Source organism: Pseudomonas sp. GOM7, from assembly GCF_026723825.1.
Classification (GTDB): domain Bacteria; phylum Pseudomonadota; class Gammaproteobacteria; order Pseudomonadales; family Pseudomonadaceae; genus Aquipseudomonas.
On record NZ_CP113519.1, the window covers coordinates 965,022 to 1,021,026 of the forward strand.

Sequence of the window (56,005 nt, forward strand, 5' to 3'; positions counted from 1 at the left end):
AGGTGGGCGACGTACAGGTCACCGTGGTCGAGTAGGTGGCGGTTGGCCTTGGGATTGCTCTTGTCGAGGCGATCACGGCTGATGAACTTGTAGATGAACTCGCCGCGCTCGTCGTCGCCCATGTACACCACCACGCGACCGTCGCGGGTCTCGGTGAGGGCGGCGTTCTCGTGCTTGAAGCGGCCCAGTGCGGTGCGCTTGATCGGCTTGGAGTCCGGGTCGAACGGGTCGATCTCGGTGATCCAGCCGTGGCGGTTGATCTCGTTGGGATGACGGGAGAAGTCGAAGCGCTCATCAAACAGGTGCCAGCGGTTGTCGCTGGCGCCTTCGAGGCTGGCGCTGTAGCGCTTGAGTGCGGGGCTCAGGGCCAGCTTGGCGTCGGTGCTGCCGAAGCAGTCGGTGAAGTTCTCTTCGCAGGTCAGGTAGGTGCCCCAGGGGGTCATGCCGCTGGAGCAGTTCTGGAAGGTGCCGAGCACTTCGGTGCCGGCAGGGTCGGCCGCAGTCTTCATCAGCGCATGGCCACGCGCCGGGCCGCTGATTTCCATGGGCAGGTTGGCATGGATGCGACGGTTGTACGGCGAGCCCTGGACGAACTGCCAGGCACCGTCTGCATCGCGCTTGACTTCGATGACGGTGACGCCCACCGCGGCCTGTGCCTTGCGCACGTCTGCCAGGGACTGCGGCGGCTTGCCGTGCTGCAGCAGGTACTGGTAGTTGCAGTATTCGTTGTTGATCGCCATGAGCGCGCGGTTGGCGTCGCCCGGCCAGGGGAAGAAGCTCATGCCGTCGTTGTTCTCGCCGAACTGGCCGAGCTGCTCCTTGGCGGTGTGGCTGCCATCGCCGCGATAGGGCGTGGAGTCGGCATGCAGCGGCTGGCCCCAGCTAATCAGCACGTCGAAGCGGTAGCCCGGCGGCAGGGTGATGGTGTCGGCGGTGGTCGCCGCGATGTTGTCGAAGCCGAGCAGCGCTTGAGTGCTGATGGCATTGGCCAGAGCCGTGCGGCCCAGCGGGCTGCCGGCCAGGAACAGGGCGGCACCGGCCAGGGCGCCGGTGCCGATGAAGCGGCGCCGGCTCAGTACCAGGCGCTGCAGGTCAGTCAGTTCGTTATTGTCCATCAGGCAACTCTCCTCCACAGGTGGAGGGCAGCCTAGTGGGCGAATGTGACGAGTCTATGAAGCTTTGTTTGCGGGTGTCAGGCCGCAGCCCTTGAGGATGATCTGCACCAGTTGTTCGGCGGCCTCCTCGAAGTCCTGCTTGGTCAGGCGCGAGCACTGCTTGATGCGGCAGATCTGCGAGGCGAAGTCGGCGTAATGCTGGGTGCTGCTCCACAGCAGGAAGATCAGGTGCATCGGGTCGACCGGATCCATCTTGCCGGCGGCGATCCAGGCCTCGAACACTGCAGCGCGGCCACGGAACCACTCCAGGTAGCTTTGATTGAAGTATTGCGACAGGCACTCGCCACCGCTGATCACTTCCATGGCGAAGATGCGCGAGGCCTTCGGCTGGCGCCGGGAGAACTCCATCTTGGCGCGGATATAGCGTTCCAGCGCCTCGGCCGGGTCGTCGTCGACGGTGAGGTGATTGAAGGTGCTGTCCCAGAGTTCGAGGATGTTGCTCAGCACTGCCAGGTACAGCCCCAGCTTGTTGGTGAAGTAGTAGTGCAGGTTGGCCTTGGGCAGGCCGACGTTCTGCGCGATGGTGTTCATGCTGGTGCCCTTGAAGCCGTGACGGGCGAACTCCTCTTCGGCGGCCTTGATGATGGCCTCTTCGTTTTTCTGGCGAATGCGCCCAGCGGGTTTGTCGTGGGCGGTGTGAGCATGGACTTCAAGGGTCATGGCGATTCCGAACTGATCTGGGGGCGGAGCGATTGCACTGATACCCCAGCCCCGCCTGGGTGACAAGCCTTGCTGCAGGAAAACGGCTGCCAGCGCCCGCGCGGCAAGCAATGGGCGCGGGTGCCTTGGCGCGGGTCAGACCCTGAACGAGGCGAGCAACCCGTGCAGGTCGCGGGTCATGCCGCTCAGCTCGCCGCTGACGTGCACCGTGCTTTGTGCCTCGTGGGCGTTGCTCTCGCTCAGGCTCTTGATCTCCAGGGTGTTCTGCTCGACGCCTTGCACCACGGCGGCCTGCTGCTCGGCGGCCGAGGCGATCTGGATGTTGTGGTCGATGATCTGATCCATGCTGCCGGTGATGGCCTCAAAGGTGCTGGCCGTCAGGGTTACCTGCTCGACGCTCTGCGCCGCGCTCTGGTGGCTGTTGCGGATGGTCTTCACCGCGTTGTCGACCTGCTGGCGCAGGCGCTCGATGGTCTGGTCGATCTCGCCGGTCAGCTCGTGCGAGCGAATCGCCAGGCTGCGCACCTCGTCGGCCACCACGGCGAAGCCGCGGCCCTGCTCGCCGGCTCGCGCGGCCTCGATGGCGGCGTTGAGGGCCAGCAGGTTGGTCTGTTCGGCCACGCTCTTGATCAGGTCGACGGCCTTGACGATCTCCTGGCTTTCCTTTTCCACCGAGGTGATGGCGGCGATGGAGTTGTCCATCTCGGTGAACAACTGGTTGATCCGCGTCACCGCCTGATCCACCTGTACGCGGCCCTCGCGGCATTTCTCACCGGCGCCGTTGGCCTTGTCGGCGGTAACGTGGGAGTTCTGGCTGACCTCCTGAACGTTGCTCACCAGTTCGCTCATCGAGGTGGCGATCAGTTCCAGTTCGCTGGCCTGGCGCTTGACGCTGCGCTGGCTGGTGGAGGCGCTGTCGGCCACGCTCTGGGCCTTGCCCAGCGTGCTTTCGGAGAAGCGCACCACCTCGGCGATGAGCTGCTGCATGCGGGTCTGCATGTCGTTGAAGTCCTTGGCCAGGTCGCCCAGCTCATCGCGGGCGGCGGTGATCACTGGCTGGCGCAGGTCGCCCTCGGCCATGCGCCGGGTAGCGCTGGTCAGGTCGCGGATGGCGCCGCGCACCGACAGGTAGAAGCCGACGAACAGGTACAGCAACAGGGCGATCACCAGTGCCAGGCTGGCTGACCAGAGCATCAGGGCGTGCTGGTTGGCATCGGCACGGGTCTGCAGCAGCGTGCGGGTTTCCGTGAGCAGCGCCTGGCTGGCCTGGTCGAGGCTGGCGAACTGTGGTGCGTAGGCCGCGTAGCGCTGCTGCCACTGCTCGACCGATTTCTGGTCGAAGTAGCCGCTTTGCGTGTAGGTGTCGACGATCTCGCGCTTGTAGCGTTCGGCCGCTGCCTTGGCGGCCTCGCTCATCAACTGGCGTGCCTCTGCGTTGCCCTTGCCCTGGGCCAGGTCGACGTAGCGCGAGAGGGTGTCGAGCTGGTTGGTGATGGTTGGCCGCGTCGACGACTCGAGAAAGCCGTAGGCGGTCATGTAGCTGGCATAGATGCGGGTGCGCGCCATCACGTCATACAGGGGCAGCCACTCGTTGAGCAGCAGGTCGACGTTGCGGTACACACGCGGGTCGCTGTCCTGGCTCAGGCGCGAGACGGCGGCAATCTCGCGCATGTTGGCGATCAGCGGAGCGATGAAGCGGCTGTGCTCGATCATCTGCGAGCTCAGACCCTGGGTGGATACCTTGCTACTGGGCTCGGTGCCCTGGGCGCCATCGCCCAGGACAAAGTCAGCGAACGGGCCGCCCTGCAGGTGGGCATCGAGAGCCTGGCGCTGCTGTTGGTAGGCCTGCGTCGTCTGCTCGATGAGCTGTTTGGCATCGTCCTTGTTACGGGCGTAGCCGATCACCTGCATGCCAGCCATCTCCAGCGCCTGGCGGTAAACCGGCAGGTAGTGTTCGAGGGTGAGCAGGCCTTGCAGCTCGTTGCGTGAGGCGTCGAGATCCTGGCCGACATCCATCAGCTTGCTGATCGACAGCCAGCAGTAGGGCAGCATGAAGAGCGTGAAGATGAGCAGGAATTTATGGGCGTAGCGGGCGCGGTTCATCAACGCCAGAACCGGATTGAAGAAAAACATCGTGGCCCCTTGGCAACCTTGATAAGTCATGACGGCCCCTGGAAGGGAGCTGGGGCCCTGTGGGTGGTGATGAGTGTTACTCCCGCAACACTCTGGCCCATTGCCAGCAAAAAGCTTGCCGTCATGAACTCGGCGACGTTGATTTGACGGAGTCGCTCGCCATCATTCGCCTCATTCTGCGCGTTCGTCAGGCTCCAGAGGCAGCAGCAGATTCATCAGGATGGCGGTGAGGCCGCCGCTGGTGATGGCCGAACCGAACACGGTCTGTACCAGCGTCGGCATCTGCCGTAGCAGCTCTGGCTGACTGGAGATGCCCAGGCCGATGCCGAAGCTGGTGGCCATGATCAACAGGCTGCGGCGATCCAGCGGGGCCTGGGCGAGGATGCGGATGCCGGCGGCGGCCACCGTGCCGAACATCACCAGGGTGGCGCCACCCAGCACCGGCTTGGGAATCTGCTGCAGCACCGCACCGAGCACGGGGAACAGCCCGAGCACGATCAGCAGCGCGCCGATGTAGTAGCCGACATGCCGGCTGGCCACGCCGGAGAGCTGGATCACACCGTTGTTCTGGCTGAAGGTGGTGTTGGGAAAGGTGTTGAACACGGCGGCGATCAGCGAGCTGACGCCATCGCCGAACACCCCGCCCTTGATGCGTTCGAGGTATTGCGGGCCCTTGATCGGCTGGCGCGAGATCATGCAGTTGGCGGTGAGGTCGCCGGTGGTTTCGATGGCGGTGATCAGATAGATCAAGGCCACCGGGACGAAGGCCATCCAGTCGAAGGCGAAGCCGTAACGAAAGGGGACTGGCAGGCTGATCAGCGGCAGCTCGGGCAGTGGCTGCGGTACCAGCACACCGCACAGCCAGGCGAGCAGCGAACCCAGCAACAGGCCGATGATGATGGCCGACAGGCGCAGCCAGGGGTTGCTCAGGCGGTTGAGCACGATGATGCAAACCAGCACCAGCGCGCCCAGGGCCAGGTTGATCGGCGCACCGAAATTCTCGGCATTGGCGCCGCCGCCGAGGTCGGTGATGCCCACTTCGATCAGGCTGATACCGATGATGGTGATGACGATGCCCGTCACCAGCGGCGTGACGATGCGTTGCAGGCGGCCGATGAAACGGCTCAGCACCATCTCGATGAAGGCACCGAAGAAGCACACGCCGAAGACCATCGCCAGGATGTCATCGGCGCTGCCACCGCGCGCCTTGACCATCATCCCGGCGGCCAGCACCGCACTGAGGAAGGCGAAGCTGGTGCCCTGCACGCAGATCATCCCGGCGCCGATGCCGAAGGGGCGGCGCGCCTGGATCAGGGTGCCGACACCGGAGACCATCAAGCCCATGCTGATCAGGTAGGGCAGTTGTTCGTGCAGGCCCAGCACACTGCCGATGATCAAGGTGGGCGTGACGATGCCGACGAAACAGGCCAGCACATGTTGCAGCGCGGCAAAGAAGGCCGGCAGCGGCGCAGGCCGGTCGTCCAGGGCGTAGATCAGGTCGGAGTGAGCGGGGTGTTCCTGGGGCATGGCGCGTTCTCGCGGCTGGGTCGGGTGGGGCTGATGGTGCGGTTCAAGGAGGCGCACCTGGCAGCAAGCTGCTCGCCCGGATGCAAGAAGCTGTCCAGTCGATCAGGTTGTTAGAGAAAACTGTGCGCAATATCCCGTCGTTCTTTGGATACGATCCTGGGGCTTTTTTGTGCGCTAAGGCCTGTCGTCGTGAATCATGCACCGCGATGAAGCATCGTGCACGCCGGTGGTGCGGCGTCTCAACCTTCGGCCAGGGCTTCGAGAAAACTCTCCAATACCAGATGCGCACGACGCCCCTTGCGCGTCACGGCGGCCAGGTTGATGTCGTAGAAGCGGCTGCTGGCCTTGAGGGCGCGCAGGCGTCCCTGCTGCACCCAGGCCTGGGCATAGTGATCCGGAAGGTAACCAATGTAACGCCCGGTGAGGATGAGGAAGGCCATGCCTTCGCGATCCGAGGCGCTGGCCGTGCAGTTCAGTGCCTGGTAATGGCTCTGTACTTCGGGCGGCACGCGGAAGGTCGGGGCGATGGCCTCCTGAGCGTTGAGCCGCTCGTCCTCCAGTTGTTGGTCATCGACATAGAACAGCGGGTGGCCGACCGCGCAGTAGAGCAGCGAGCGCTCGTCGTACAGCGCCTGGTATTCCAGGCCGGAGAGGGCGCCGACCTGCGGCACCACGCCGATGTGCAGGCGCCCGTCGAGCACGCCCTGTTCCACCTCCGAGGGTGGCGTCATGCGGATATTGATGCGCACGTCCGGCCCCTGCACCTTGAGCCGAGCCAGGGCGTTGGTGATGCGCATGTGCGGGATGGTCACCAGGTTGTCGGTCAGGCCGATATTCAACTCGCCGCGCAGGTGCTGGTGCAGGCCATTGACCTCGGTGCGAAAACTCTCCAGTGCCGCCAGCAGTTGCAGGGTGCTCTGATACACCTCGCGGCCTTCCTCGGTCAGGGCGAAGCCGGCGCGGCCACGCTGGCACAGGCGCAGGCCGAGGCGTTGCTCCAGATCGCTCATCTGCTGGCTGATGGCCGAGCGGCCGATACCCAGGGCACTCTCTGCAGCGGAAAAACCGCCGCATTCCACCACGCTGCGAAACAGTTTGAGCAGGCGGATTTCAAAGTCACTGACCTGGGCCAGTGGATCGGGGCGGCGGCTGCTCATCTGTTTAGTGGGCTCTGAACTGAAGTTAAGAAAAGTGTTGTTTTACTGACTCTATGCCCGTGGCACCTTTGCTGGCAACAGACGCTATACCAGTGGGAGGCGCTTCAGCAGCGACAGTCGCGGCTAAAGCCCCTCCCACCTTGCTCCTGATCACGCCGCCACTGTCGAGGCCACCCCAATGAACATGCCGCAGACTGCAACCCCATCCCTGGCCAGCCAGCTCAAGCTGGATGCGCACTGGATGCCGTTCTCCGCCAACCGCAACTTCCAGCGCGACCCGCGCCTGATCGTGGCGGCTGAAGGCAACTGGCTCACCGACGATAGCGGGCGCAAGGTTTACGACAGTCTGTCCGGCCTGTGGACTTGCGGCGCCGGTCACTCGCGCAAGGAAATTCAGGAGGCCGTGGCCAAGCAACTCGGCACCCTCGATTATTCGCCAGGCTTCCAGTACGGCCATCCGCTGTCGTTCAAGCTGGCCGAGCAGGTCGCCGACCTCATGCCAGGCGAGCTGAATCATGTGTTCTTCACCGGCTCCGGCTCCGAGTGCGCCGATACCGCAGTGAAGATGGCCAAGGCCTACTGGCGCCTGAAAGGTCAGCCGGCTAAGACCAAGTTCATTGGCCGCGCCCGTGGCTACCACGGCGTCAACATCGCTGGCACCTCGCTCGGTGGCATCGGCGGCAACCGCAAGATGTACGGTCAGTTCATGGACGCCGACCACCTGCCGCACACCCTGCAGCCGCACCTGGCCTTCACCAAGGGCATGGCCGAAACCGGCGGCGTGGAGCTGGCCAACGAGCTGCTCAAACTGATCGAACTGCACGACGCCTCCAACATCGCCGCGGTGATCGTCGAGCCGATGTCCGGCTCCGCTGGCGCCATCGTGCCGCCGGTGGGCTACCTGCAGCGCCTGCGCGAGATCTGCACGCAGCACAACATCCTGCTGATCTTCGACGAAGTGATCACCGGCTTCGGCCGCATGGGCAAGTGGAGCGGCGCGGAATACTTCGGCGTCACCCCGGATCTGATGAACGTCGCCAAGCAGATCACCAACGGCGCCATCCCTCTGGGCGCGGTGATCGCCAGCAGCGAGATCTACAGCACCTTCATGCAGCAGCCATCGCCGGAGCACATGATCGAATTCACCCACGGCTACACCTACTCAGCGCACCCTGTGGCTTGCGCCGCTGGCCTGGCGACGCTGGAATTGCTCAAGCGCGAGAACCTGATCCAGCAATCCGCCGAGCTTGCGCCGAAGTTCGAGGCCGCCCTGCATGGCCTGAAGGGCACCAAGCACATCGTCGACATCCGCAATTGCGGCCTGGCTGGCGCCCTGCAGATCGCCCCGCGTGACGGCGACGCCGTGGTACGCCCTTTCGAGGCCGGCATGGCCCTGTGGAAGGCCGGCTTTTACGTGCGCTTCGGTGGCGACACCCTGCAGTTCGGCCCGACCTTCAACGCCAAGATCGAAGACCTCGACCGCGTGTTCAACGCCGTCGGCGACGTGCTGAACAAACTCGACTGATGCCTTGCTCCCCTCTCCCACCTGCGGGGCGCGGAGCGGGGGCCGGGGGAGAGGGCGTCTCTCCCCAGCACCCGATTTCTTGATGGAGAACCCCATGAGCCAAATTCCTCACCTGATCAACGGCGAACGCGTGACCGGCACTGGCCGCACCGCCCCGGTATTCAACCCCTCTACCGGCGATTCCACCACAGCCGTCGGCCTGGCCGACCGCGCCACCTTGCAACTGGCCATCGACGCCGCCAAGGCCGCCTTCCCGGCCTGGCGCAACACCCCGCCGGCCAAGCGCGCGCAGATCATGTTCCGCTTCAAGCAACTGCTGGAGCAGAACGAGAACGAAATCGCCGCGCTGATCAGCGCCGAGCATGGCAAGACCATTGAGGACGCCGTCGGTGAACTCAAGCGCGGTATCGAGAACGTCGAATTCGCCTGCGCCGCCCCGGAAATTCTCAAGGGCGAATACAGCCGCAACGTCGGCCCGAACATCGACGCCTGGACCGACCTGCAGCCGGTCGGCGTGGTGGCCGGCATCACCCCGTTCAACTTCCCGGCCATGGTGCCGCTGTGGATGTACCCGCTGGCCATCGTCTGCGGCAACTGCTTCATCCTCAAGCCCTCCGAGCGCGACCCCAGCTCCACACTGTTCATCGCCGAGCTGCTGCACCAGGCCGGCCTGCCCAAGGGCGTGCTGAACCTGGTCAACGGCGACAAGGACGCGGTCGACGGCCTGATCGAAGCGCCCGAGGTCAAGGCCCTGAGCTTCGTTGGCTCGACCCCGATCGCCGAATACATCTACAGCGAAGGCACCAAGCGCGGCAAACGCGTGCAGGCCCTGGGCGGCGCGAAGAACCACGCCGTGCTGATGCCCGATGCCGACCTGGACAACGCCGTCAGCGCCCTGATGGGCGCGGCCTACGGCTCCTGCGGCGAGCGCTGCATGGCCATCTCGGTGGCCGTGTGCGTGGGCGACCAGATCGCCGACGCACTGGTGGAGAAGATCGTCCCGCAGATCCAGGCGCTGAAGATCGGTGCCGGCACCTCCTGCGGGCTGGACATGGGCCCGCTGGTCACCGCGGCTGCGCGCGACAAGGTCAAGGGCTACATCGACGCTGGTGTGGCCCAGGGCGCCAAGCTGGTGGTCGACGGTCGCGGCCTGGTGGTGCCGGGTAACGAGAACGGCTTCTTCGTCGGTGGCACCCTGTTCGACAAGGTGACCCCGGACATGACCATCTACACCGACGAAATCTTCGGCCCAGTGCTGTGCATCGTCCGCGTCGGCAGCCTGGAAGAGGCCATGCAACTGATCAACGATCACGAGTACGGCAACGGCACCTGCATCTTCACCCGTGACGGTGAAGCCGCGCGCCTGTTCTGCGACGAGATCGAAGTGGGCATGGTCGGCGTCAACGTGCCGCTGCCGGTGCCGGTGAGCTACCACAGCTTCGGCGGCTGGAAGCGCTCGCTGTTCGGCGACCTGCACGCCTACGGCCCGGATGGTGTGCGCTTCTACACCCGCAAGAAGGCCATCACCCAGCGCTGGCCGGCACGCAAGAGCCACGAGGCCGCGCAGTTCGCCTTCCCCAGCAATGGCTGAGTGAGTTGAGGCGGTAAACGAAGGCCGGTCGCAAGACCGGCCTTTTCGTTATGGGCGCCATGCATATCTCTCCTCTGCCAGCTCTGATAAAACGACCGTCAGACAAGCAAGGGAGAAGCACGATGAGCGAAGCATTCAAGCTGGATCTTCACACTTACCTGGGGCGTCTGGGCTATGCCTCGGCGCCACCGGCGACCCTCGACACCTTGCGCGAATTGCAGGCGCGGCACACGGCACAATTCCCCTTTGAAACCCTGACCTGTCTGCTGCGCGTGCCGGTGGAGGTCGAGCCTGCCGCGATCCAGGACAAGCTGCTGCGCCAGGGGCGAGGCGGTTACTGCTTCGAGCTCAACCGCCTGTTCCTGCTGCTGTTGCAGGCGCTGGGCTTCGACGCGCGCGGGCTGACCGGGCGCGTGCTCCTGAACGGCCCGGAGGATGCCCAGCCGGCTCGCACTCATATGTTGGTACTGGTGACCCTCGATGGCCTGCGCTACATCACCGATGTCGGTTTCGGCGGTATGGTGCCCACCGGCCCGTTGCTGCTGGACAGCGAGGCAGAGCAGGCCACGCCCCATGAGCCCTATCGCCTGACATCGGTGGACGGCACCTACACCCTGCGTGCATTGGTGGCTGGAACCTGGCGGGCGATGTACCGGTTCGATCTGCAGCATGTGGCGGATATCGATTACGTGGTCGGTAACTGGTACGTGTGCACCCATCCGGATTCGCCCTTTCTTGGCCAGATGATCGCCGCCCGCACTGGCCCAGGCCTGCGCAAGAGCCTGAACAACGGCAGCTTCGCCATCCACCGCCTGGGGCAGGCGAGTGAGCGGGTGCAGTTGCAGAGCGTCGATGAGGTGCTGAGGGTGCTGCGGGAGGAGTTCGGGATTCGCGTGCCGGAGCATCCGGAGCTGCACAGCCTCATCGAGCGCTCGATGGCACAGGGCTGAGCGGCTGCAGGCTCTTGTGGGAGGGGCTTTAGCCGCGAAAGAGTTTGCAGCCGCTTGGGCGTTTCAGGTTCTGCACCGAACCGTTCCCCTCTCCCGCTTGCGGGAGAGGGGCTAGGGGAGAGGGCGCTTTTGATCTGGCACTTCGACGCCGCTTCAGCATTACCTGAACCTTCTTGTTTCGCCCCCCTCGGGCGAGTTTCCTTTGGCAAACGCCCGGATGGCCGGCCCCGCCAAAAGGAACCAAAAGGTCTATGCCCCACCATCCGGAACTAGGCGTCCCCGTCATGCTGCGCTCGACTTCCCTCACTCCATCGTCGCTCCGAGGGCCCGACCTAGGCGGCCCCCGACGAAGGGCCATCCCTGGCCCATCGCGGCTCTCGGCTTTGGCATCCTGCGTCGCTCTACCTCCTACATCCATGTAGTCGTCGCGGCATCCATGCCGCTCAACCCTCTACGCAACGATTCCGTTCGGCCTTCTGACGGGGGCCGTCGGTGCAGAACTGGAGACCGATGCGCTACCAGGCATGGTGGATAAGCTTCGCGTTGTCCACCTTACTTGCTCCATGTCTTATTTTGTCTTGTACATTCGTTTAGAGCTTCCGGTTTGGATAAATCCTTCATCGCGCAATGCAGAAATGTAATCACCAATAAGATCTCTGCGTTTAGAACTCGTTCTTTTCCAGCCCCAGTATTTGGAGATGGCAGGGTAAAGGATTTCAGTTAGTTCTGATTTTGTTCCTTCACTAAATGGAGCGCTGGCTAGAGCTTTTAGGCAGATTAGTTTTAATGGCTCTAGATTAAATAGTTCTTTGTCTAGCTGATTTATAAGGGACGTAGCGGTTGTGGCTTTTTGAGTGGCAGAATTTTTGCATTTTGTCGCAAAATTCAATGCGATTTCATCAATGTATATCGATCCGGAGGAGTGGCTGTTGAGTAGCTTTTTTAGTCTAGATTTATGCTTGAGTAGGTCGTGAGAAGGAGCTTTTCCAGTAAGCAGCTCTATAAAGGAAATGGCTGTCGCATACAGGTCATAGCCTGGCTCTGCTGTGTCTACTCCTGGTGGCCGGTATAAGGGGGTGTAACCGATTATACTTTTCCCTTTTTCAACTCCAACGCCAAGATCTATTATTTTTATTATTTCTGTGGCTTCGGGCATTCTAAACACAGTGTGGGGCCGCTTTTTTACTTTTGTATAGAAAAATATGTTTGATGGTTTGATGTCGGCGTGAATATATTTTCCGCCCCTCTGGTATGGTTTTCCATGTAATTTGCTTAGTCCGTGAAGGACTCCTCTAATGATTTCAAAGGAGTCAAAGTAGTGCTGTATGTTGTTTTTCTTGTATCGCCGTGTTTTTATGTGGCTGGAAAGAGTCTTCCAAGGATAATCTAGGTGTTCCATTGTGTAGGCGTGCCACCCGTTTGGGGAGCGATATACATCAAATACCCTAACGGTTTCTGCTGCTTCTCTGCATATTTTTATTTCATCTGCAAGATTTATATTGCTAATTTTAATTGCTACTATACTGTCAATCCAGCGATCTTTGGCGCGCCAGACAGCTCCGAAGCCGCTTTCTTCTCCAATTGCCTTGTCTCCTTCTAGAATGTATCGCTCTTTGATGAGCGGAAAGAAGCTATATATTTGGTCTTTTGTTAGGAGGCTTGCAGCATTCACTCTATTACTATCCTTTAGATAGATTTGAATTATCTGAATTTTTAGGGCGCTTTTCGAACTATGTTCCCTAGCGGGTTTCTTTAGTGCTGGGTTTTGTATCTTTTCATGGATTTGGAGATTTCTAGTATGTGCTTAGCGAGTGACTATTGTATGTGGGGCGAATCTTTTTCGCTGTTTAATTGGATTCAATAAAGCTATTTAGCAATAGCGACCGACGCATTATCCGCATCGATCAAAACAGCGAGATGTTTATGCTGGCGGGAGGGGGAGGGCTTGCTGGCCATGGGGCATCCTTGCGGGGTGATGCCCAGACATTACTGCGAAATGATGGCTTGGCGCCATAGTCCCAAATGGCTATGGCGCGCTTTTGAGCTTTAAGCAGGTCGTTGAAAAACGTAGGCGAGGAAGGCAAGACAAGGCAAAAACAGCCGAAAAAGCGCAGTTTACGCGCTGTAAATGAGCATTTTGAGGCTGTTTTTAACGCAGTATTGCCAACGCAGGTAGTTTTTCAACAGCCTGTTAGCCGTTGCGACTGCTCAACTGCCAACCCCCTTTGCCATCCAGATCGAGCTGGTGGCTGTGGAAGGCGGCGAGAGTGTGGCGGTGGCCGACGCTGATCAGCAGGGTGTCGGGCAGTTCGCGGCGCAGCAGGGTGTAGAGCGACTGTTCCAACCCTTCGTCCATGGCCGAGCTGGATTCGTCAAGGAAGGCCACTGCAGGGCGGTTGTAGAGCAGGCGGGCGAAGGCCAGGCGTTGTTGTTCACCCAGGGACAAGACGCGGCTCCAGTCGCCGGGTTCGTCCAGACGACCTGCCAGGTGCGGCAGGCAAACTTGTTCCAGCACCTGTTGCATGCGCTCGCGGTCATCGCCCGGTTCGGCGGGGTAGGCCAATGCGCTGCGCAGGTCGCCCAGCGGCAGGTACGGGCGTTGGGCGAGGAACAGCGCCTGGTGCCCGGTGGGCCGCGCCACTTGGCCATCGGCGTAGGGCCAGAGGCCGGCGAGGGCGCGTAGCAGGGTGGTCTTGCCGCAGCCGGAAGGGCCGCGCACCAGCAGGGCCTGGCCGGGGTGCAGGTCGAGGTTGAGGCCATCAACCAGCAGTTGGCCGTCCGGGCGTTGCAGGTGCAGGTTCTCGACGTGCAGGCCGCTGGCTTGGGCGCTGGTGGTGACGTGGGGCAGTTCGCGGGCCTGTTGGTTGGCGTCGAGCAGGCCGCTCAGGCGGTCGAGGGTGGCGCGGTACTGGGCGAAGGCATCGTAGCTGCTGCGGAAGAACGACAGGGCGTCCTGCACCTGGCCGAAGGCCTGCGCGGTCTGCATCACGTCGCCGAGCTTGATGGCGCCACTGAAGAAGCGCGGCGCCTGGATGATGAAGGGAAAGACCACGGCCACCTGGCTGACGCCAAGGTTGAATCCGTCGAATTTCAGGGTTCGGTAGACCAGCGCCCAGAGGTTTTCCACCAGTGCGGCGAAGCGGCCCAGCAGGGTACGCCGTTCCACGTCGCGGCCCTGGTAGAAGGCGACGTTCTCGGCGTATTCACGCAGGCGCACCAGGGCATAACGGAAGTTGGCCGAGCGTTGCTCGTTGAGGAAGTTCAGGCGGATCAACGGGCGGCCTAGGCGGAAGGCGATCAGTGTGGCGATGATCACGTAGATGTATACGGCGAACACCATCGCTCGTGGGATCTCCACGCCGGCCACCGTCAGCGGTGCGGACAGCCCCCAGAGAATGGCGCTGAAGGCCACCAGCGAGACCAGCGAGCTGACCGCGCCGAGCGAGAGCTTGAGCGAGCCGGAGACGAAAGCGGCGACGTCCAGCTCGATGCGTTGGTCGGGGTTGTCGATCGGCTGGTCGAGGAACTGGCCACGGTAGTAGGCATCGCCCTTGAGCCAGTCATCGGTCAGGCGCTGGTTGAGCCAGGTGCGCCAGTGAATGCTCAGCGCCTGGTTGACGTAGAAGTCGAACAGCGCCCGCGCCACGTGGATGCTGGCGAGAATGGCGAAGATGCCCAGCATGAACCAGAACGCCTTCTGATCCAGCTCCTGCAGGGCGCTGTAGAAGCCGTTGTACCAGAAGGAGAACAGCACGTTCATGCGCACCGCGAACAGCGACAGAAGCAGGAGCAGGGCGAAGGTCGCCAGCGGTCGCCAACTGTTGCGCGGGTTCAGGTAGGGCCCGGCGATCTGCCAGAACTGCCCGCCCCAGCGGGTGAAGCGTACCAGGGCGAGGGCGGTGAGGGTGAAGCCGACAAGGGTGCACAGTGAGGCGATGGCCAGCCAGATCAGGCTGTCGGTAAGGGCTTGGTGCCAATCCATAAGGTGTGGGTTCCGCGATGCTTCGACAGGGAGGGAATGCCGGAGGGCCGGCTGCCGAGACTGAAGGCGTGAGTTATACGCCTGTGTTGCAGACTTTTCGCCGTTTCGTTGGTTCCTGCTGTGGCAGCTTTTGTAAACGTCAGACGGCTGCCGTTCAGGTTGCCAACGGCTGTTGCTATTGCGCCTGCTTCAGCGCCTCTTGCAGGCGCTGATTGCTGGCCGCGTTGGCCTGGTCGATCTGCTGCTTGAGTTGCTCCATCTGCTGCTGGGCCTGTTGCGCTTGCTTGGCTTGCAGGCTGGCGGTGGCGGCGGTTTCACCGGCGCCACAGGCGGCAAGGGTGAGCAGTAGGGCAAGGGTGCAGAGATGGGACAGGCGCATGGTGGTTTCCAGGTGGGGGCACTGGCTCATAGAGTGACCGATTTCGCCTGATTTGTATGTGCCACCATGCGCAATCTGTCAGGCCAGTGCCGTGCGCTGTCGACCTTCCACGCGCCGTTTCAGCGCCGCCCCTTCGACTATCTCCAGGCCACCGCCCTGGGCGCGCGCGGAACGACCCCAGTCTTCTAGCAGTTCCATGCAGGCGTGGTCGATGTAGCTGACCCGCGCCAGGCTCAGGTGCACGCGGGTGCCGGGCTCGACGCTGGCCAGCACCTTGGCCAGCTGTGGCACGCGCAGGAAGGTGGCAGCGCCGCTCATGCGCAGCTCGGCGCTGTCTGCGCCGGTGGGCACCAGCTTCACGCGCAGGCGCGAGGCGTTCCATACCAGTTTCAGCAGGGTCAGGGCGAAGCCCACCAGCACACCGGTCAGCAGATCGGTGAAGACGATGCACAGCGCCGTGGCCGCGTAGATGATGACGGGGATGCGCCCGTACTGGCCGAGGCTGCGCATGGCCTTGGGATCGACCAGCTTGCAGCCGGTGTACACCAGCACCGCACCGAGGCTGGCTACCGGAATGCTCTGCAGCACGCCGGGTAGCAAGGCCACCAGGGCCAGCAGCCAGGCGCCATGGAGGATGGTGGAAGCACGACCACGGGCACCGGCCTGGACGTTGGCCGAACTGCGCACGATCACGCCGGTCATCGGCAGGGCGCCGACCGCACCGCAGAGGATGTTGCCGATACCCTGGGCGGAGAGTTCACGGTTGAAGCGTGCGCGCGGGCCGTCATGCATGCGATCCACCGCCGCAGCGGATAGCAACGTCTCGGCGCTGGCGATAAAGGCCAGGGCCAGGGCGGCGACCAGCAACTGCGGATCGGCCAGGCTGGCCAGCCCCTGCGGGGTGATCCAGTCGATGGCATCGCCGAGGTTGGCCGGCAGTTCCACGCGCTTGACCGGCAGTGCCAGCCACAGGCTGACCAGGGTAGCGAGGGTCACGCCGACCAGAGCGCCGGGCAAAAAGCGCACGGGCGCCGGGCGATAGCGCTCCCACAGCCAGATGCTGGCGATGGTGCCGAGGCCCACCAGGCCGGCGATCATGGCATTGCCTCCGGCCAGGTTCAGGGCGTCGCGCACCGCACCGGGGAAGGCCAGCAGGTTATCCAGGCCAGACGCCTGGGGCGAGGCGTCGATCATCACATGCACCTGCGATAGCACGATGAGAATACCGATGCCGGCGAGCATGCCGTAGACCACTGCCGGTGCGGTGACGCGAAACCAGCCACCGAGGCGCAGGGTGCCGGCGGCGAGCTGGATCAACCCGGCCAGCAACAGCACTGGGCCGAGCGCGGCCATGCCGTGGGTGCGCACCAGCTCGAACACCAGCACGGCGAGGCCGGCCGCCGGGCCGCTGACCTGCAGCGGCGCACCGGCGATGAAACCGACCACCAGACCGCCGATGATGCCGGTGATCAGGCCCTTGGCCGGCGGCATGCCGGAGGCGATGGCGATACCCATGCACAAGGGCAGGGCGACGAGAAAGACCACCACGGACGCCAGCGCGTCCCGTGGCAGTGTGCGAAATACATTCATAAGGCTGTCTCCTGGCAAAAGGGTGCCCACCGGCCTTGTGGGCCGGGAGCCAGAGAGTGGAACGTCAGGCGCTGGCGTAGCGCGGTTGCGGGGTGGCGCAGGGCTGCTCGTCGCCATCCAGCGGCAGGAAGCTGCCCGAGGCGGCGTCATAGGCACGGATGCCGCCGCTGTCGATGTCGTAGACCCAGCCGTGGATGTGCAACTGGCCGCTGGCCAGGCGCGCGGCGACCGAGGGGTGGGTGCGCAGGTGGTCGAGCTGGGCGACGACGTTTTCTTCGGTCAGCACGCCGAGGGTTTCATGGGCGCTGCCGCAACTGCAGTTGTCCGCCACGACGCTGCGTGCCACTTCGGCGTGGCGCAGCCAGGCGCGCACCGTGGGCATGCCGTCGAGGCTGGCGGGGTTGAGCACGGCTTTCATCGCACCACAGTCGGAGTGGCCGCAGACGATGATGTGCTTTACGCCGAGAGCGAGCACCGCATACTCGATGGCAGTGGAGACGCCGCCGTTCATCTGCCCATAGGGCGGCACCACGTTACCCACGTTACGGGTGACGAACAGGGTGCCGGGGTCGCTCTGCGTGATCAGTTCGGGGACGATGCGCGAGTCTGCGCAGGTGATGAACATGGCGCTGGGTGCTTGTGCCGAAGCCAGGCGCTTGAACAGCGCCTGCTGCTGCGGATAGACCTCCTGACGAAAGCGCCGAAAGCCCTGTACCAACTGATGCAGGGCAGCCTGGGCCTGATCCTTGGGTACGGGGCGCAGGGTGTTGTCGGTTCGGGTAGCGGTTGAGTTCATCGTTGCATCTCCTGTCATTTTCCTGAGTGACGTTCTCGACTGCTGACCAAACGCCTGTGACCTGTCGGTCACTTCCGGAGCAACGATAAGGATTCTTACTTAACCAAAACTGAACCGCGCGGCTCTAAAACGCCACTATGCGGCCGTTTTGTGGGCGTGCGAGTCATCGGTAGGGCGCACTCAGAAGCGCAGCGAACAGTGCGCCGTTGCGTGGCCTGAGCGGGTATTTTAGGGAGGGCATGCGTGCTGAAGGCAGCGGGTTGTGCTGCTGCGGTGGGGTGTTCGCTGGCGCTCCTGAACCCACCCTACGGGGCTGGTTATCGTTGAGGCAGCTACCCGGTTGGATCGCTTCGGTGGGCGCTCGCTGGCGCTACGAGCGGTCGGCGTTCCGGCCCATCACGGGGCCTGAGCCTCGTCCGGCGGTTACTGCTCGCCCTTCATGGCTGTTTGCAGGCCGAACATGAGCAGCAGGAGGTTGGCGTCCGGTTCCAGCTCGGTCTGCACTTGTTTGCGAACCGGAGCGATGGGGCAGGGTGCCGTGCTGCAGTCGCGGGCATCCAGCACGCGTGGGCCGGGTTCTTGCCAGGCGGCTGCCGCCACTGCCGTGACACCCAGGGCAGCAGCGAAGAACAGACCTCTAGCGATTTCTAGTTTCATCTTGCTAACCCTTTGAAAGTACGGCGAGCGTGTCTGGGTAACCCTAGCCGAAACTGGCGGAGTTCAAGTACTTCCTGACGAACGGTTATCCGTTGGCGAGGGAGGCAGCACGATAACGCTTATTCGGGCCACTCAGAGATTTTTCAGACCGCCGGGATACACCTGGGCATAGCCAGCGAGCAATTGTGCCCAGTCGGCATCGTTCCACGGGCTGTGGCGGCGCAGTTGGCGCAGGTCATGATGGGCTGCCTGGCGTCGAGTGAGGCGGCGGCGGCTTTTTTCCAGATCGAGCAGGGCGACCTGGGGGCGTTCGCCATCCATGCGCACGAATACATGCTTGGCATACAGGCAGCCGTGTTGCCAGCGGCCCAGGTGCATGCGCGCCAGGGTTGCACCGATCTGTTGCAGCAGGCGGGCATGCTGCGCCTCGCCGCAGGCTTCGCGCCCGCCCTGGGCATACCATTGCTCGATGTGCTCGAAGCCTTCCAGGGCTTGAGTCACCAACATGCCGCGCCAGCCGTGCTGCGGATCATGTTCGACGCCGCAATAGACCAGGCGTGGTACGGGGACACCCAGCTCTTTCAGAGCAACCAGGGCGCTGCGCTCGCGCAGAACGGTAGGGCGCCCCTTGGGGTGCAGCAGGCTGCGGTAGATATGGCCGATCTGGCGTTTGGCGTAGAACACGCCGTCTTCATCCAGCAGGCGTTGTACGCCACTTTCGCCACTGCGACGGACATTGGGTGCTTCGACCCAGTCACCCTGGCGCTGCCACCAGTGCTGGAAGGCGTGCTGATAAGTCACCGTCATATTGTTGTTCTTCTGCTTGAGTGTCGTAAGAAGCCTGAACGGCCGTGCACGAAAACTAAAGCAAAGACCATTCCTGCGTCCATAAAAAACCCCGCGACAAGCGCGGGGTTCTTTTAGAAGCGAGGGAGCCGGTCGGCTTACATCATGCCGCCCATGCCACCCATACCGCCCATGCCACCCATGTCAGGCATGGCCGGAGCCTTGTCGTCAGCCGCGTCGGCTACCATGGCCTCGGTGGTGATCATCAGGCCGCCGATGGAGGCAGCAGCCTGCAGCGCCGAACGGGTCACCTTGGCCGGGTCGAGAATACCCATCTCGATCATGTCGCCGTAGGTGTCGGTCGCGGCGTTGAAGCCGAAGTTACCCGAACCCTGCTTGACCTTGTCGACCACGACGCTCGGCTCGCCGCCAGCGTTGGCCACGATCTGACGCAGCGGCGCTTCGACAGCGCGGCGCAGCAGAGCGATACCGACGTTCTGGTCTTCGTTGTCGCCCTTCAGGCTTTCGATGGCCTGCAGAGCACGCACCAGGGCTACGCCGCCGCCAGGTACCACGCCTTCTTCCACTGCAGCGCGGGTGGCGTGCAGGGCGTCTTCGACGCGGGCTTTCTTCTCTTTCATCTCGACTTCGGTGGCAGCGCCAACCTTGATCACAGCAACACCGCCAGCCAGCTTGGCCAGACGCTCTTGCAGCTTCTCTTTGTCGTAGTCGGAAGAGGTTTCTTCGACCTGCTTGCGGATCTGCGCAACGCGGGCTTCGATGTCGGCCTGGGCACCAGCACCATCGATGATGGTGGTGTTGTCCTTGTTCAGCACGACGCGCTTGGCGTTACCCAGGTGCTCCAGAGTGGCGCTTTCCAGGGACAGGCCGACTTCTTCGGAGATCACGGTACCGCCGGTGAGGATGGCGATGTCCTGCAGCATGGCCTTGCGACGGTCGCCGAAGCCCGGTGCCTTGACGGCAGCAACCTTGACGATGCCGCGCATGTTGTTGACCACCAGAGTCGCCAGGGCTTCGCCTTCGACGTCCTCGGCCACGATCAGCAGCGGACGGCCAGCCTTGGCAACGGCTTCCAGCACCGGCAGCAGTTCGCGGATGTTGCTGATCTTCTTGTCGACCAGCAGCAGCAGCGGGCTGTCCAGCTCGGCGACCATGGTGTCCGGCTTGTTGATGAAGTAGGGGGACAGGTAGCCACGGTCGAACTGCATGCCTTCTACCACGGACAGTTCGTTTTCCAGGCCCGAGCCTTCTTCGACGGTGATGACGCCTTCCTTGCCGACCTTGTTCATGGCTTCGGCAATGATGTCACCGATGGAGCTGTCGGAGTTGGCGGAGATGGTGCCGACCTGAGCGATGGCCTTGGAGTCGGTGCACGGCTTGGCCAGCTCTTTCAGTTGGGCGACGATGGCGGTGGTGGCCTTGTCGATGCCGCGCTTCAGATCCATCGGGTTCATGCCGGCAGCGACGGACTTCAGACCTTCGTTGACGATGGCCTGAGCCAGAACGGTAGCGGTGGTGGTGCCGTCACCGGCAGCGTCGTTGGCCTTGGAGGCAACGTCTTTGACCAGTTGCGCGCCCATGTTCTCGAAGGCGTCTTTCAGTTCGATTTCCTTGGCAACCGAAACACCGTCTTTGGTGATGGTCGGGGCGCCGAAGGATTTGGCCAGTACCACGTTACGGCCTTTCGGGCCGAGGGTGGCTTTTACTGCGTCAGCCAGGACGTTGACGCCAACGAGCATTTTCTTGCGGGCGGAATCGCCGAATTTGACTTCTTTAGCAGCCATGTTGAGAGCTCCTCAATTCTTGACGGTTATGCAGAGATTCGCGGGAATCAGGCTTCGATGACGGCGAGAATTTCGTGCTCGCCCATGACCAGCAGGTCTTCGCCGTCAACCTTGACGGTGTTGCTGCCGGAGTAGGGGCCGAATACCACCTTGTCACCAACCTTGACGGCCAGCGGACGTACTTCGCCGTTGTCCAGAACCTTACCGGTACCGACGGCAACGACCTCACCCTGGTTCGGCTTCTCGGCAGCCGAGCCCGGCAGCACGATGCCGCCAGCGGTTTTGGTCTCTTCTTCGCTGCGACGGATCACGACGCGGTCATGCAGAGGACGAAGCTTCATTGTCGATCTCTCCTAACAATTGAATGGCCAACTTGCCGACCCTTGCTTGGGCGGCGGGTTTGTAAAATCCGGCTAGGCCGGGAGCGGCACGCTGGGCGTACCGCGAAAGTCGGACTGCCTCGATGGGCAGGCACCTTGCGGTGACTGCTACATGTGGGCGGGTCAGGGCATTTCAAGGGGCGGGATGAAAATTTTTTACAACGCGGGCGCCGCGAATGGGCGCCCGTGGGAGGGATCAGTCGCGACGCTCGTACTCGCCTTCGAGCACGTTGGGATGGGTCTTGCCGGCGCGGGCGGCGGCATCGTCGAAGAAGGCGCGTTGGCGCAGGGCCTGTTCCTCGGCGCGGCGGCGGATCTTGCCCACCAGCAGGCGACGGGTGAAGGGGATCAGGCAGAGTACGCCGAAGATGTCGCTGATGAAGCCCGGCAGCAGCAGTAGGCCACCGCCGACGGCGATCAGCAGGCCTTCGAGCATTTCCTGCTCGGGCATCTCGCCGCGGGCCAGTTTTTCCCGGGCGCGCCAGGCGGTGGCGACACCGGCCACGCGCAGCAGCACGCTGCCGAGTACGGCGGTACCGATCACCAGCAGAATCGTCGGCAGTACGCCGATGGCGCTGCCCACCTTGATCAGCACGGCCAGTTCGATGATGGGGAACAGCAGGAACAGAAACAGAAAGGCACGCATGGCTTTGAAGTCCTAGGCGGAAGCAAGCTTCCAATGAGGAGTAAGTATGGGGTAGTGGCCTGAATTCAAGCTGAAGAGCGTCTCTAAAAACTACCTGCGTTGCCAGCACCGCGTTAAAAACAAGCTCAAAATGCTCATTTACAACTCGTAAAGTCGGTCGCGACCCCGGCCGTTTTTCGCTTGTTTGATTCGCTGGCGCTCACCCTTCGGGCCAGCCTTTGGCTGTTACTCCCGTTGGTCGTTGCGTCTTGTGCTGGCTGCCTCGCCTACATTTTTAGAGACGCCCTCAAGAGGCTGTCGATTGTGGCCATTGCTCGGCCCGGGCCAGCATCACCAGGGCTTCACGCACCTGCCCCGGGTTGTTGCAGGGTGTTGGAAAGGCCAGCCAGTACAGGCTTTGGCCGATGCGCAGGTGGAAGCCTTCACAGTCGACAGCGGCCATCTGTGCAGGTTCATGATCGGGCAGGCCGGCCAGTTGTACGTAATGAGCGATGGCGCTGGCATGGTCGGCATTCATGTGCTCGACCATGCCGGCTTCACTGCCATCGGCGGCAAAGGGGTTGGCCAACGCCACCTCGTCGAGCCAGTGGATGGCGCCAAAACCCCCGATGAAGCGCCAGCGCACCGGTTCCAGGCGCCAGAAATCGAAGTCATGCGCCCGGTGGTAGTCGCGCGATTGGGGGAAAAAGCGGTAATAACGCTGTGCGGCCGCTTCGATCTGCTCTTCGTCATGCAACTGTCGTGCTTCGGCGAGCAGAGTGAGGCGGCCGGCTGCCTGCACATCCTCTGCGCCGCGCTCGCCGATCAGCAGTGAGCACTTGGCGTCCTGCTTGAGGTTGTGGGTGTGCTGGGCGATACGGCTGATGAGGATGAGAGGATGGCCCTGGGCATCCAGGCAGTAGGGGACTACCGAGCCGAAGGGAAAACCGGGCATGGCCTTGGAATGGGTACTGAGCACGCCACGGTATTCCTTGAGCAGTAATTCTCGTGCATGCTTGCCAGCTTTCACGCTCACCTTATGACTCCTCGCAGAAGATCCGTCATAAACGGACAGACGCTCTAGCATAGCGCTTCAGGGCTCCGGCGGGGTTGATTGATGCTGTTACTTCGAGGGGATATAAGCCATGCAACTGAAAGACAAAGTCATCATCATCACCGGTGGTTGCCAGGGGCTGGGGCGTGCCATGGGCGAATACCTGGCCGCCAGAGGTGCCAGGCTGGCGCTGGTCGACCTCAATCAGGAGAAGCTCGACGAGGCCGTGGCTGCCTGCAAGGCTGCTGGTGGCGATGCCCGGGCTTACCTGTGCAACGTGGCTAATGAAGAGCAGGTCACCCACATGGTGGCCCAGGTGGCCGAGGACTTCGGCGCCATCAACGGCCTGGTCAACAACGCCGGGATCCTGCGTGACGGCCTGACCATCAAGGTCAAGGACGGCGAAATGACCAAGATGAGCCTGGCGCAGTGGCAGGCGGTGATCGACGTCAACCTGACCGGCGTGTTCCTCTGCACCCGCGAAGTGGCGGCGAAGATGATCGAGCTGAAGAACGAAGGCGCGATCGTCAACATTTCTTCCATTTCCCGTGCTGGCAACATGGGCCAGGCCAACTACTCCGCCGCCAAGGCCGGTGTCGCCGCCGATACCGTGGTCTGGGCCAAGGAGCTGGCGCGCTACGGCATCCGCGTGGCAGGCGTGGCGCCAGGCTTCATCGAAACCGAGATGACCGCCAGCATGAAGCCCGAGGCGCTGGAGAAGATGACCGCCGGCATTCCGCTCAAGCGCATGGGCAAGCCGGTCGAAATCGCGCACTCGGTGGCCTATATCCTGGAAAACGATTACTACACCGGGCGCATTCTCGAGCTCGATGGCGGTATTCGTTTGTAAGCGGCACCTGAACGAAAAACGCCCCGACTGGTTCGGGGCGTTTTGTTTGTGGCTGATGGTGCGCGCAGCGCACCCTACGGGCGGCGTTCTGTTTTTTCTGTAGGGTGCGCTGTGCGCACCGCCGCATGGCTCAGTGCGTGCGCGCCACGGCGAAGCGGCTGAGTTCGATCAGGGCGTCGCGGTATTCACCAGCTGGCAGTGCGTCGAGGCAGGTGATGGCGGCTTCGGCGTAGTCGCGAGCGAGCTGGGCGGTGTATTCCAGGGCGCCGGAGGCTTCCACGGCGGCGCGGATGCTCTCCAGATCCTCGATGCCACCTTTCTGGATGGCGCGGCGCACCAGGGCGGCCTGCTCTTCGCTGCCTTCGCGCATGGTGTAGATCAGCGGCAGGGTCGGCTTGCCTTCGGCCAGGTCGTCACCGACGTTCTTGCCAAGCTCGGCGGCATCGCCCTTGTAGTCGAGCAGGTCGTCGACCAGTTGGAAGGCCACGCCGAGGCGGTCTCCGAAGGTGAGCAGCGCCTCGCGCTGGGCTTCGCTGGCGCCGGCCAGGGCGGCGGCGGAGTGGGTCGACGCCTCGAACAGCATCGCGGTCTTGGCGCGGATGACTTCCATATAGGTGTCTTCCGTGGTGCTGGCGTCGCGCACCTTGGACAGTTGCAGCACCTCGCCCTCGGCGATAACGCGGGTGGCGTGGGAGAGAATCTTCATCACCGGCATGGAGCCGAGCTGCACCATCATCTCGAACGAGCGGGAATAGAGGAAGTCACCCACCAGCACGCTGGGTGCATTGCCCCACTGGGCGTTGGCGGTGCTGCGGCCACGGCGCATGTCGGACATGTCGACCACGTCGTCGTGCAACAGGGTGGCGGTGTGCAGGAATTCGATGGTGGCGGCCAGCAGGCGCAGATCGTCATGCTGGTAGCCCAGAGCGCGACCGCTGAGCAGCACCAGCAGCGGCCGCAGGCGCTTGCCCCCGGCGGAGATGATATAGTCGCCGATCTTTTCCACCAGCGGCACGCGCGAGACCACCTGCTGGCGAATGATGCCATCGACGGCGGTGAAATCGTCCGCTACCACGCGGTAAAAAGCCTGGGGTTGCATCGACAAGGCACACTCCTTCTAAACTGCGCGGCATGCTAGGTGGCAGGGTATGGGCTGTCAAGGAAGCAGCTCCAAGCCTCAAACGGCAAGCTTCAAGAAAAGCTGGGCAGGTGCTTGACATCGCTCGGTCGCTCTGCCGATACACTGGCTTAGCTTGCAGGGGGCGGCCATCCGTCTTGCAGCTTGCAGCTTGCCTGCCGCTTGCGTACAATCGCGCACCCTGAACTTCCCCCTGGGCATTTCCCTGCCTTACGCAATTGCAAGGGTGTCACTTCCGGCCCCGAGCAGCCATGCCAGCCAATAATCATGCTTCTAAAGCGCTGGGTGAGCAGGATCAACGGAGATTTACCATGTACGCAGTAATTGTTACCGGTGGCAAGCAATACAAGGTTGCCGAAGGCGAGTTCCTGAAAGTCGAGAAACTCGAAGTCGCCACCGGTGAAGCCATCACCTTCGATCGCGTTCTGCTGGTTGCCAATGGCGACGATGTCAAGATCGGCGCCCCGGTCGTAGACGGTGCCAAAGTGGTCGCCGAAGTCGTTTCGCAAGGCCGTCACGACAAGGTTCGCATCATCAAGTTCCGCCGTCGTAAGCACCACATGAAGCGTCAGGGCCACCGTCAGTGGTTCACTGAGATCAAAATCACCGGCATCCAGGCCTGATTCGTCGGCCCCGATCCCTTTATAGGAGTATTGACTCATGGCACACAAAAAAGCTGGCGGTTCTACCCGTAACGGCCGCGATTCCGAAAGTAAACGCCTTGGCGTGAAGATGTACGGTGGTCAGGTCATCAAGGCCGGCAACATCATCGTGCGTCAGCGCGGCACCCAGTTCCATGCCGGCGTCGGCGTGGGCATGGGCAAGGATCACACCCTCTTCGCCAAAGTCGAAGGCGTGATCAAGTTTGAAGTGAAGGGTGCTTTCGGCCGTCGCTACGTGAGCGTCGTTCAGGCCTAATCGCCTACGCGCTGGAAAAGCCCTGTCCGTAGGACGGGGCTTTTTTATTGGCTCGCCATCCATGGCGGCAACCCTCCGGGCCGTCGCCGGCGACGTCAAAAAACGCTCCAGGCGTTTTTTTTATTTGTGTATCTTTGGTGCGCTTGCCCAATCCGCTAGTTCTGGATGATTCGGCAAGCGTTCCCCCAGCCCGCTGATGACGCGGGAGGCAGACTGATGAAATTCGTCGACGAAGTATCGATATTTGTAAAAGCCGGTGACGGCGGTAACGGCATGATGAGCTTCCGCCGCGAGAAGTTCATCGAGAAGGGCGGCCCCAACGGGGGCGATGGTGGTGACGGTGGCTCGGTGTTCCTCGAGGCCGACGAGAACCTCAATACCCTGATCGACTACCGCTACACCCGCAAATTCTTCGCCCAGAACGGCGAGAAAGGCGGCAGCACCGATTGCACCGGGGCCAAGGGCGAGGATCTGATCCTGCCGGTGCCGGTGGGCACCACTGTGATCGACGTCGCCACTCAGGAAGTGATCGGTGATCTGGTCAAGCCCGGTCAGCGCCTGATGGTCGCCCAGGGTGGCTGGCACGGCCTGGGCAACACCCGCTTCAAGTCCAGCACCAACCGCGCGCCACGGCAGACCACGCCGGGCAAACCGGGTGATCAGCGTGATCTCAAGCTGGAGCTAAAGGTGCTGGCCGATGTCGGTCTGCTGGGCCTGCCCAATGCCGGCAAGAGCACCTTCATCCGTGCTGTATCGGCCGCCAAGCCGAAGGTCGCTGACTACCCCTTCACCACCCTGGTGCCGAACCTGGGGGTGGTCAGCGTCGACCGCTTCAAGAGCTTCGTCGTTGCCGACATTCCCGGCCTGATCGAGGGCGCCTCGGAAGGTGCCGGCCTGGGTATTCGCTTCCTCAAGCACCTGGCGCGTACCCGCCTGCTGCTGCACCTGGTGGATATGGCGCCGCTGGACGAGAGCGATCCGGCCGAAGCCGCACAGGTGATCATCGAAGAGCTGGCGCGTTTCAGCCCGGCGCTGGCCGAGCGGGATCGCTGGCTGGTGCTGAACAAGATGGATCAGATTCCCGAAGAAGAGCGCGAGGCGCGCAAGGCCGATATCGTCGCCCGCTTGAATTGGGAAGGCCCGGTGTATGTGGTGTCGGCCATCAGTCGCGACGGCACCGAGCGTATCTGCCGCGACATCATGCATTACCTGGAAGTGCGTGGTGAGCGCATCGCCGAGGATCCGCTCTTCGCCGAGCAGTTGGCTGAGCTGGATCAGCGCATCGAGGACGAGGCGCGGGCTCGTCTGCAAGCCATGGATGACCAGCGAGCGTTGCGTAAATCGGGCGTGCGCAGTGTCGATGAGATCGACGAGGACGACGACTTCTTCGATGATGAAGACGACGATGGCCCGGAAATCATCTACGTCCGGGATTAAGCAAATTTCCAACGCCGCTTAATTGCGGCGTTTTTGTAGGTGGGTTGGAACCCATCGTTTTCTGGCTAAGGTTGGAAGATCATGCGTGACAAGGTGACCGGCGCGAAGCGCTGGGTGGTGAAGATCGGCAGTGCACTGCTGACTGCCGATGGGCGCGGCCTGGATCGTGCCGCCATGGCGGTGTGGGTCAGTCAGATGGTCGCACTGCGCGAGCAGGGCGTGGAGCTGGTGCTGGTGTCCTCCGGTGCGGTGGCGGCCGGTATGAGCCGTCTGGGCTGGAGCAGCCGACCTAGTGCGATGCACGAATTGCAGGCCGCTGCTGCCATCGGCCAGATGGCGCTGGTGCAGGCCTGGGAATCGAGCTTCGCCGAGCACAACCGGCGTACCGCGCAGATTCTGCTGACCCACGATGACCTGTCCGACCGCAAGCGCTACCTCAACGCGCGCAGTACCCTGCGCACCCTGGTGAACCTCGACGTGATCCCGGTGATCAACGAGAACGACACCGTGGTCACCGACGAGATTCGCTTCGGCGACAACGACACCCTGGCCGCGCTGGTGGCCAACCTGGTGGAAGCTGACCTGCTGGTGATCCTTACCGACCGCGACGGCATGTACAACGCCGACCCGCGCCACAATCCCGATGCCGAGCTGATTTCCGAGGCCCGCGCCGACGACCCGGCACTGGACGCCGTAGCCGGGGGCGTGGGTGGAGCGTTGGGGCGTGGCGGCATGCAGACCAAGCTGCGCGCGTCGCGCCTGGCGGCGCGCTCCGGGGCGCACACGGTGATAGTCGGTGGCGCCATCGAGCAGGTGCTGGCGCGGCTCAAGGCCGGTGAGCGCCTGGGCACCTTGCTGGCGCCCGAGCGTGGCCTGTTGGCGGCGCGCAAGCAGTGGCTGGCCGGCCATCTGCAGACCCGTGGTACCCTGGTGCTGGACGCCGGTGCGGTCAAGGCGCTCAAGCAGGATCACAAGAGCCTGCTGCCGGTGGGGGTGAAGGCCGTACAGGGCAGCTTCCGCCGTGGCGAGATGGTGGTCTGCGTCGATCAGCAAGGCCGCGAGATCGCCCGTGGCCTGGCCAACTACAGCGCGCTGGAGTCGCAGAAGATCATCGGTCAGCCATCCGATGCCATCGAGAAATTGCTGGGCTATGTGGATGAGCCCGAGCTGGTGCATCGGGATAATCTGATTCTCGTCTAGGAGATAAGGAATGCGTCTGTTCAAGGGATGTGTGCTGAGCCTGTTGATGCTGCCCAGCCTGGCACTGGCCGAGACCATCGGCGAGGTGTCGACGGTGTTCAAGTGGCTGGGGCCGAACGACAAGATCGTCGTCGAGGCCTTCGACGATCCCAAGGTCGAGGGCGTGACCTGCTACCTGTCGCGGGCCAAGACCGGCGGGGTGAAGGGCGGCCTGGGCTTGGCCGAGGATCGCGCCGAGGCTTCCATCGCCTGCCGTCAGGTCGGCCCCATTGCATTCAAGGGCAAGCTCGAGGACGGCGAGGAGGTGTTCAAGGAGCGCACCTCGCTGGTGTTCAAGACCATGCAGGTGGTGCGTTTCTTCGATGCCAAGCGCAACACCCTGGTGTATCTGGTCTACAGCGATCGGGTGATCGAGGGCAGCCCACAGAACGCGGTGACCGCCATCCCGATCCTGACCTGGGGCAAGCCGTAGGGTGCGCTGTGCGCACCAGTTCAGGCATGGGACGGGCGCACTCTACGTCTAAATAAAAAACCGCCCCGAAGGGCGGTTTTTTCATGCGGGCCGATCAGGCGCTGGGCACGTCCAACTGCAGGCGCTGGTTCGATTGTGCCTGCACTTCACGGTAACGCTCGGCGTCCTTGGCCAGGACGTCGGCCAGGGCCGGGAAGATCTCGCCCAGCTTGCTCGTCCAGCTTTCGCTCTTGGCCTGTTCGGGGAAGCAGCGATGGATCAGGTCGAGCATGATCGACACGGTCACCGAGGCACCTGGCGAAGCGCCGAGCAGGGCGGCGATGCTGCCGTCCGCGGCGGCCACCAGTTCGGTGCCGAACTGCAGGATGCCACCTTTCTTCGGATCCTTCTTGATGATCTGCACGCGCTGACCGGCCACTTCCAGGCGCCAGTCCTCGGCCTTGGCCTCCGGGTAGAAGCCGCGCAGGGTTTCCAGACGCTTCGCTTCGGACTGCATCACTTCCTTGATCAGGTAGCGGGTCAGATCCATGTTGTCGCGCGCCACCGCCAGCATCGGGCCGAGGTTGTTGGGGCGTACCGACAGCGGCAGATCCATGAACGAGCCATGCTTGAGGAACTTGGTGGTGAAGCCGGCGTAGGGGCCGAACAGCAGGGATTTCTTGCCGTCGACCACACGGGTGTCGAGGTGCGGCACCGACATGGGCGGCGAGCCCACGGCGGCCTGGCTGTAGACCTTGGCCTGGTGCTGTTTGACGATTTCCGGGTTGTCGCAGCGCAGCCACTGGCCGCTGACCGGGAAGCCGCCGAAGCCCTTGCCTTCCGGAATGCCGGAGAGCTGCAGCAAGGGCAGCGCACCGCCGCCGGCACCGAGGAAGACGAAGCGGCTCTTGAGCTTGCGCGTAGCACCGGAGCGGGTGTCCTTGATGTCCACCAACCAGCCGTCGCCGTCACGCTCGAGGTCGGTGACCTTCTGATTGCAGGTGACCTTGGCGTTCGGCAGGGTGATCAGGTAGTCGAGCATCTGCTCGGTGACCGCGCCGAAGTTGACGTCGGTACCGGCTTCCACGCGGGTCATGGCCAGCGGCTCGCTGGGGTCACGGCCAGGCAGCAACAGCGGCGTCCAGGCGTCGATGGTGGCGCGATCCTCGGTGTATTCCATATGCTCGAAGGCATGGTGCTGACGCAGCGCCTCGAAACGCTTCTTGAGGAAGGCGATACCCTTGTTGCCACGCACGAAGCTCATGTGCGGCACCGGGTTGATGAAGGATTTCGGCGAGTGGATCGCGCCTTTCTCCACCAGGTAGGCCCAGAACTGCTTGGATTCCTCGAACTGCGTGTTGATGGTCACCGACTTCTTGATGTCGATGCTGCCATCGGTGCCTTCCGGGGTGTAGTTCAGTTCGCACAGGGCGGCATGACCGGTACCTGCGTTGTTCCAGGGGTTGGAGCTTTCCACCGCGCCAGACTCGCGCAGCTCCAGCACCTCCAGGGTGAGACCGGGATCGAGCTCCTTGAGCAGCACGCCCAGGGTCGCACTCATGATGCCGGCGCCAACCAGCACCACATCTACGCTTTGGTAATCGTTATGCGCCATTAACCTCTCTCCAAGAAATACTGCACCAGATGGGCCGGCCTACTGGCCTGCCGTGGCATGCCGTGGGCTCAGGCGCTACGCCTGGCCAAGTGATGGGGAGGGTCAAGGCTCATTTCAACAGACGCACGTTCGTTCATGTCTTCGCCACACTCTTGTGAAGTTGTTAAACCCGTTTTATCGCGTTCTTTTGGAACGGCGAACCTCAAAAGCTCGTCAGCTCCGGCCTGTTTCAGCCTGCGTATCCTGAGTTCGCACAGGTGCAGGCGTATAGGTGGGGGGGCTGAGAGCGGCTACCGGATGGCAGCTCGAAGTGGGCGACTCTCTGAGAGGGGAAGCCGAGAATGTTGCATCGGCGGGATGCTGCGGCCCGATCAGGAGGCGTCCTTATAATCGGGGCGTGATTATAGCGATGAATGAAGCGAAATTGAGCGTCCGGCGTGACTTTTATTCTCGACTCGGTCAGGCGGCCAACGGGCTGGTGGCTCGCGCCTGTCGGCTGGCGGGCATCAGACGAGCACTGGCAGGCAGAGCGCTGCCGAGCCAGGACATGCGTGATTCGCTGACTTCCACCCAGCGACCGCCTTCTGGCGGTTGCTCGCACTGGCGCAAGGCGCGGCAGATGCCTTGCGCATCCAGCAGGGCGAAGTGGCGCAGTGGCTTGCGTGGGTTGAACAGGCGGCGCAGGGACAGCATGGCGAACATCCTGAATAATGGCTGTCCGCATTTTATGCCGGAAGCGGGTGACAGCCTGATGACAGGAACCGGCATGTCCGCTGGGTGGTCGGATGCTACGCGCATGGCTGTTGGCACCCGCCCCCTGTGGGTATACTGCCTGCCACTTTCTTGCCACCCCTCTCGGAGAGATCGAGCATGCTGCATCGTGCGTTGTTCGCCCTGCTTGCCGCCGCCAGCCTGACCCTGGCCGGTTGTGCCCTCAGCCCTCAGCAACTCACCCCGCAACCCAAGCTCACCAGTTCGCTGACCCCGGTCGGTCAAGGGCAGCCGGTGGTGGTGCGGGTGGTCGATGGTCGTTCCTCGCCGGTGCTTGGCACCCGTGGTGGCCTGTATCCGGAAACCAGTGCCATCAGCGTCAGCAGCGAGTACGTGCTGCCGAAGCTGCAGGCCGAGGCCGAGGCTGCGGTACGTCTGCTTGGCTTCACCCCGTCGCCCAATGCCTACAACGCCCCGCAACTGACCATCACCCTGGCCGATCTCAAGTACCAGTCGCCCAAGGAGGGGCTGTACGTCACCGAGGCCGATATCTCCGCCTCCATCCGGGCTGACGTACAGAACGCCACCCGTCGCTACACCGGTCGATACGGGGCTTCGCTGAACCAGCGTTTCGGGACGGCGCCGAACCAGCAGACCAACACCAAGCTGGTGGGGGACGTGCTCAGCGATGCGCTGACCCGCGCCTTCAAGGATCCGACCATCGGCCAGATTCTGTCTCAGTAACAGAGCGCAGAAACGCAAACGCCCCGCATCGCGGGGCGTTTTCATTTGCGTGCAGGGCAGTCAGGCCGCTTCCTGATACATCTCAGGCAGGCTCATGCCGGTGCGGTTGTCGATGTCCGGCAGGTCATAGTGTTCATGGCCACCCAGAGCGCAATACACCAGCCAGTGCTGGTCTTGTACGTTGAAAGACAGTTCGTCGACCACGGCTTCCACTTCATCCAGCGAGTCGATCAGGTAATCACGATCTAGAGGTTGCGGGTTGAGCATGGTGGTGTCCTCCTGGGACGTTGAGGTGCGCTTGGGCACGGTCATGACTGGTAAGTCACATCAAGTGATTCAAACCCTAGGCCAGTCTCATGACGGTTTTCAGACGAATTCGTGATAGTCGCTTACGTTCGTCGGAAAGGATCTATCTAAAAGCGGCTTTTCAGTACACTGCGCGACGTTTTGCGCCGCTGTACGGAAGGGGCCCTGGCGCCCGAAGCATGCGGAATTTCCCCGTTTTGGTGCGCCTGAGCTTGGGTTGCACCGATGTAGTTACCGAGGTGTAGTGGCATGTCTCTGCAGGCCTTCTGGGCGTTGTTGCTCGCTTATCCCGCTATGGCAATCAATGGTCTGGCGCTGTTCTTCGCAGTAGCTGGTGGCTGGCTGTGGGTGATGACGCGTCTGCGCGAGCAGCGCGGCCTGGCGCGTATGCTGACCGAGGGCGAGGGGCAGGAGATGGTCGATGGCTTCGATGCGCGCACCCTGCGCATCAATCGCTTCTTCTACCAGTTCGGTGCGCTGTGCCTGCTCGGCGCTCTGCTGCTGTCGTGGTACAGCACGCGCTTGTGATCCCGCGAACATAAAGAAGAACGGCAGCCCTCGGGCTGCCGTTTTCGCATCTGCACACCGCTCAGAGCGGCAGGCCGGCCTTGATCCGGTACTGATTACGCACTGGATTGGCGTACTGCAGGATCAGGTAGGGTTTCTCCTCTGCGCTGCAGGCGGCCAGGCGCTTGTGCCACTCGGCCTCGGCTGCGGCCAGTTCGGCGGCGCCGAACAGCTCGCGGGCCTCGGGCACCTTTAGCGCGGGGTCGCGTTCCTGCCACATGGCGTAGGCCAGGTAGTGCACCGGGAACAGGCGGTAGTGGCCGAGAATCCGCCGATCCATCTCCTGGGCCAGTTGCTTGCTGTCCTCGAAGCCCGTTACCGGCGCGCCGAAGTGCAGGTGCACGCGGCCCTTGTAGCCGGTGATGCCGAGGGCGATGCTGGCGTCGTCCTCGCCTGCTGCCTTGGTGTAGCTGCCGGTGGCGGCACGGATGCACAGCTCGCGGGCCTTGGCCTGGTCGCAGGGGTCGTACTCGTAGCTGATCGACACCGGGATCAGGTTGAGCGAGTCGATAACCTCGGCGAACGGCGCCTCCTTGCGACTCATGTGAAACATCTTGAGGATGGCTGAGTCGGTGCGGTCGTCACCGTCCTTGGCGCGGCCTTCGGCCTGGGCGATCCAGATCGACTCGCCATCTTCGAGGATCGAGTGGTTGATGTAGGCCGAGAGCAACTGGTATGCCGCCAGCTTCTCGCGGCGGTTGCTGATCGAGCGATGCACGATGAAGCTCTTGTTCAGGCGCATCAGGTCGCTGACGAAGGGGCGTTGCAGCAGGTTGTCGCCGATGGCGATACGTGGCGTCTGCAGGCCGGCATGGTAGACGGCGTAGTTGACGAAGGCCGGATCCATGACGATGTCACGGTGGTTGGCCAGGTACAGATAGGGCTTGCCTGCCTGCAGGCCTTCCAGCCCGGAATAGGTGATGCCGTCGGTGGCCTGCTCGATGCTGCGGTCGAGGTAGGGCTCGATTTTTTCCTGCAGCTTGCGCACCGAGTCGATCCCGGCCAGCTCGGTGCGCAGGCGTGCGGCGATCAGCGGCTTGAGCAGCCAGCCCAGCGGCCCGGCCAGGCGGGGGAAACGGAAGCGGGTGAGGGTACCGAGAAACGCCGGATCGGCGAGCAGGCGCGCCAGTACGGGGCGCACTTCGTCATCGGCATAAGGTCGGATGGCATCGAATACGCCCATCATGCTCTCTTGTTCTGGAACGGCTATGGTTAGAAGGTGTGCAAGCCTGCCAGGCAGGATCAGCAATAGACCGGCGATTATAGCGCCAAGTCACAAGGAGGCCGCGATGCTGGAAACCGAGGCCTATACCTGCCCCTACTGTGGGGAGCCGGTGGAGACGCTGCTCGATCTGTCTGCCGGTGATCAGGCCTATATCGAGGATTGCCCGGTGTGCTGCCGGCCCATCGAGTTCGAGCTGCGTACCGACGGTGAATACTGGACGCTGGATGTGCGCGCGGAGAATGACTGATGCAGCGAATCTACGAGCCGGAAAATCTGCTGGAAGCCCAGTTGCTGGTGGATATGCTGGCCAGCGAGGGCGTGGCTGCGCATCTGCTTGGCGAGCACCTGGCGGGGGCGGTGGGGGAGTTGCCGGTCTGTGGCCTGCTGGGGCTGATGGTCGCTGATGCCGACGCCGAACGGGCGCGTGCGCTGATCGCCGAGTACAATGCCGCGCAACCTTTACCCGGTGACGAGCCGGAGTCGTTCCAGGGCGTGTTGCTATGCTGATGCGCCCTCTGCCTGTCGAGTCGTTTCATGTGTGGACGTTACGCCCTGTTTCGCTGGTCGCCCGCTTTCGCCGCGCTGCCCGGCTTTCCCGCTGACCAGCAGCCGCACTGGAACCTGGCGCCGGGCAGCCAGGTGCTGATGCTGCGTGCTGGCAAGGGCGGGCAGGAAGTGGCGCGCGGGCGTTGGGGGCTGACGCCGGCCTGGCTGGAGGATCTGTCGAAGAGCCCGGCGCATGCGCGCGGCGAGAGCCTGGCCAGCCAGCCGATGTTTCGCGAGCCTTTTCGCGAGCGCCGCTGCCTGATCCCGGCCAATGGCTTCTACGAGTGGCGCGGGGCGGGGCGCAAGCGGCCTTACTGGGTCACCAGCGAGGCATCGATCCTGTATTTCGCCGGGCTGTGGGAGCGTTACCCGGTGGCCGGTCACGAGTACCTGAGCGTGGCGCTGGTCACCTGCCCTGCGGCTTCGCAACGCCGCCCACTGATCCTCAGTGACGAGGAGCAGGCACTGTGGCTGGATCCGCAGGCTTCGCCACAGGCATTGCAAGCACTGTTGAGCAGGCCGTCAGGTGTGCTGCGCGAGCGCGCCCTGGCCACCCTGGTCAACGACCCCAAGCTGGATGCGCCGGAGTGCCTGACGCCCGCCTGAATACGTGCTTGCAGACGTGATCCTGGCTTGCTGGTGAGCGCGCCATCGCCGATGAATAATGCCTTGAATTGGTTGATCAGGTGGCGCTGCTGTTCGGCCAGCCTGGTCAGCTCGGCATTGGCATGGACTGTCTCTGGCCATCATGCGACTGCCTGCGCCGAGGTCGCGACCTAGGATCTGTTGCCGTTTCGCACACGGCTCGCGTCGAAACGGTAACAGACCCTAATATACGGGCTTGGTCTTATGGAGAGTCCCGGATGAACAAGTCTCTTAGCTTGGCTGGGTTGGCCGCTGCGCTGTTGCTGGCGGGTTGTCAGGCGGTCAATACCACCAGCGGTGGTGCGGTGGGTGTCGAGCGCAAGCAATACATGTTCAGCATGCTGTCGGCCGATGAGGTCAACCAGATGTACGCGCAGTCCTATCAGCAGACCCTCAGCGAGGCGTCGAGCAAGGGCTTGCTCGACAAGACCAGCCAGGATGCCAAACGCCTGCAGGCTGTGGCCAACCGCCTGATTCCGCAAGCGCCGCGTTTCCGCCCGGATGCGGCCAACTGGGATTGGCAGGTCAACCTGATCAAGAGTCCCGAACTCAATGCCAACTGCGGGCCGGGCGGCAAGATCATTTTCTATTCCGGCATCATCGACAAGCTCAAGCTGAGCGACGACGAGATTGCCGCGATCATGGGCCACGAGATGGCTCATGCCCTGCGTGAGCACAGTCGTGAGGCGATGTCCAAGGCCTACGGCATCGCCATGGCCAAGCAGGGCGCAAGCGCCTTGCTGGGGCTCGGCGAGGACAGCCTGGCGCTCGCCGACACCGTGGTGCAGTACAGCCTGACCCTGCCCAATAGCCGTGCCAACGAGAACGAGGCGGATCTGATCGGCCTGGAGCTGGCGGCTCGCGCCGGTTACGACCCCAATGCCGCGATCTCGCTATGGAAGAAGATGGAAGCGGCCGGCGGTAGCGCGCCGCCGGAGTTCATGAGCACGCACCCGGCTTCCAGCAGTCGTATCGCTTCGCTGCAGGCGGCGATTCCCAAGGTTATGCCGCTTTACGAACAAGCCAAGGCTGGCCGCTGATAAAAGGCGCTGCCTCAGGGCAGCGCTTTTTCCGCCAGCGGGCGGTTGTTCAGGCCGAGTTGGGCGCGGAAGGTTTCCATGTCGAACATGGTGCAGATTTCCTGGATTTCGTTGCCATGGTTGAGTGTCCAGAAGGCCATGGCGGAAATGCTCAACACCCTGTCGCTGGCTGGGTAACCCAGGGCCGGGCGGGTGATGGTGCCAATCAGCGTGCTCCAGGTGCAGACCTTGTTGCCCTCACCGATGCATTCCTCGACCACGACCTGCAGATCCGGCATGGCGTGGCGGATTTCCTGCACCAGTTTGCTGAAGCCGGCGCTGTCGAGGGCCTGGCCGGTGAAGGAGCTCTTGTAGATGAAGTCGCTGCTGTGCAGTTGCTCGGTGAGGGCCAGATGGCCGCGATTCCATGACAGCTCGATGTGCTGGCGCACGATTTTCTTCTTGTCTTCCAATGGCATGCAACCTCCCGGAACATGCGTGCCAGCCTTGTAGAAGTGCTGGCACTTTAATCCCGTGGAGGCTGGCAGAAATTGGCCGAAATGACGATGAAATGACGCCGGCCAGGCGTCAGATCAACCCGCTGAGCTTCATGGCCTGATAGCCGGCATACAGCGCCAGCGCAGCGAATGCGCAGGCCGCCAGGCGACGGATCAGCGTCAGTGGCAAGCGGTCGGCGGCGAAGTTGCCGGCCAGCACCACCGGCACGTTGGCCAGCAGCATGCCCAGCGTGGTGCCGATCACCACCAGGATGAAGTGCGGGTACTGTGCGGCCAGCATGACCGTCGCGACCTGGGTCTTGTCGCCCATCTCGGCGAGGAAGAAGGCGATCAGGGTGGTGAGGAAGGGGCCGTATTTCTTCAGGGTGGAGGCTTCGTCGTCGTCGAGCTTGTCCGGAATCAGCGTCCAGAGAGCCACGGCGACGAAGCTGGCGGCGAGGATCCAACTGAGGGTGGCGGGGGCGAAGAAGCTGGCGACCCAGTTACCGATGGCGCCGGCGGCGAAATGGTTGGCCAGGGTGGCGGCGATTATCCCCCAGATGATTGGCCAGGGCCTGCGGAAGCGGGCAGCGAGCAGCAGCGCGAGCAGTTGCGTCTTGTCGCCGATTTCGGCCAGGGCAACGATTGCGGTGGGGACGAACAGGGATTCCAGCATCAGGGTTCCTACAGGGGGCGGGTCGACACGGCTCATGACACGAACGACCTTCCCGCCCCGGGTGAGGTTGTGCGTGTCATAGGTCTTGTCAAACCGCAGGCCTCTCTGAGGAGACCTTGGGTCGCATGCGCCATGCTCTGCCGAGCAAGTGTGTTGACGCATGCCATGCGAGCAGGGCGCTCGCGGGAGACTACTCCCCTAGGACGGGCGCCATTGTGCCCAAGCGCCTCGTTGGCGGCAACCCCAATTCAGCGACGCGCGCTGTAGATGCGAAAGCCCTCGGCTTCGGCCAGGGTGCGGCAGGGGCCGAGGTGGCGCTCGATCAAGGGTGGGTATTTCAGAAAGCTGTTGGCCACCAGGCGCAGTTCGCCGCCCTCGCGCAGGTGCCGTTTGGCCTGGGTCAACAGGTTTTCGCTGGCCTGGTAGTCGGTATGCACGCCCTGGTGGAACGGCGGGTTGCTGATGATCGCGCTCAGTTCCACGGGAGCCGATTCGATACCGCTACCCGCTATCACTTCGGCTTCCAGGCCGTTGCGCGCCAGGGTCAGACGGCTGCTGGCGATGGCAAAGGCATCGACATCCAGCAAGGTCACCTGGCTGCCTGGATAGCGGCGCTTGAGCACCGCGCCGAGTACGCCGGCGCCACAGCCGAAATCCAGCAAATGCCCGCTGGGTATGTCCTGCAGGTGTTCCAGCAGCAGGGCGCTGCCACGATCCAGGCGACCGTGGGCGAAGACACCGGGCAGGGTGACGACTTCCAGTGGGCCTTCGGCCAGCGGCAGGGTGTAGGTTTGGGCCAGGCTCTGCAGATCGGGTTGTGCCGGCGCCTGCTCGACCTCCACGCACCAGAGTTGGCAATGCCGTGCACTGTCCAGCTTGCGTGGCTTGCCATAGGCGGCGAGCTGCTTGGCTGCGCGTTCGATGCCGCCGCGTTTCTCGCCAACCAGGTACAACGGTTGTCCAGCCAGGCGCGAGGCCAGTGCCTGCAACAGGTAATCGGTCAGTTCGCGTGACTTGGGCAGGAACAGCACGGCCGCGCGGTAGTCGCCTAGGGGTTGTTGCGCGTCGAACTGGCATCGACCGGGAAAGCGCGCGGCCAGGAGCGCCTGATCGCCGGCATGCCAAGTCCAGCCGTGCGCCTGCGGCAGGGCGCCGAGCAGGTCGTCGGCTGGCAGTCCTGCCAGCAACAGCTCGCCATCAAATAGCTCGGCCTGGCGCAGGAGAACTTCGCTTCGCGGATCCATGGGGGGTACCTGCCTGAAAAAGCTGCGCAGCTTAACCGACCACACGCAGCGGCGCACCGGCGAAGAAGCCGGCGGCATTTTCCACGACCTGGGTGACGATGCGCTGGCGGGCTTCCTGGCTGCCCCAGGCACTGTGCGGGGTGATGATCAGCCTTGGAATGTCGGCGGCCAGCAATGGGTTGCCGTCTTTCGGCGGCTCCTGCAGCAGCACGTCGCAGGCAGCGCCGCCCAGATGGCCACGGCGCAGGGCATCGGCCAGGGCCTGCTCGTCCACCAGGCCGCCGCGCGCGGTATTGATCAGAAAGGCGCGTGGTTTCATCAGCGCCAGCTCGGCAGCACCGATCAGGTTACGGGTCTGTTCGTTGAGCGGGCAGTGCAGGGTCAATGCATCGACCTGCGGCAGCAGTTCGTGCAGCGGCAGGCGGTCTGCGCGTGCGGGGCGGCCGGGCAACTGGCCGAGCAGCACGCGCATGCCGAAGGCTTCGGCCAGGCGCGCGACGGCACCGCCCAGTTCGCCATGGCCGAGCAGGCCGAGGGTCTTGCCTTGCAGCTCGACGATGGGGTGGTCGAGCAGGCAGAACTGGCTGGCCTGCTGCCAGCGGCCGGCGGCGATGTCGCGCTGGTAATCGGGTAGGCGCGTGGCCAGCGCGAGCAGCAGCATCAGGGTGTGCTGGGCCACGGACGGTGTGCCATAGCCCTGGCAGTTGCAGACGGTCACGCCATGCTCACGGGCAGCCTGCAGGTCGATGTTGTTGGTGCCGGTGGCGGTGACCAGCACCAGTTGCAGTTCCGGGCAGGCGGCGAAGGTGGCGGCGTTCAGCGGCACCTTGTTGCTGATGGCGACCTGCGCGCCCTGCAGGCGTTCGGCGACCTGATCCGGCTGCGTCTGGGCATGCAGGGTCAGCTCGGCGAAGGCCTGCCGCAGCGGCTGCATGTCCAGGTCGCCAAGGTCGAGGGAGGCGTGGTCGAGAAAGACGGCGCGTGGGCTGTTGCTCATCAGCTATACCTTTTCGCAGCTAGGGCACGGGAGTAGATTGGCGAGCCTATCAGACCTTCGATGCCGCTGCGGAGCCGCCATGTACTGGACCGAATTTCTCACCGTTGCCCTGATCCATCTGCTGGCAGTGGCCAGCCCAGGGCCGGATTTCGCCATCGTGGTGCGCGAGAGCGTGGCCCATGGGCGACGTGCCGGGGTATTCACCGCGCTGGGGGTAGGCGCCGGCATTCTGGTGCACGTGACCTATTCGTTGCTGGGCATCGGTCTCATCGTGTCGCAGTCGATCATGCTGTTCAATGTCCTGAAATGGCTGGCGGCCGCCTATCTGCTCTATATCGGTATCAAGGCCTTGCGCGCGCGGCCTGCCGATCCGGCCGCCGCCGAGCTGGCTCTGGCCGGTGCGGCGCGCAGCGGGCGCGGTGCCTTCGTCACCGGTTTCGTCACCAATGGCCTGAACCCCAAGGCCACGTTGTTCTTCCTGTCGTTGTTCACCGTGGTGATCGACCCGCACACGCCGCTGTCGATCCAGGCTGGCTATGGCCTCTACCTGGCGCTGGCCACGGCGACCTGGTTCTGTCTGGTGGCCTGGCTGTTCAGTCAGCCGCGTGTGCGCGCCGGCTTCGCCCGCATGGGCCATTGGTTCGATCGGCTGATGGGCGTGGTGCTGGTGGGCATCGGGGTGAAGCTGGCCTTCAGCGAAATGCGTTGAGCCAGGTTCGCAGGGGTGGAAAAAGTGAGCGCTGGGGGCGCAAATCATTCTTTGGGATGATTCTGTCGCAAGCGTAGCGCTCTAAAGTCGCAGCAGACCGTGATTCCTTTCGTGCACAAGAAGGTGATTCCATGCTGCAGACTCGTCTCATCCCCGCGGCTGCCAATGCCCATGAATACCCCTTGCTGATCAAGCGTCTGCTGCTGTCCGGCAGTCGCTACGAGAAAACCCGCGAGATCGTCTACCGCGACAAGCTGCGTTACAGCTATGCCACCTTCAACGAGCGCGTGGCGCGCCTGGCCAACGTGCTCAGCGAGGCTGGGGTCAAGGCCGGTGACACCGTGGCGGTGATGGACTGGGACAGCCACCGCTACCTCGAATGCATGTTCGCCATCCCCATGCTCGGGGCCGTGCTGCACACCATCAACATCCGCCTGTCGCCGGATCAGATCCTCTACACCATGAACCACGCCGAAGACCGCTTCGTGCTGGTCAACAGCGAGTTCGTGCTGCTGTATCAGGGCATCGCCGGGCAACTGACCACGGTGGAGAAGACCCTGCTGCTCACCGATGGCGAGGACAAGAGCTGCGAGCTGCCGAACCTGGTCGGTGAGTACGAAAGCCTGCTGGCAGCGGCCAGCCCGAGCTACGATTTCGCCGATTTCGACGAGAACTCGGTAGCCACCACCTTCTACACCACTGGCACCACCGGCAACCCCAAGGGGGTCTACTTCACTCACCGGCAACTGGTGCTGCATACCCTGGCCATGGCTGCCACCGTCAGTGCCCTGGACAGCATCCGCCTGCTCGGCAACGACGATGTCTACATGCCGATCACGCCCATGTTCCACGTGCATGCCTGGGGCGTGCCCTACGTGGCGACCATGCTCGGTGTGAAGCAGGTTTATCCGGGGCGTTACGAGCCGGACATGCTCTGCCATCTGATCAAGCAGGAGAAGGTCAACTTCACCCACTGCGTCCCCACCATCCTGCAGATGCTGCTCAATGCGCCTTCGGCGCAGGGGCATGACTTCGGTGGCATGCGCATGATCATCGGCGGTAGCGCCCTCAACCGTTCGCTGTACGAGGCCGCCAAGGCGCGTGGTATCCAGCTCACGGCGGCCTATGGCATGTCGGAAACCTGCCCGCTGATTTCCTGTGCCTATCTCAACGAGGAACTCCGTGCAGGCAGCGAGGATGAGTGCATCACCTACCGCATCAAGGCTGGCGTCCCGGTGCCCCTGGTGGAGGCCGCCATCATGGATGGCGAGGGCCGGCTGTTGCCCAGCGACGGCGAAACCCAGGGCGAGTTGGTATTGCGCGCGCCCTGGCTGACACAGGGGTATTTCCGCGAACCGGAGAAGGGCGAGGAGCTGTGGGCGCATGGCTGGCTGCACACCGGGGATGTGGCCACGCTCGATGCGATGGGGGTCATCGATATCCGTGATCGCATCAAGGATGTGATCAAGACCGGCGGCGAGTGGATCTCCTCGCTGGAGCTGGAAGACCTGATCAGCCGTCATTCGGCCGTGCGCGAAGTCGCCGTGGTAGGGGTGGCGGATCCACAGTGGGGTGAGCGGCCCTTCGCCCTGCTGGTCCTGTACGAGGGCCAGACGCTGGATGCCAAAGGGCTCAAGGAGCATCTCAAGCCTTTCGTCGAACAGGGCCATATCAACAAGTGGGCCATTCCCACTCAGATCGCCCTTGTTACTGAAATTCCCAAGACCAGTGTCGGAAAGCTGGACAAGAAGCGCATTCGCCTGGACATCACCGACTGGCAGCAAGCCGGGAGTGCTTTTTTGTCCACTCTGTAATGGGCGTGGGAGCTGGGTAGCAGAAGTGACTACCCAGTCAAACAAGCGTTTGGCTTGCTAATTGCTGTTTAGCGTCCATGCTTGACTGAACGCAGGGGCTGAAACCTGCGGGCCAGAGTGCCTGAGGGCTGCAAATCACTCTTTCGAGGGATCAAACGGTACACCCTGCTGGCTATAGTCAAAGCATCCATAACAAAAAACACATGGAGTAGCGTCGATGACAAAGAACCAACCCTACTGGCGCCTGGCGAAACTGCCGCTGGCCGTCAGCCTCGCATCCACCCTTGCCGCCCCGGCATTCGGCGTCACCTTCAACATCGGCGAGATCGAAGGGCAGTTCGACTCGCAACTGTCGGTGGGTGCCAGTTGGTCGACCGAGAAGGCCGACAAGGATCTGATCGGCTACAACAATGGCGGTCGTGGCCTGTCGATGACCTCAGATGACGGTCATCTGAACTTCAAGCGTGGCGAGACCTTCTCCAAGATCTTCAAGGGTATCCATGACCTCGAGCTGAAATACGGTGATACCGGTGTGTTCGTGCGTGGCAAGTACTGGTACGACTTCGAGCTCAAGGATGAGAGCCGTCCGTTCAAGGACATCAGCGACCACAATCGCAAGGAGGGCGCCCAGTCCTCGGGCGGTGAGATCCTCGACGCCTTCATTTATCACAACTACACCATTGCCGACATGCCCGGCAGCGTTCGTTTCGGCAAGCAGGTGGTGAACTGGGGCGAGAGCACCTTCATCGGCGGTGGCATCAATGCCGTCAACCCGATCGATGTCTCGGCGTTTCGCCGTCCTGGCGCGGAGATCAAGGAAGGCCTGATCCCGGTCAACATGTTCTACGTGTCCCAGAGCCTTACCGATAACCTGTCGATGGAAGCCTTCTACCAGCTCGAGTGGGATCAGACGGTCGTCGACAACTGCGGTACCTTCTTCTCGCAGCCCGACATCATCGCCGATGGCTGCGACCAGAACCTGGCCGTGCTGGCTGGGCGTCCGGCGTTGACTGCGCAACAGCTTGCGCTGTTCTCCCAACTGGGCGCCACCAACGTGACCAACGAGGGTGTCATCGTGCCTCGTGCTGGCGACAAGGATGCGCGTGATAGCGGCCAGTGGGGTGTGGCGTTCCGCTACTTCTCCGAACCGCTGGACACCGAGTTCGGTTTCTACGCGATGAACTATCACAGCCGCCTGCCGATCTTCAGCGGCAAGGGCGCTTCCGCCGCGCAGACCGCCCGGATCAACCAGACCCTCAGCGCCATCGCGCAGGCGCAGATCGCCGGTAACCCAGCTGCAATCAACCCGGTAGTGACAGCGTTGGCCGGTGCCGGCGCCTCCGGCTTTGCCGGTAGCAGCAGCTACTTCGTCGAGTATCCGGAAGACATCCGCCTGTACGGCATCAGCTTCTCCACCACGCTGCCCACTGGTACGGCCTGGAGCGGGGAACTGAGCTACCGGCCCAATGCCCCGGTACAACTCAACAGTACCGACATTCTCTATGCCGGCATCAAGGATCTCTCCATCAATACCGGCGTTGGTGGCATCGTTGTCAATCCCTACACCAATGCCTCTTTGTTGACTGGTGCTCCTGGGCAGGAACTCAATGGTTACCGCCGTAAGGAAATCACCCAGTTCCAGACCACGTTGACCCATTTCTTCGACCAGGTCATGGGGGCTAGCCGTCTGACGCTGGTGGGTGAACTGGGCGTGACCTATGTCGGTGGGCTGGAAAGCACTTCCAAGGCTCGCTATGGCCGCGATCCGGTCTTCGGCCCAGGCGAGTTGCCAGGCGGTGCCTGTGCCACGCTGAACCGCGCCACCCTGGATCGCGCGCCGCAGCCTGACTACAGCAACGTCGACAAGCACTGTAACGATGATGGCTTCACCACCAGCACGTCCTGGGGTTATCGCGCACGCGCCATCTGGGAGTACCCGGATGCTGTTGCCGGCGTGAACCTGCGTCCGAGCGTGGCCTGGTCGCATGACGTGGACGGCTACTCGCCTGGCCCAGGTGCGAACTTCGAGGAAGGCCGCAAGGCCGTCAGCCTGGGCCTCAATGCCGAGTACCAGAACACCTACACCGCTGACCTGTCGTACACCACCTTCTTCGGTGGTGGCGATTACAACACCCAACGCGATCGTGACTTCGTCGCTCTCAGCTTCGGCATGAACTTCTAAGCTGCCAGAAATTCGAGGAATGAGAATGCATATGAAAACAACAAAAAAACTGTGGCAAAGCGGCGCGTTGGCATTGTCTCTTCTGGCTACCAGCGTGATGGCGGCAGTGTCGCCGGACGAAGCGGCCAAGCTGGGCAAGAGCCTGACGCCGCTGGGCGCCGAGATGGCGGGTAACGCCGATGGCTCGATCCCGGCCTGGACCGGTGGCCTGCCGGTCAACGCTGGCGCGGTGGACAGCAAGGGCTTCCTGGCCGACCCGTTTGCCAACGAGCAACCGCTGTTCACCATCACCGCGCAGAACGTCGACCAGTACAAGGACAAGCTGACCCCCGGGCAACTGGCGATGTTCAAGCGCTACCCGGACAGCTACCGGATGCCGGTCTACCCGACCCACCGTTCGGCCAACGTCCCCGCGTCTGTGATCGAGGCGACCAAACAGAACGCGGTCAACACCAAGCTGGTGGAAGGCGGTAACGGTCTGGAGAACTTCCAGACCGCCAACCCCTTCCCGATCCCGCAGAACGGCCTGGAAGCGATCTGGAACCACATCACCCGCTATCGCGGTGGCAGCGTGCGCCGTCTGGTGACCCAGGCCACGCCGCAAGCCAACGGTTCCTACTCGCTGGTGTACTTCCAGGACGAGTTCACCTTCCGCGACGCCCTGACCGACTACGATCCGAGCAAGCCGAGCAACGTGCTGTTCTACTTCAAGCAGCGCGTCACCGCTCCGTCGCGTCTGGCCGGTAACGTGCTGCTGGTGCACGAAACCCTCAACCAGGTGAAGGAGCCGCGTCTGGCTTGGCTGTACAACGCCGGTCAACGCCGTGTACGCCGTGCTCCGCAGGTGTCCTACGATGGCCCGGGTACCGCAGCCGACGGCCTGCGTACCTCGGACAACTTCGACATGTACAACGGCGCACCGGATCGTTACGACTGGAAGCTCGAAGGCAAGAAGGAGATCTACATCCCCTACAACGCCTACAAGCTCGACTCGCCGGAGCTGAAGTACTCGGACATCATCAAGGCCGGGCACATCAACCAGGATTTGACCCGTTACGAGCTGCACCGCGTCTGGCACGTGACCGCGACCTTGAAGGCGGGCGAGCGTCACATCTACGCCAAGCGTGACTTCTACATCGACGAAGACACCTGGCAGGCCTCGCTGATCGACCACTACGACGGTCGCGGCACCCTGTGGCGCGTGGCCGAGGCGCACTCGCAGTACTACTACGACAAGCAGGTGCCCTGGTACACCCTGGAATCCCTGTACGACCTGCTGTCCGGTCGTTACCTGGCCCTGGGCATGAAGAACGAGGAGAAGCAGGCCTACGACTTCAACTACAAGGCCTCCAGCAGTGACTACACCCCAGCGGCCCTGCGCCAGGCGGGTGTGCGCTAAGCACCATTGCAGCACGCAAGACGAACGAGCCGGCCAAGTGCCGGCTTTTTCGTTACCGTCTGTAGCGGAGCCTTCAAATGCCCTGTGCAAGCCGCTAGTCTGAGGCAGGTCGCCCCCTGCTGATCGATGCTCCCAAGGACCGGCCGATGACCGATCTCTCACGCTTGTCAGGATTGTCCAACGCGATGGAGGCGCGCTTCTATCGACCGCCGTTACCGGCGGGTTATGTGCCCAGACCACGCTTGTGCGAGCGTTTGCACAGCGGTCTGCAGGGCCATCTGCTGTTGGTGTGCGCGCCAGCAGGATTCGGCAAGAGTTCGCTGGCCATCGAGTTCTGCGAGCGTCTACCTGCGCACTGGCATAGCCTGTGGCTCGGCCTGAGCGAGCGCGATGCTGATCCCGGGCGCTTTCTGGAGCGTTTGCTCCTGGGCTTGCAGCAGTTCCATCCAGGGCTTGGCGGTGAGGCGCTGGCACTGCTGAAAATGCGTCAGCGACATCAGCCCTTCGCCTTCGAGCAATGGCTCGACGGGCTACTCGATGAGCTGGCCCAGGTGCAGGACGAGGCTCGGCCACTGTTGCTGGTGCTAGACGATTACCACCTGGCCCAGGGTGTCGTGCTGGATCGTTGCCTGCAATTCTTGCTCAACCATCTGCCGCCCAGCGTGCTGCTGCTGGTGACCAGTCGTCAACGTCCGGACTGGCACCTGGCGCGCTTGCGCCTGTCGCGGCAATTGCTCGAGTTGAGCGAGCAGGATCTGCGCCTGACGGCCGAAGAGCTGGATGTGCTGCTGGCCAATCAGGGCGCGCACCTGCAACCACGCCAGATGGAGGCCATTCTGCAGCGCAGCGAGGGCTGGGTCGCGGGCTTGCGCCTGTGGTTGCTGGCGAGCGAGAAGGGCGGTGATGAGCGCTGCGAACCATTGGTTCTGCTGGGTAGCGAAGGGCTGATCCGCGATTATCTGCTGGAAGAGGTGATCGAGCGGCAGCCGGCCGATGTGCAGCAGTTTCTTCTCGAAACCGCCTGTCTGGAGCGCTTCTGCGCTTCGTTGTGTGATGCCGTGCGCGATAGCCAGGACAGTGCCGCGATCATTCGTCAGTTGCAGGCCAACCAGGTATTTCTGGTGCCGCTCGATGAGCAAGGGCGCTGGTTCCGTTATCACCATCTGTTTTCCGACCTGCTCAAGGCTCGCCAACAGGAGGCCTCGGAGCGTACTCGCGAGGGCACGCACCTGCGTGCCTGTCGCTGGTTTGCCGCCCAGGGGCTGTTGGATGATGCAGTCGAGCAGGCGTTGCTGGCCGGGCACAGCGATGTCGCGGCCAATCTGGTGCAGAGCCTGTCCGAGGAGCAGCTATTGGGCGAGCAGAACATCGCCATGCTGTTGCGCTGGAAGACCAATCTGCCCGATAGCCTGCTGGCCAGCACGCCACGTCTGATCATGCTCTATGGCTGGGCGTTGGCCTTGGCCTGTCAACTGGATGCTGCGCAGGAGCTGCTCCAACAGCTCGAACGCTTTCTGCCAGCAGCCGAGCCGGTCACCCAGCGCAGCCTGTTGGCCCAGTGGCAGGCGCTCGATGGCGTGATAGCCCGTGGCCGTGGCGATGGCGAACGGGCCGAGCGGCAGTGCAGCGAAGCACTGGCCGGCCTGAAGAGCGAGCGTTATGGGCCGCACTTCATGTGCCTGGCCTGTCTGGCCAACCTTGCCGTGGTGCGCGGTGACCTGTGGCGCGCGCGAGGGCTCAATCGCGATGCGCTGGAGTTGGCCCAGCGCGTCGGTAACCCCTTGTTCGAGGCCATCGCCCACTATGAGCGGGCGCGGGTGTTGCAAGCCCGTGGTGAAGTGCTGCGTGCGCAAGATGAGGTGCACCAGGGGCTCTCCTGCCTGCAGGGGCTGTCCGCGCAGCGTAGCTATTCGGTACGCGCGCGCCTGCAGATCTACCAGGGCTACCTGCACAGCCTGCGCCTGCAGCCGGTCGAGGCGCTGCAGCATCTGCAGCGGGGCGTGGCCGAAGCCAGGGCCTGTCGAGATGTCGGCGTGCTCATCGGCTACTGTGTGATGGCCAGTCTGGAGGGCCGTTGCGGGCGCAGTGCCGAGGCCTTCGCCTTGCTCGGCGAGGCCGAGCGGCTGATGCATGTCTGGGACGTGCCGGCGGTCTACTACCTGGCCATGATCACCCTGATCAAATGCGAACTCTGGTTGCGCCAGGGACAAATCGAGCTGGCCGCTGCCTGGTTGCCGCAACTGCAGGCCACCTATGGCGAGAACAGCCGTAACAGCGCACCGGAATTCCATCCGCAATTGGCGTTGCACATCGAACTGCAGATAGCGGCCCTGATCCGTTTGCAAGGCGACATGAACACGGCGGAGCGGCGTTTGCGTGCCCTGGTACAACAGGCGCAGGCCTTGGGCGGGCATCTGGTGGCCGTGATGGCGCAGGCGCAACTGGCGCAACTGTTGCACCAGGCGGGCAATGTGCGCGAGGGGCGGCAATTGCTCGATGCCTGCCTGGAGGCCGCACGGAGTGGCGTGCTGCTAGCGTTCGACGAGTTGTTGCAGCACCAGCCGCATTGGTTGGCGGCGCACCTGGCCGAGCGTCCAGACGAACCCTTGCGCGAAGCCTTGCTCGCACGGCTGCCTGCGCCCGTGGCCGAGGAAGTGCTGGTAGAAGCCGCACCAGCGGAGAAACTCAGCACGCGGGAGCTGGCAGTGTTGCAGTTGATTGCCCGGGGTTGTTCCAACCAGGAAATCAGCGAGCGGTTGTTCATCTCGCTGCATACGGTCAAGACCCATGCCCGCCACATCAACAGCAAGCTGGGGGTGGAGCGGCGCACTCAAGCCGTGGCGCGGGCCAAGGTGCTGGGCTTACTGGCCTGAAGGCGGCGGGGTCAGGTCGAGCGTCTTGGGCTTGGCCGGCGCAGCCACTGGCTCGGCCATCTTGCGCTTGACGTCGTCATGAATGACGCTGAGCACCGGTAGCAGGCTGGCCATGTTCTCGCGCACCTGGGGGTAACGATGCTCCTGGCTGATCTGCTCGATGCGGGCGAGTAGCTGGGCTTGCATGTCGACCGGCAAGTGGATGAACAACTCCGGCAATTGCTGGCTCACCTCGGCGCTGTACAGCAGCAGTTCGTCGCGACCGAAGGCCTGGGTCAGGTTCAGATAGTCGAGGGCGCCGGAGGTGAGCATGGCGGCCGCTTCCTTGGTTTCCTGCAGGCCCTGCAGGCGCACCGAGTTGCTTTGCTCGCTCTGTGACAGGGTCATCCAGAACTCGGTGGTCAGGCTGAACAGGATCGCCTGCTGGCGCAGCGAGTAACTCATCAGGCCCAGCGCTTCGGCTGCATAGGGCTGCTGCTTGGCGCGGAAGTCGAAATACAGGCGCATCAGTTCCTTGAGCTGGAACAGCATTTCCCGCGCTTCGTTCTGGCGCAGCTCCAGAGGGGCGTAGATGTTCAATTGCGGGCGGAAATTCTCCGGCGACACCATGCGCTGATAGATCGGCCCGGTGAACTCACCGCTGCGTCGGGGCAGGGCGTTGGCCTGAGTCTCGTCCACCTTGCGCAAGGCCTCCAGCAATTGCTGGTAGTCGCTGCTGCGCCAGGGCTTCTGCGTATCGGGAATGCGCTGGCCGAGGTAGAACAGTTCAGCGGCATGCACGGGGATGCAGACCAGCAAAAGGATGGCCAGCGGCCAGAGCAAGCGGCGTGCTAGGGTGTTCGGCACAGTGATCATCCGCGGTTGAAGGCAGCCTCAGAGTACCTAGCTCGTCGCGCTTCGTCACCCGCGCCTTGGTTGGGAGGAGCGATGGACGAGCATGGGGCGGTACGCGCCGTTTTCGAGGATCTCGGCGGTTATGGGGCGCTGGCGCGGCAGGGCAGTGACGGCCCGCTGGTGGGGCACCTGCAACGCACCAATATCCAGCTGGCGGCCATCCCGGTGTTTACCCGCAAGGGACTGGAGGATGTCACCGTCGGTGACCTGCTCGAGGCCGCCCAGGTTTCCCGGCGCACCTTCTACAAGTATTTCGCCAACAAGATGGAGGTGCTCGAGGGCATCTACCAGACCGCCGTGCAACTGCTGCTGGCGCGCTTTCGCGAAATGCAAAGCGTGGCCGGCAGCCCGGCGGCCTGGCTGCGCGCCATGGTCGAACGTTTCTTCGACTACCACCTGGCGGTGGGGCCGATCATCCGCATGATGCAGGAGGAAGCGCTACGTGCCGGTTCCCCCCTGGCCGCGCATCGTCGGCATGCCCACGAGGAGATGCTGCGACTACTGATCGAGCGCCTGGAGCCGGAGCTGCAACCGCGTGATCCGCTGGTCTATCGAGCGCTGATCTGGGCGCTGGAGTCCACCTCCCTCGACCTGCTCGGACGCAACGCCAGTCGCGAAGAGATCGAGCGCGCCAAGGCCGTGCTGGGGGATCTGCTGATCGCCTCGCTCTGCCCCGGCTCAACCTAGGTTGGGCGGTGTTCGCCGGGCAATCGTGGTCTGATCGTGCTTTTCCATAACAAGAATCGAGGTGCTCTGCATGTCCGCCCATAGCCTGCCCCTGCAACCGCCGTTGGCTGCCGGTTTTGCCCGTCTGGGTTTTGGCGCCTTGCCGCTCGAGCGTCTGAAGGCGCGTTATGGCAACCCCGATCAAGGCTCGCGCTATGTCGAGATTGATGGGTTCAACGTCCACTACCGTGACGAAGGCAGCCGTGATAAGCCTGCATTGGTGCTTATCCATGGCGTGGTCGCCTCCTTACACACCTGGGATGGCTGGGTGCAGGCCTTCGCACCGCATTACCGCATCATCCGTTTCGATGTACCGGGCTTCGGTCTCACCGGGCCTGCCCGCGACGGTGAGTACTCGGCCGAGCGCATGTTGCGGGTGATGGAGCAGTTGCTCGATTACCTGCAGGTAGAGCGCGCCGTGCTTGCCGGTAATTCCCTGGGCGGTTACATCGCCTGGAACTTCGCCCTGGCACAACCGCAGCGGGTCAGCAAACTGGTACTGATCGACCCGGCTGGCTACCACATGAAAAAGGTGCCATGGATGATCGCCTCCGCTGCCTTGCCTGGCTCCACCATCGCCATGCCGCTGTGGATGCCGCATGCGCTGATTGCCCAGGGCATCCGTGAGGTCTATGGCGAGCCGGGGCGAATCAAACCTGGTGTGGTGGATCGTTACTACGACCTGTCGCGGCGGCCGGGCAATCGCCGGGCGATGATGGATATCTTCCGCGTGCTGCTCAAGGTGAACAAGACGGAGCTGCAGGGCACGCCGCAACGGGTGGCGCAGATCCAGACGCCCACTCTGCTGATGTGGGGCGAGCGTGATCGCTGGATCTCGCCCAAGCACGTACCGCTCTGGCAGCGTGACCTGCCGGGTATCCAGGTCAAGGTCTACCCCGGTGTCGGGCATATACCCATGGAGGAGATTCCCGAGCAGAGCGCAGCCGACGCGATGAAATTCCTGCTGGGTTGAATGACGAGTTACCTGGCCCGGCAGTAGTCGGGCCAGGTGGCCAAGAAAAAGGTTCTTCGCTTTTTGGGGGGGAATGCTTGGCTGATACCGAATTGCCGCGTTTTTGTTGAAAGTTTTGGTTTCGCCCTCCCGGGCGAGTCACTTTTGCCCCGGATGGCCGGCCCGACAAAAGTAACCAAAACCCTCCGCCCGATCATCCGGCCCTGGCTGCGCCAGGGTTCGCTCACTCCATCGCCGTTCCAGAGGCCCGCCGCGGTGGGCCATCCCTGGCCCATCGCGGCTTTCGCGACATCCATGTCGCTCAACCTCTTCCACGACGACTCCGTTCGCCCTCCTGGGCGGGCTCTGCACGCGCCTGAGCCTGCAGTAACCCAGAAGTAGCGTGGAGTGCTTGAACATGGGTCAGCCTTAGGGCTGACCGGGATGCCGGCTGAAGGCCGGCAAGCTATCCATGCGTATGAAACTGCGCGAATGAAACTATTGGTTTAATTCGACGGCCACATCGCGACTTCACAACTGTCAGAGCACTCAGGACTAACCTGGCATACCTGTTCGTTCAGGCGCGCAAATGCCCCCTTCAGGAGGCCGAACGTAGGCATTGCGCAGGGGGCGAGCGGCATGGATGCCGCGAGAGGCTTAAAGGGCCAGGGATGGCCCTTGTAAGCCGACCCCGGAGCGGTGCCGGAGTGAGGGAAGTCGAGCGCAGCATGACGGGGACGCCTAGTTCCGGATGGCGGGGGTGCGTTTCTTTTGCTTACTTTTCTTTGCGCTGGGCGGCAATCCGATTTCAAAGAAAAGTGAGTCGCCCGAGGGGGCGAAACCCGGAATCTCTGAATACACCGCAGCGGCGTCCAAAACACCAACACAAGCCAGCACACAAACTTGCCAGTCCGGTATCAGGGCTGACTTCCCAAGATTCCGTAAAGAACCGAGAAAAAGGCTGCGTCGCATGCCTCCTTGGCCGAGCCGAGACGCCAGCAGCCTGTCAGGCCGCCAGCCTGTTGGCCCAGATTCTGTCAGAGGATCAGGCGGCGTTGGCCTGGCCCTGTGCGGCACCATCGAACTCTTCTCGTGCGCTGTACAGCAGGTCGAGGTTGTCATGTTGCCAGGGATGGAAGCCACCCTTGAAGAAGTCCCGGTAGGTGCCGAGCAGCGGGCGGAACACGCCGTCCTTGCCCCACATCCAGCGCAGCCCGTCGCGCCAGATGCGCCAGTTCCACAACAGTCCATCGACCTTGAGCATGTGTGCCAGACCCTGCAGGGTGTCCTTCACGAAGAAGAAGGTGGCCATGATCATGGCGCGGCGCAGCATGAAGCGGCTGCCGCAAACCTGGTTGTAGACATCGAATGCCACCGCCTTGTGTTCGGTTTCCTCCAGGGCGTGCCAGCGCCACAGGCGCGCCAGGGCAGGGTGGGCGCCGTCCATGTAATGCGGGTTGCGCAGCAGGCCGTCGGCCATGATCGCGGTGATGTGCTCCAGTGCAGCCGTAGTGGCCAGCAGGCGCTCGGGCGAGAAGCGTTTCTGGATGAAGCGGATGCGCAGGCGGGCACGTTTCTCGATACGCCCGATGTCGTAACCCAGGTCACGCAGGCGTTGGCTGTACTCCAGGTGTTCGCGGCTGTGGTGGCCTTCCTGGCCGATGAAACCGCGAATCTGCTCCTTGAGCAGCGGGTCTTCGATTTGCTCGCGGAAATGTCGCACCGAGTCGATGAAGAAGCGCTCACCATCGGGGAACAGCGCCGACATGGCATCGAACAGGTGGCTCTTGAAGGCATCGCCGCTATGCCAGTGGCGCGGCAACGGATTGGGCAGGTCGAAATCCATATGCCGGGGACGAATCTGCAGCCCGGCCGGAGTGGTGCTGGCCATATGGCCTCCATCTGCTTGTTATGAACTCTAGTCCACTATGCGCAGGTTGCACGAAGGTGCACAGGTTCTTAGCAGCCATAGTTCAGGTCATATCCGGCCACTTTTTTCATCGCCATTAAAAAGTTCGGCGCTATGGTGTTCATGGATGATTAAGGTCGATTCGTCCATGCGTCATATATGGCCAGATTGCCGATGAATCAGAGTTTTCTCCTGGCTGCCGAACGGGTGCCCGTCGCATATGCCGAGGCGCTGCTGAGCCTTGCCGAGGAACTGGGCGTACCCCGTACCAGCCTGCTCGCCGCTGCTCGTGTCAGGCCCGAGATACTGGGCAATCCCGCAGAGCGCCTGTCCTTCGTCGACTTTCATCAACTCAGCCAGGCTGCACTCGAGCTTTGCCAGGAGCCGGCACTGGGGCTGATCCTGGGGCAGCGGCTCAACGTGTCCACCCATGGCATTCTTGGCTACGCCGTGCTGGCCAGCGCCAACCTGGGCAAGGCGCTGCAGTTCGCCTTGCGCTACTACCGGGTGCTGGGTCTGGCATTCGATCTGGAACTGGTCGAGCAGGGCGGCTATACCGAGTTGCGCGCGGTGGAAACCCTGCCCATGGGGATGCAGTCCTGCTTCGCCGCCGAAGGCTTGCTGAGCAGCATGCACACCATCGTTCGCTTCCTGCTGGCGGACGATCTGCATGGCCTTGCCGTCGGCTTCGCCCATGCCCCGCCGCCTCATGCAGCGCGTTACAAGGAGGTGTTCGGCGTGCCTGTGCAGTTCGAGCAGGCCTATCACTGGATGCGCTTGCCCAGCCATTACCTGCCGCGCCCCATGGCCCTGGCCAACCCCGCCACGGTGCAAATGTGCGAACGCCAGTGCGAAGCCCTGCTGGCTAGTCTCGACGTGCAGGACGAACTGCTCACGCGGGTTCGCCGCTTGCTGCTGGCGCACCCCGGTGATTTTCCCGACCTCGACGGCGCCGCGCAGGCGCTGCACACCAGTGCGCGCAGCTTGCGTAGGCACCTGGCGCAACTGGGCACCAGCTACCAGCAGGTGCTCGACGACGTGCGCCGTCGCCTGGCCCTGCAATACCTCAGCACCACCCACCTGCCACTGTTCGAGATCGCCCATCTGCTGGGCTACAGTGACCCCTCGAATTTCCGCCGTGCGTTCCGCAAGTGGACGGGTAAACTGCCGAGTGAATACCGCCACGAGGACGTCTGATGAACCCCGCAGCACCCGCGTTGATCCGCGAAACTTTCCCTGTCGGGCCTTTGCAGTGCAACTGCACCATCATCGGTGATCCGCTCACGAAGAAGGCCATCGTGGTCGATCCGGGCGGCAATCCCGATCTGATCATGGCGCGGCTCGACGCGCATGGGCTCAAGGTGGTGAGCATCATCCACACCCATGCCCACCTCGATCATTTCCTCGCCTCTGGGCAGATGAAGGAAAAGACCGGTGCCACCTTGCATCTGCACAAGGACGATCAGTTCCTCTGGGACAACCTGGAGATGCAGTGCCGCATGTTCGGTGTGCCCTACACGCCGGTGCCGGCGCCGGATCGCTGGCTGGCCGATGACGAGGAACTGGCCTGCGGCTGTGGCGTGGCCCTGCACACCCCTGGGCATACGCCAGGTTCGATGAGCTTCTGGTTCGCCGAGGCCAAGCTGTTGATCGCCGGGGATACCTTGTTCCGTCGCGGTATCGGCCGTACCGATCTGTGGGGAGGGGACTATGCCACCATCGAGCGCTCGATCAAACAGCGCCTGTACGCCCTGGACGAGGACGCCACCGTGGTCACCGGGCATGGCCCCGACACGCGCCTGGGCGACGAGATGCGTGAGAACCCCTTTATTCGCGCCTGATACGGCACTTATGGCTGTGTCGGCGCTCAAAAGGCCATCACCGCGTTACTTCTGGAGATGCTCTATGTTCCGCTTGCCTCTCATCGCCCTGTGCTCCGGCGCTCTGCTGCTGTCTGGCTGTGCCTCGCAAAACCCCTACGACCAGAGTGCGCCGAGCTCCAACCGCACGGCCACCTATGGCGGTCTTGGGGCCTTGGCGGGTGCCGCTGCCGGTGCCTTGATCAACCATGACAACCGTGGCAAGGGCGCGCTGATCGGTGCGGCGGTAGCGGGTGCCGCCGCTGCCGGTTACGGCTATTACGCTGATCGCCAGGAGGCCGAACTGCGCCGCAGCATGCAGGGCACTGGCGTCGAGGTGCAGCGCCAGGGCGATGTGATCCAACTGGTCATGCCAGGCAACATCACCTTCGCCACCGACTCGGCGCAGATTTCCAGTAGCTTCTATCAACCTTTGAACAACCTGGCCAACTCCTTCCGCCAGTACAACCAGAACAGCATCGAGATTGTCGGTTACACCGACAGCACCGGCTCGCGCAGCCACAACATGGATTTGTCGCAGCGCCGTGCCCAGAGCGTGGCCGACTATCTGCTGGCGCAGGGTGTCGACTCGAGCCGTCTGAGCACGCGCGGCATGGGGCCGGATAATCCGATTGCAAGCAACGATACACCGGACGGCCGGGCACAGAACCGTCGTGTCGAGGTGACGCTGCGGCCCTTGCCCGGCGTGCAGTGAGGTCGCCCCGAAAAACACGAGGGAACTTCGAGCCTTTCAATAGGCTCGAAGTACTCGGCTAATTAGCTGAATTCTCAAGTGTTTTAAGGATATCTCATGAAAATCTGGCGAAATCTGGCTGCCGCAACCGCAGTCATGGCCGTGCTGGCCGGCTGTACCACCAATCCCTATACCGGTGAGCGTCAGGCGGGCAAGGCCGGCATCTATGGCGGAATCGGTGCGGCCACTGGGGCGGTGATCGGCGCTGCCACTTCGAGCAAGAAGGACCGTGCCAAGGGCGCCTTGATCGGTGCGGCCGTCGGCGGCGCGGCGGGCGGCGGTTACGGCTACTATGTCGACACCCAGGAGGCCAAGCTGCGCCAGACCCTGCAAGGCACTGGCGTGCAGGTGCAGCGCAATGGCAATGACCTGAAGC

At 62.8% G+C, this 56,005-nt stretch carries 53 protein-coding genes, 2 pseudogenes and 1 riboswitch (2 of these 56 only partly in view); of the genes and pseudogenes, 26 read left to right on the plus strand and 29 right to left on the minus strand.

Annotation, left to right across the window (positions count from 1 at the left end):
• The 6 genes and pseudogenes from OU800_RS04370 to OU800_RS04390 all read right to left on the minus strand — a co-directional run.
• Positions 1-1,115, minus strand: the 5' portion of a protein-coding gene (locus OU800_RS04370; protein WP_268181477.1) for a PhoX family protein. The gene continues 766 nt to the left of window position 1, outside the view; only the first 1,115 of its 1,881 coding nucleotides appear in the window; the start codon lies at positions 1,113-1,115; its stop codon lies beyond the left edge, outside the window.
• Between the two features lie 54 nt (positions 1,116-1,169).
• On the minus strand, positions 1,170-1,835 hold the full coding sequence (locus OU800_RS04375; protein ID WP_268181479.1) for a TetR/AcrR family transcriptional regulator: 666 nt from the start codon (positions 1,833-1,835) through the stop codon (positions 1,170-1,172).
• Between the two features lie 135 nt (positions 1,836-1,970).
• Complete coding sequence (locus OU800_RS24175; RefSeq protein WP_442964760.1) at positions 1,971-2,834, minus strand: methyl-accepting chemotaxis protein; 864 nt, start codon at positions 2,832-2,834, stop codon at positions 1,971-1,973.
• Positions 2,835-2,873: 39 nt separating this feature from the next.
• A pseudogene (locus OU800_RS24180) lies at positions 2,874-3,998 on the minus strand (HAMP domain-containing protein); the annotation flags it as partial.
• A gap of 141 nt (positions 3,999-4,139) precedes the next feature.
• On the minus strand, positions 4,140-5,495 hold the full coding sequence (locus tag OU800_RS04385; RefSeq protein WP_268181481.1) for a nucleobase:cation symporter-2 family protein: 1,356 nt from the start codon (positions 5,493-5,495) through the stop codon (positions 4,140-4,142).
• A 239-nt stretch (positions 5,496-5,734) separates the two neighbouring features.
• Positions 5,735-6,652, minus strand: coding sequence for a LysR family transcriptional regulator (locus OU800_RS04390; protein ID WP_268181483.1), 918 nt, complete (start codon positions 6,650-6,652; stop codon positions 5,735-5,737).
• A gap of 178 nt (positions 6,653-6,830) precedes the next feature.
• Here OU800_RS04390 and OU800_RS04395 point away from each other — a divergent pair, with 178 nt between their 5' ends.
• The 3 genes from OU800_RS04395 to OU800_RS04405 all read left to right on the plus strand — a co-directional run bounded on the left by OU800_RS04395 (position 6,831) and on the right by OU800_RS04405 (position 10,718).
• The gene (locus OU800_RS04395; RefSeq protein WP_268181484.1) at positions 6,831-8,177 is read left to right on the plus strand and encodes an aspartate aminotransferase family protein; all 1,347 of its coding nucleotides are present in this window, start codon (positions 6,831-6,833) and stop codon (positions 8,175-8,177) included.
• A gap of 94 nt (positions 8,178-8,271) precedes the next feature.
• Positions 8,272-9,768, plus strand: a complete 1,497-nt coding sequence (locus OU800_RS04400) for a CoA-acylating methylmalonate-semialdehyde dehydrogenase (protein WP_268181486.1) — start codon at positions 8,272-8,274, stop codon at positions 9,766-9,768.
• Positions 9,769-9,890: 122 nt separating this feature from the next.
• On the plus strand, positions 9,891-10,718 hold the full coding sequence (locus tag OU800_RS04405; protein ID WP_268181487.1) for an arylamine N-acetyltransferase family protein: 828 nt from the start codon (positions 9,891-9,893) through the stop codon (positions 10,716-10,718).
• A 568-nt stretch (positions 10,719-11,286) separates the two neighbouring features.
• On the opposite strand, the gene OU800_RS04410 is transcribed toward OU800_RS04405, so the two are convergent.
• The 12 genes and pseudogenes from OU800_RS04410 to OU800_RS04460 form a co-directional block, all read right to left on the minus strand.
• Entirely contained in the window at positions 11,287-12,390 is a 1,104-nt protein-coding gene (locus OU800_RS04410) for a protein kinase domain-containing protein (RefSeq protein ID WP_268181488.1), read from the minus strand.
• Between the two features lie 197 nt (positions 12,391-12,587).
• Positions 12,588-12,674, minus strand: a pseudogene (locus tag OU800_RS24185) (NYN domain-containing protein); the annotation flags it as partial.
• 235 nt (positions 12,675-12,909) lie between these two features.
• On the minus strand, positions 12,910-14,700 hold the full coding sequence (locus tag OU800_RS04415) for an ABC transporter ATP-binding protein/permease (protein WP_268181489.1): 1,791 nt from the start codon (positions 14,698-14,700) through the stop codon (positions 12,910-12,912).
• Positions 14,701-14,875: 175 nt separating this feature from the next.
• Positions 14,876-15,079: a hypothetical protein gene (locus tag OU800_RS04420; protein ID WP_268181490.1), complete on the minus strand. Its 204-nt coding sequence runs from the start codon at positions 15,077-15,079 to the stop codon at positions 14,876-14,878.
• Positions 15,080-15,157: 78 nt separating this feature from the next.
• On the minus strand, positions 15,158-16,669 hold the full coding sequence (locus OU800_RS04425; protein ID WP_268181491.1) for a SulP family inorganic anion transporter: 1,512 nt from the start codon (positions 16,667-16,669) through the stop codon (positions 15,158-15,160).
• Between the two features lie 64 nt (positions 16,670-16,733).
• Positions 16,734-17,465, minus strand: a complete 732-nt coding sequence (locus OU800_RS04430) for a carbonic anhydrase (protein ID WP_277373891.1) — start codon at positions 17,463-17,465, stop codon at positions 16,734-16,736.
• 423 nt (positions 17,466-17,888) lie between these two features.
• Positions 17,889-18,122 (minus strand): hypothetical protein, encoded by a 234-nt coding sequence (locus OU800_RS04435; RefSeq protein ID WP_268181492.1) that lies wholly within the window; start codon positions 18,120-18,122, stop codon positions 17,889-17,891.
• A 132-nt stretch (positions 18,123-18,254) separates the two neighbouring features.
• Positions 18,255-18,929: a lipopolysaccharide kinase InaA family protein gene (locus OU800_RS04440; protein ID WP_268181494.1), complete on the minus strand. Its 675-nt coding sequence runs from the start codon at positions 18,927-18,929 to the stop codon at positions 18,255-18,257.
• A gap of 137 nt (positions 18,930-19,066) precedes the next feature.
• On the minus strand, positions 19,067-20,713 hold the full coding sequence (gene groL, locus OU800_RS04445) for a chaperonin GroEL (protein ID WP_268181496.1): 1,647 nt from the start codon (positions 20,711-20,713) through the stop codon (positions 19,067-19,069).
• Positions 20,714-20,760: 47 nt separating this feature from the next.
• The gene (locus tag OU800_RS04450) at positions 20,761-21,054 is read right to left on the minus strand and encodes a co-chaperone GroES (protein WP_021700385.1); all 294 of its coding nucleotides are present in this window, start codon (positions 21,052-21,054) and stop codon (positions 20,761-20,763) included.
• 235 nt (positions 21,055-21,289) lie between these two features.
• Positions 21,290-21,739 (minus strand): FxsA family protein, encoded by a 450-nt coding sequence (locus OU800_RS04455; protein ID WP_268181498.1) that lies wholly within the window; start codon positions 21,737-21,739, stop codon positions 21,290-21,292.
• 286 nt (positions 21,740-22,025) lie between these two features.
• Positions 22,026-22,754 carry a HugZ family pyridoxamine 5'-phosphate oxidase gene (locus tag OU800_RS04460; RefSeq protein WP_268181500.1) on the minus strand — a complete coding sequence of 243 codons (729 nt, stop codon included), beginning with the start codon at positions 22,752-22,754 and terminating at the stop codon, positions 22,026-22,028.
• 109 nt (positions 22,755-22,863) lie between these two features.
• Here OU800_RS04460 and OU800_RS04465 point away from each other — a divergent pair, with 109 nt between their 5' ends.
• Positions 22,864-23,622 (plus strand): SDR family oxidoreductase, encoded by a 759-nt coding sequence (locus OU800_RS04465; RefSeq protein WP_268181502.1) that lies wholly within the window; start codon positions 22,864-22,866, stop codon positions 23,620-23,622.
• Between the two features lie 130 nt (positions 23,623-23,752).
• Here the strand turns inward: OU800_RS04465 and OU800_RS04470 are convergent, their stop codons facing one another.
• Entirely contained in the window at positions 23,753-24,721 is a 969-nt protein-coding gene (locus tag OU800_RS04470) for a polyprenyl synthetase family protein (RefSeq protein WP_268184185.1), read from the minus strand.
• A gap of 350 nt (positions 24,722-25,071) precedes the next feature.
• On the opposite strand from OU800_RS04470, the gene rplU reads away from it, so the two are divergent.
• The 5 genes from rplU (at position 25,072) to OU800_RS04495 (ending at position 28,787) form a co-directional block, all read left to right on the plus strand.
• Positions 25,072-25,383, plus strand: a complete 312-nt coding sequence (rplU, locus tag OU800_RS04475) for a 50S ribosomal protein L21 (RefSeq protein ID WP_159973539.1) — start codon at positions 25,072-25,074, stop codon at positions 25,381-25,383.
• A 37-nt stretch (positions 25,384-25,420) separates the two neighbouring features.
• Complete coding sequence (rpmA, locus tag OU800_RS04480) at positions 25,421-25,678, plus strand: 50S ribosomal protein L27 (RefSeq protein WP_268181504.1); 258 nt, start codon at positions 25,421-25,423, stop codon at positions 25,676-25,678.
• 216 nt (positions 25,679-25,894) lie between these two features.
• Positions 25,895-27,115: an Obg family GTPase CgtA gene (gene cgtA / locus OU800_RS04485; protein ID WP_268181506.1), complete on the plus strand. Its 1,221-nt coding sequence runs from the start codon at positions 25,895-25,897 to the stop codon at positions 27,113-27,115.
• Between the two features lie 81 nt (positions 27,116-27,196).
• Positions 27,197-28,315 carry a glutamate 5-kinase gene (proB, locus tag OU800_RS04490; protein WP_268181508.1) on the plus strand — a complete coding sequence of 373 codons (1,119 nt, stop codon included), beginning with the start codon at positions 27,197-27,199 and terminating at the stop codon, positions 28,313-28,315.
• A 10-nt stretch (positions 28,316-28,325) separates the two neighbouring features.
• Positions 28,326-28,787, plus strand: a complete 462-nt coding sequence (locus tag OU800_RS04495; RefSeq protein WP_268181510.1) for a CreA family protein — start codon at positions 28,326-28,328, stop codon at positions 28,785-28,787.
• 94 nt (positions 28,788-28,881) lie between these two features.
• Here OU800_RS04495 and mqo read toward each other — a convergent pair whose 3' ends face one another.
• Both mqo and OU800_RS04505 read right to left on the minus strand, forming a co-directional pair.
• Positions 28,882-30,381 (minus strand): malate dehydrogenase (quinone), encoded by a 1,500-nt coding sequence (gene mqo / locus OU800_RS04500; RefSeq protein ID WP_268181511.1) that lies wholly within the window; start codon positions 30,379-30,381, stop codon positions 28,882-28,884.
• A gap of 459 nt (positions 30,382-30,840) precedes the next feature.
• On the minus strand, positions 30,841-31,074 hold the full coding sequence (locus tag OU800_RS04505; RefSeq protein WP_268181513.1) for a hypothetical protein: 234 nt from the start codon (positions 31,072-31,074) through the stop codon (positions 30,841-30,843).
• A 177-nt stretch (positions 31,075-31,251) separates the two neighbouring features.
• Here OU800_RS04505 and OU800_RS04510 point away from each other — a divergent pair, with 177 nt between their 5' ends.
• Positions 31,252-31,836 (plus strand): YajG family lipoprotein, encoded by a 585-nt coding sequence (locus OU800_RS04510; protein ID WP_268181515.1) that lies wholly within the window; start codon positions 31,252-31,254, stop codon positions 31,834-31,836.
• Between the two features lie 60 nt (positions 31,837-31,896).
• Here the strand turns inward: OU800_RS04510 and OU800_RS04515 are convergent, their stop codons facing one another.
• On the minus strand, positions 31,897-32,103 hold the full coding sequence (locus OU800_RS04515; RefSeq protein WP_268184187.1) for a hypothetical protein: 207 nt from the start codon (positions 32,101-32,103) through the stop codon (positions 31,897-31,899).
• 288 nt (positions 32,104-32,391) lie between these two features.
• Here OU800_RS04515 and OU800_RS04520 point away from each other — a divergent pair, with 288 nt between their 5' ends.
• Positions 32,392-32,670: a hypothetical protein gene (locus tag OU800_RS04520; RefSeq protein ID WP_268181517.1), complete on the plus strand. Its 279-nt coding sequence runs from the start codon at positions 32,392-32,394 to the stop codon at positions 32,668-32,670.
• 61 nt (positions 32,671-32,731) lie between these two features.
• On the opposite strand, the gene OU800_RS04525 is transcribed toward OU800_RS04520, so the two are convergent.
• A complete protein-coding gene (locus OU800_RS04525) occupies positions 32,732-33,895 on the minus strand; it encodes a 1-acyl-sn-glycerol-3-phosphate acyltransferase (RefSeq protein ID WP_268181519.1) in 1,164 nt (387 codons plus the stop codon).
• 103 nt (positions 33,896-33,998) lie between these two features.
• Here OU800_RS04525 and OU800_RS04530 point away from each other — a divergent pair, with 103 nt between their 5' ends.
• From OU800_RS04530 to OU800_RS04545, 4 genes are all read left to right on the plus strand, one after another.
• Positions 33,999-34,181 (plus strand): CPXCG motif-containing cysteine-rich protein, encoded by a 183-nt coding sequence (locus OU800_RS04530; protein WP_268181521.1) that lies wholly within the window; start codon positions 33,999-34,001, stop codon positions 34,179-34,181.
• Complete coding sequence (locus tag OU800_RS04535) at positions 34,181-34,441, plus strand: putative signal transducing protein (RefSeq protein ID WP_268181523.1); 261 nt, start codon at positions 34,181-34,183, stop codon at positions 34,439-34,441. Before OU800_RS04530 ends, OU800_RS04535 begins: the two co-directional genes overlap by 1 nt.
• Positions 34,442-34,468: 27 nt before the next feature.
• Positions 34,469-35,086: an SOS response-associated peptidase gene (locus OU800_RS04540; protein WP_268181524.1), complete on the plus strand. Its 618-nt coding sequence runs from the start codon at positions 34,469-34,471 to the stop codon at positions 35,084-35,086.
• Positions 35,087-35,343: 257 nt separating this feature from the next.
• Complete coding sequence (locus OU800_RS04545; RefSeq protein WP_268181525.1) at positions 35,344-36,165, plus strand: M48 family metallopeptidase; 822 nt, start codon at positions 35,344-35,346, stop codon at positions 36,163-36,165.
• A gap of 14 nt (positions 36,166-36,179) precedes the next feature.
• Here the strand turns inward: OU800_RS04545 and OU800_RS04550 are convergent, their stop codons facing one another.
• From OU800_RS04550 to OU800_RS04565, 4 genes are all read right to left on the minus strand, one after another.
• Complete coding sequence (locus OU800_RS04550; RefSeq protein WP_268181527.1) at positions 36,180-36,623, minus strand: ketosteroid isomerase-related protein; 444 nt, start codon at positions 36,621-36,623, stop codon at positions 36,180-36,182.
• A gap of 109 nt (positions 36,624-36,732) precedes the next feature.
• Positions 36,733-37,314, minus strand: a complete 582-nt coding sequence (locus OU800_RS04555; RefSeq protein ID WP_268184189.1) for a TMEM165/GDT1 family protein — start codon at positions 37,312-37,314, stop codon at positions 36,733-36,735.
• A 20-nt stretch (positions 37,315-37,334) separates the two neighbouring features.
• Positions 37,335-37,528: riboswitch (yybP-ykoY riboswitch) on the minus strand.
• 37 nt (positions 37,529-37,565) lie between these two features.
• On the minus strand, positions 37,566-38,561 hold the full coding sequence (locus OU800_RS04560; RefSeq protein WP_268181529.1) for a class I SAM-dependent methyltransferase: 996 nt from the start codon (positions 38,559-38,561) through the stop codon (positions 37,566-37,568).
• 31 nt (positions 38,562-38,592) lie between these two features.
• Positions 38,593-39,558 carry a 2-hydroxyacid dehydrogenase gene (locus OU800_RS04565; protein ID WP_268181531.1) on the minus strand — a complete coding sequence of 322 codons (966 nt, stop codon included), beginning with the start codon at positions 39,556-39,558 and terminating at the stop codon, positions 38,593-38,595.
• A 79-nt stretch (positions 39,559-39,637) separates the two neighbouring features.
• On the opposite strand from OU800_RS04565, the gene OU800_RS04570 reads away from it, so the two are divergent.
• The 5 genes from OU800_RS04570 to OU800_RS04590 all read left to right on the plus strand — a co-directional run bounded on the left by OU800_RS04570 (position 39,638) and on the right by OU800_RS04590 (position 48,535).
• Positions 39,638-40,267: a LysE family translocator gene (locus OU800_RS04570; protein WP_268181533.1), complete on the plus strand. Its 630-nt coding sequence runs from the start codon at positions 39,638-39,640 to the stop codon at positions 40,265-40,267.
• Positions 40,268-40,398: 131 nt separating this feature from the next.
• Positions 40,399-42,081, plus strand: coding sequence for a fatty acid--CoA ligase (locus tag OU800_RS04575; protein ID WP_268181534.1), 1,683 nt, complete (start codon positions 40,399-40,401; stop codon positions 42,079-42,081).
• Positions 42,082-42,298: 217 nt separating this feature from the next.
• On the plus strand, positions 42,299-44,263 hold the full coding sequence (locus tag OU800_RS04580) for a DUF1302 domain-containing protein (protein ID WP_268181535.1): 1,965 nt from the start codon (positions 42,299-42,301) through the stop codon (positions 44,261-44,263).
• A 31-nt stretch (positions 44,264-44,294) separates the two neighbouring features.
• Positions 44,295-45,662: a DUF1329 domain-containing protein gene (locus OU800_RS04585; protein WP_268181537.1), complete on the plus strand. Its 1,368-nt coding sequence runs from the start codon at positions 44,295-44,297 to the stop codon at positions 45,660-45,662.
• A 146-nt stretch (positions 45,663-45,808) separates the two neighbouring features.
• Complete coding sequence (locus OU800_RS04590) at positions 45,809-48,535, plus strand: LuxR C-terminal-related transcriptional regulator (protein ID WP_268181539.1); 2,727 nt, start codon at positions 45,809-45,811, stop codon at positions 48,533-48,535.
• Here OU800_RS04590 and OU800_RS04595 read toward each other — a convergent pair.
• Complete coding sequence (locus OU800_RS04595) at positions 48,524-49,390, minus strand: hypothetical protein (protein ID WP_442964736.1); 867 nt, start codon at positions 49,388-49,390, stop codon at positions 48,524-48,526. The two genes, OU800_RS04590 and OU800_RS04595, sit on opposite strands and share 12 nt — an antisense overlap.
• A 72-nt stretch (positions 49,391-49,462) precedes the next feature.
• Here OU800_RS04595 and OU800_RS04600 point away from each other — a divergent pair, with 72 nt between their 5' ends.
• Positions 49,463-50,116: a TetR/AcrR family transcriptional regulator gene (locus OU800_RS04600; RefSeq protein ID WP_268181543.1), complete on the plus strand. Its 654-nt coding sequence runs from the start codon at positions 49,463-49,465 to the stop codon at positions 50,114-50,116.
• Between the two features lie 70 nt (positions 50,117-50,186).
• Positions 50,187-51,128: an alpha/beta fold hydrolase gene (locus OU800_RS04605; RefSeq protein WP_268181545.1), complete on the plus strand. Its 942-nt coding sequence runs from the start codon at positions 50,187-50,189 to the stop codon at positions 51,126-51,128.
• 1,024 nt (positions 51,129-52,152) lie between these two features.
• Here OU800_RS04605 and OU800_RS04610 read toward each other — a convergent pair.
• Positions 52,153-52,998 (minus strand): metal-dependent hydrolase, encoded by an 846-nt coding sequence (locus OU800_RS04610; protein ID WP_268181547.1) that lies wholly within the window; start codon positions 52,996-52,998, stop codon positions 52,153-52,155.
• A gap of 192 nt (positions 52,999-53,190) precedes the next feature.
• On the opposite strand from OU800_RS04610, the gene OU800_RS04615 reads away from it, so the two are divergent.
• The 4 genes from OU800_RS04615 to OU800_RS04630 form a co-directional block, all read left to right on the plus strand.
• A complete protein-coding gene (locus OU800_RS04615) occupies positions 53,191-54,213 on the plus strand; it encodes an AraC family transcriptional regulator (protein WP_268181549.1) in 1,023 nt (340 codons plus the stop codon).
• On the plus strand, positions 54,213-54,857 hold the full coding sequence (locus tag OU800_RS04620; RefSeq protein WP_268181551.1) for an MBL fold metallo-hydrolase: 645 nt from the start codon (positions 54,213-54,215) through the stop codon (positions 54,855-54,857). Before OU800_RS04615 ends, OU800_RS04620 begins: the two co-directional genes overlap by 1 nt.
• A 64-nt stretch (positions 54,858-54,921) precedes the next feature.
• A complete protein-coding gene (locus OU800_RS04625) occupies positions 54,922-55,590 on the plus strand; it encodes an OmpA family protein (RefSeq protein ID WP_268181553.1) in 669 nt (222 codons plus the stop codon).
• A gap of 96 nt (positions 55,591-55,686) precedes the next feature.
• On the plus strand, positions 55,687-56,005 hold the 5' portion of the coding sequence (locus OU800_RS04630; protein WP_268181555.1) for an OmpA family protein. Its footprint extends 338 nt past the window's final position; the window shows 319 of its 657 coding nt (coding positions 1-319); the start codon lies at positions 55,687-55,689; its stop codon lies off the right edge, out of view.

Coding starts and splice junctions, on each gene's coding strand:
- OU800_RS04375 (WP_268181479.1), bottom strand. CDS start 1,835: ATGACCCTTGAAGTCCATGCTCACACCGCCCACGACAAACCCGCTGGG.
- OU800_RS24175 (WP_442964760.1), bottom strand. CDS start 2,834: ATGCAGACCCGCATGCAGCAGCTCATCGCCGAGGTGGTGCGCTTCTCC.
- OU800_RS04385 (WP_268181481.1), bottom strand. CDS start 5,495: ATGCCCCAGGAACACCCCGCTCACTCCGACCTGATCTACGCCCTGGAC.
- OU800_RS04390 (WP_268181483.1), bottom strand. CDS start 6,652: ATGAGCAGCCGCCGCCCCGATCCACTGGCCCAGGTCAGTGACTTTGAA.
- OU800_RS04395 (WP_268181484.1), top strand. CDS start 6,831: ATGAACATGCCGCAGACTGCAACCCCATCCCTGGCCAGCCAGCTCAAG.
- OU800_RS04400 (WP_268181486.1), top strand. CDS start 8,272: ATGAGCCAAATTCCTCACCTGATCAACGGCGAACGCGTGACCGGCACT.
- OU800_RS04405 (WP_268181487.1), top strand. CDS start 9,891: ATGAGCGAAGCATTCAAGCTGGATCTTCACACTTACCTGGGGCGTCTG.
- OU800_RS04415 (WP_268181489.1), bottom strand. CDS start 14,700: ATGGATTGGCACCAAGCCCTTACCGACAGCCTGATCTGGCTGGCCATC.
- OU800_RS04420 (WP_268181490.1), bottom strand. CDS start 15,079: ATGCGCCTGTCCCATCTCTGCACCCTTGCCCTACTGCTCACCCTTGCC.
- OU800_RS04425 (WP_268181491.1), bottom strand. CDS start 16,669: ATGAATGTATTTCGCACACTGCCACGGGACGCGCTGGCGTCCGTGGTG.
- OU800_RS04430 (WP_277373891.1), bottom strand. CDS start 17,465: ATGAACTCAACCGCTACCCGAACCGACAACACCCTGCGCCCCGTACCC.
- OU800_RS04435 (WP_268181492.1), bottom strand. CDS start 18,122: ATGAAACTAGAAATCGCTAGAGGTCTGTTCTTCGCTGCTGCCCTGGGT.
- OU800_RS04440 (WP_268181494.1), bottom strand. CDS start 18,929: ATGACGGTGACTTATCAGCACGCCTTCCAGCACTGGTGGCAGCGCCAG.
- groL (WP_268181496.1), bottom strand. CDS start 20,713: ATGGCTGCTAAAGAAGTCAAATTCGGCGATTCCGCCCGCAAGAAAATG.
- OU800_RS04450 (WP_021700385.1), bottom strand. CDS start 21,054: ATGAAGCTTCGTCCTCTGCATGACCGCGTCGTGATCCGTCGCAGCGAA.
- OU800_RS04455 (WP_268181498.1), bottom strand. CDS start 21,739: ATGCGTGCCTTTCTGTTTCTGTTCCTGCTGTTCCCCATCATCGAACTG.
- OU800_RS04465 (WP_268181502.1), top strand. CDS start 22,864: ATGCAACTGAAAGACAAAGTCATCATCATCACCGGTGGTTGCCAGGGG.
- OU800_RS04470 (WP_268184185.1), bottom strand. CDS start 24,721: ATGCAACCCCAGGCTTTTTACCGCGTGGTAGCGGACGATTTCACCGCC.
- rplU (WP_159973539.1), top strand. CDS start 25,072: ATGTACGCAGTAATTGTTACCGGTGGCAAGCAATACAAGGTTGCCGAA.
- rpmA (WP_268181504.1), top strand. CDS start 25,421: ATGGCACACAAAAAAGCTGGCGGTTCTACCCGTAACGGCCGCGATTCC.
- cgtA (WP_268181506.1), top strand. CDS start 25,895: ATGAAATTCGTCGACGAAGTATCGATATTTGTAAAAGCCGGTGACGGC.
- proB (WP_268181508.1), top strand. CDS start 27,197: ATGCGTGACAAGGTGACCGGCGCGAAGCGCTGGGTGGTGAAGATCGGC.
- OU800_RS04495 (WP_268181510.1), top strand. CDS start 28,326: ATGCGTCTGTTCAAGGGATGTGTGCTGAGCCTGTTGATGCTGCCCAGC.
- mqo (WP_268181511.1), bottom strand. CDS start 30,381: ATGGCGCATAACGATTACCAAAGCGTAGATGTGGTGCTGGTTGGCGCC.
- OU800_RS04505 (WP_268181513.1), bottom strand. CDS start 31,074: ATGCTGTCCCTGCGCCGCCTGTTCAACCCACGCAAGCCACTGCGCCAC.
- OU800_RS04510 (WP_268181515.1), top strand. CDS start 31,252: ATGCTGCATCGTGCGTTGTTCGCCCTGCTTGCCGCCGCCAGCCTGACC.
- OU800_RS04515 (WP_268184187.1), bottom strand. CDS start 32,103: ATGCTCAACCCGCAACCTCTAGATCGTGATTACCTGATCGACTCGCTG.
- OU800_RS04520 (WP_268181517.1), top strand. CDS start 32,392: ATGTCTCTGCAGGCCTTCTGGGCGTTGTTGCTCGCTTATCCCGCTATG.
- OU800_RS04525 (WP_268181519.1), bottom strand. CDS start 33,895: ATGATGGGCGTATTCGATGCCATCCGACCTTATGCCGATGACGAAGTG.
- OU800_RS04530 (WP_268181521.1), top strand. CDS start 33,999: ATGCTGGAAACCGAGGCCTATACCTGCCCCTACTGTGGGGAGCCGGTG.
- OU800_RS04535 (WP_268181523.1), top strand. CDS start 34,181: ATGCAGCGAATCTACGAGCCGGAAAATCTGCTGGAAGCCCAGTTGCTG.
- OU800_RS04540 (WP_268181524.1), top strand. CDS start 34,469: ATGTGTGGACGTTACGCCCTGTTTCGCTGGTCGCCCGCTTTCGCCGCG.
- OU800_RS04545 (WP_268181525.1), top strand. CDS start 35,344: ATGAACAAGTCTCTTAGCTTGGCTGGGTTGGCCGCTGCGCTGTTGCTG.
- OU800_RS04550 (WP_268181527.1), bottom strand. CDS start 36,623: ATGCCATTGGAAGACAAGAAGAAAATCGTGCGCCAGCACATCGAGCTG.
- OU800_RS04560 (WP_268181529.1), bottom strand. CDS start 38,561: ATGGATCCGCGAAGCGAAGTTCTCCTGCGCCAGGCCGAGCTATTTGAT.
- OU800_RS04565 (WP_268181531.1), bottom strand. CDS start 39,558: ATGAGCAACAGCCCACGCGCCGTCTTTCTCGACCACGCCTCCCTCGAC.
- OU800_RS04570 (WP_268181533.1), top strand. CDS start 39,638: ATGTACTGGACCGAATTTCTCACCGTTGCCCTGATCCATCTGCTGGCA.
- OU800_RS04575 (WP_268181534.1), top strand. CDS start 40,399: ATGCTGCAGACTCGTCTCATCCCCGCGGCTGCCAATGCCCATGAATAC.
- OU800_RS04580 (WP_268181535.1), top strand. CDS start 42,299: ATGACAAAGAACCAACCCTACTGGCGCCTGGCGAAACTGCCGCTGGCC.
- OU800_RS04585 (WP_268181537.1), top strand. CDS start 44,295: ATGAAAACAACAAAAAAACTGTGGCAAAGCGGCGCGTTGGCATTGTCT.
- OU800_RS04590 (WP_268181539.1), top strand. CDS start 45,809: ATGACCGATCTCTCACGCTTGTCAGGATTGTCCAACGCGATGGAGGCG.
- OU800_RS04595 (WP_442964736.1), bottom strand. CDS start 49,390: ATGATCACTGTGCCGAACACCCTAGCACGCCGCTTGCTCTGGCCGCTG.
- OU800_RS04600 (WP_268181543.1), top strand. CDS start 49,463: ATGGACGAGCATGGGGCGGTACGCGCCGTTTTCGAGGATCTCGGCGGT.
- OU800_RS04605 (WP_268181545.1), top strand. CDS start 50,187: ATGTCCGCCCATAGCCTGCCCCTGCAACCGCCGTTGGCTGCCGGTTTT.
- OU800_RS04610 (WP_268181547.1), bottom strand. CDS start 52,998: ATGGCCAGCACCACTCCGGCCGGGCTGCAGATTCGTCCCCGGCATATG.
- OU800_RS04615 (WP_268181549.1), top strand. CDS start 53,191: ATGAATCAGAGTTTTCTCCTGGCTGCCGAACGGGTGCCCGTCGCATAT.
- OU800_RS04620 (WP_268181551.1), top strand. CDS start 54,213: ATGAACCCCGCAGCACCCGCGTTGATCCGCGAAACTTTCCCTGTCGGG.
- OU800_RS04625 (WP_268181553.1), top strand. CDS start 54,922: ATGTTCCGCTTGCCTCTCATCGCCCTGTGCTCCGGCGCTCTGCTGCTG.